Annotated in this window: 66 protein-coding genes (1 of these 66 cut by a window edge); 20 read left to right on the top strand and 46 right to left on the bottom strand. The window is 58.5% G+C overall.

Features of this window, described 5'->3' with window-relative positions:
- Positions 1–1,688, top strand: the 3' portion of a protein-coding gene (locus RMET_RS29970; protein WP_011514811.1) for a GSU2403 family nucleotidyltransferase fold protein. 250 nt of this gene lie to the left of the window's left edge; only the last 1,688 of its 1,938 coding nucleotides appear in the window; the start codon falls outside the window, past its left edge; its stop codon occupies positions 1,686–1,688.
- Positions 1,689–1,825: 137 nt separating this feature from the next.
- Here the strand turns inward: RMET_RS29970 and RMET_RS29965 are convergent, their stop codons facing one another.
- Positions 1,826–3,001, bottom strand: coding sequence for a tyrosine-type recombinase/integrase (locus RMET_RS29965; RefSeq protein WP_011229325.1), 1,176 nt, complete (start codon positions 2,999–3,001; stop codon positions 1,826–1,828).
- A gap of 425 nt (positions 3,002–3,426) precedes the next feature.
- Here RMET_RS29965 and RMET_RS31915 point away from each other — a divergent pair, with 425 nt between their 5' ends.
- The gene (locus RMET_RS31915; RefSeq protein WP_011514810.1) at positions 3,427–4,431 is read left to right on the top strand and encodes an HNH endonuclease signature motif containing protein; all 1,005 of its coding nucleotides are present in this window, start codon (positions 3,427–3,429) and stop codon (positions 4,429–4,431) included.
- A 71-nt stretch (positions 4,432–4,502) separates the two neighbouring features.
- Here RMET_RS31915 and RMET_RS29955 read toward each other — a convergent pair whose 3' ends face one another.
- The 19 genes from RMET_RS29955 to RMET_RS29865 all read right to left on the bottom strand — a co-directional run bounded on the left by RMET_RS29955 (position 4,503) and on the right by RMET_RS29865 (position 19,699).
- Positions 4,503–4,877, bottom strand: a complete 375-nt coding sequence (locus RMET_RS29955) for a hypothetical protein (RefSeq protein WP_011229324.1) — start codon at positions 4,875–4,877, stop codon at positions 4,503–4,505.
- Between the two features lie 105 nt (positions 4,878–4,982).
- The gene (locus RMET_RS29950; protein WP_011229323.1) at positions 4,983–5,192 is read right to left on the bottom strand and encodes a hypothetical protein; all 210 of its coding nucleotides are present in this window, start codon (positions 5,190–5,192) and stop codon (positions 4,983–4,985) included.
- A gap of 195 nt (positions 5,193–5,387) precedes the next feature.
- A complete protein-coding gene (locus tag RMET_RS29945) occupies positions 5,388–6,227 on the bottom strand; it encodes a hypothetical protein (protein ID WP_011229322.1) in 840 nt (279 codons plus the stop codon).
- A 272-nt stretch (positions 6,228–6,499) separates the two neighbouring features.
- Positions 6,500–6,814 carry a hypothetical protein gene (locus RMET_RS29940; RefSeq protein ID WP_035884210.1) on the bottom strand — a complete coding sequence of 105 codons (315 nt, stop codon included), beginning with the start codon at positions 6,812–6,814 and terminating at the stop codon, positions 6,500–6,502.
- Positions 6,815–6,954: 140 nt separating this feature from the next.
- Positions 6,955–7,434, bottom strand: coding sequence for a hypothetical protein (locus tag RMET_RS29935; RefSeq protein ID WP_041240741.1), 480 nt, complete (start codon positions 7,432–7,434; stop codon positions 6,955–6,957).
- 173 nt (positions 7,435–7,607) lie between these two features.
- On the bottom strand, positions 7,608–8,063 hold the full coding sequence (locus tag RMET_RS29930; RefSeq protein WP_017510861.1) for a hypothetical protein: 456 nt from the start codon (positions 8,061–8,063) through the stop codon (positions 7,608–7,610).
- Between the two features lie 192 nt (positions 8,064–8,255).
- Positions 8,256–8,684 (bottom strand): hypothetical protein, encoded by a 429-nt coding sequence (locus RMET_RS29925; RefSeq protein WP_011229318.1) that lies wholly within the window; start codon positions 8,682–8,684, stop codon positions 8,256–8,258.
- Positions 8,685–8,908: 224 nt separating this feature from the next.
- On the bottom strand, positions 8,909–10,702 hold the full coding sequence (locus RMET_RS29920) for an adenine nucleotide alpha hydrolase family protein (protein ID WP_011229317.1): 1,794 nt from the start codon (positions 10,700–10,702) through the stop codon (positions 8,909–8,911).
- Between the two features lie 397 nt (positions 10,703–11,099).
- On the bottom strand, positions 11,100–11,753 hold the full coding sequence (locus RMET_RS31910) for a hypothetical protein (RefSeq protein ID WP_011229316.1): 654 nt from the start codon (positions 11,751–11,753) through the stop codon (positions 11,100–11,102).
- A gap of 355 nt (positions 11,754–12,108) precedes the next feature.
- A complete protein-coding gene (locus tag RMET_RS29910) occupies positions 12,109–12,474 on the bottom strand; it encodes a hypothetical protein (RefSeq protein ID WP_011229315.1) in 366 nt (121 codons plus the stop codon).
- Positions 12,475–12,630: 156 nt separating this feature from the next.
- The gene (locus RMET_RS29905) at positions 12,631–13,107 is read right to left on the bottom strand and encodes a hypothetical protein (RefSeq protein WP_228026876.1); all 477 of its coding nucleotides are present in this window, start codon (positions 13,105–13,107) and stop codon (positions 12,631–12,633) included.
- 150 nt (positions 13,108–13,257) lie between these two features.
- Complete coding sequence (locus RMET_RS29900; protein ID WP_011229314.1) at positions 13,258–14,115, bottom strand: hypothetical protein; 858 nt, start codon at positions 14,113–14,115, stop codon at positions 13,258–13,260.
- Entirely contained in the window at positions 14,112–14,912 is an 801-nt protein-coding gene (locus RMET_RS29895) for a hypothetical protein (RefSeq protein WP_011229313.1), read from the bottom strand. Before RMET_RS29895 ends, RMET_RS29900 begins: the two co-directional genes overlap by 4 nt.
- 140 nt (positions 14,913–15,052) lie before the next feature.
- Positions 15,053–15,310 (bottom strand): hypothetical protein, encoded by a 258-nt coding sequence (locus RMET_RS29890; RefSeq protein ID WP_231138524.1) that lies wholly within the window; start codon positions 15,308–15,310, stop codon positions 15,053–15,055.
- 179 nt (positions 15,311–15,489) lie between these two features.
- On the bottom strand, positions 15,490–16,011 hold the full coding sequence (locus tag RMET_RS34325) for a hypothetical protein (RefSeq protein ID WP_011514803.1): 522 nt from the start codon (positions 16,009–16,011) through the stop codon (positions 15,490–15,492).
- A gap of 12 nt (positions 16,012–16,023) precedes the next feature.
- Positions 16,024–16,383, bottom strand: a complete 360-nt coding sequence (locus tag RMET_RS29880; RefSeq protein WP_011229310.1) for a hypothetical protein — start codon at positions 16,381–16,383, stop codon at positions 16,024–16,026.
- A 47-nt stretch (positions 16,384–16,430) separates the two neighbouring features.
- On the bottom strand, positions 16,431–17,717 hold the full coding sequence (locus RMET_RS29875) for a hypothetical protein (RefSeq protein ID WP_035884192.1): 1,287 nt from the start codon (positions 17,715–17,717) through the stop codon (positions 16,431–16,433).
- Between the two features lie 366 nt (positions 17,718–18,083).
- Positions 18,084–19,022 carry a hypothetical protein gene (locus tag RMET_RS29870; protein ID WP_228026875.1) on the bottom strand — a complete coding sequence of 313 codons (939 nt, stop codon included), beginning with the start codon at positions 19,020–19,022 and terminating at the stop codon, positions 18,084–18,086.
- A 227-nt stretch (positions 19,023–19,249) separates the two neighbouring features.
- Positions 19,250–19,699 (bottom strand): hypothetical protein, encoded by a 450-nt coding sequence (locus RMET_RS29865; protein ID WP_011514800.1) that lies wholly within the window; start codon positions 19,697–19,699, stop codon positions 19,250–19,252.
- A gap of 283 nt (positions 19,700–19,982) precedes the next feature.
- Here RMET_RS29865 and RMET_RS29860 point away from each other — a divergent pair, with 283 nt between their 5' ends.
- From RMET_RS29860 to RMET_RS33820, 5 genes are all read left to right on the top strand, one after another.
- Positions 19,983–20,480 carry a hypothetical protein gene (locus RMET_RS29860; protein ID WP_011229308.1) on the top strand — a complete coding sequence of 166 codons (498 nt, stop codon included), beginning with the start codon at positions 19,983–19,985 and terminating at the stop codon, positions 20,478–20,480.
- Positions 20,481–20,556: 76 nt separating this feature from the next.
- Complete coding sequence (locus RMET_RS33825) at positions 20,557–20,745, top strand: hypothetical protein (RefSeq protein WP_152564866.1); 189 nt, start codon at positions 20,557–20,559, stop codon at positions 20,743–20,745.
- Entirely contained in the window at positions 20,742–21,020 is a 279-nt protein-coding gene (locus tag RMET_RS33230; RefSeq protein ID WP_011514799.1) for a hypothetical protein, read from the top strand. Before RMET_RS33825 ends, RMET_RS33230 begins: the two co-directional genes overlap by 4 nt.
- Positions 21,021–21,081: 61 nt before the next feature.
- A complete protein-coding gene (locus RMET_RS29855; RefSeq protein ID WP_049799860.1) occupies positions 21,082–21,378 on the top strand; it encodes a hypothetical protein in 297 nt (98 codons plus the stop codon).
- A 373-nt stretch (positions 21,379–21,751) separates the two neighbouring features.
- Positions 21,752–22,063, top strand: coding sequence for a hypothetical protein (locus tag RMET_RS33820; RefSeq protein ID WP_049799859.1), 312 nt, complete (start codon positions 21,752–21,754; stop codon positions 22,061–22,063).
- 568 nt (positions 22,064–22,631) lie between these two features.
- Here the strand turns inward: RMET_RS33820 and RMET_RS34320 are convergent.
- The 3 genes from RMET_RS34320 to RMET_RS29835 form a co-directional block, all read right to left on the bottom strand.
- Positions 22,632–23,279 (bottom strand): hypothetical protein, encoded by a 648-nt coding sequence (locus RMET_RS34320; protein ID WP_202127000.1) that lies wholly within the window; start codon positions 23,277–23,279, stop codon positions 22,632–22,634.
- Positions 23,280–23,356: 77 nt separating this feature from the next.
- Positions 23,357–23,728 carry a type II toxin-antitoxin system VapC family toxin gene (locus tag RMET_RS29840; protein WP_011229306.1) on the bottom strand — a complete coding sequence of 124 codons (372 nt, stop codon included), beginning with the start codon at positions 23,726–23,728 and terminating at the stop codon, positions 23,357–23,359.
- On the bottom strand, positions 23,725–23,922 hold the full coding sequence (locus tag RMET_RS29835; protein WP_011229305.1) for a type II toxin-antitoxin system VapB family antitoxin: 198 nt from the start codon (positions 23,920–23,922) through the stop codon (positions 23,725–23,727). Before RMET_RS29835 ends, RMET_RS29840 begins: the two co-directional genes overlap by 4 nt.
- A gap of 165 nt (positions 23,923–24,087) precedes the next feature.
- Between RMET_RS29835 and RMET_RS29830 the strand changes: the two genes are divergently transcribed.
- The 5 genes from RMET_RS29830 to RMET_RS29810 all read left to right on the top strand — a co-directional run bounded on the left by RMET_RS29830 (position 24,088) and on the right by RMET_RS29810 (position 27,545).
- Complete coding sequence (locus RMET_RS29830) at positions 24,088–24,813, top strand: type IV toxin-antitoxin system AbiEi family antitoxin (RefSeq protein ID WP_011514795.1); 726 nt, start codon at positions 24,088–24,090, stop codon at positions 24,811–24,813.
- Entirely contained in the window at positions 24,810–25,760 is a 951-nt protein-coding gene (locus tag RMET_RS29825) for a nucleotidyl transferase AbiEii/AbiGii toxin family protein (RefSeq protein ID WP_011229304.1), read from the top strand. The genes RMET_RS29830 and RMET_RS29825 overlap by 4 nt, the downstream gene beginning before the upstream one ends.
- A gap of 33 nt (positions 25,761–25,793) precedes the next feature.
- Positions 25,794–26,063, top strand: a complete 270-nt coding sequence (locus RMET_RS29820; protein WP_124682103.1) for a hypothetical protein — start codon at positions 25,794–25,796, stop codon at positions 26,061–26,063.
- 288 nt (positions 26,064–26,351) lie between these two features.
- Positions 26,352–26,660, top strand: a complete 309-nt coding sequence (locus RMET_RS29815; protein WP_017514069.1) for a hypothetical protein — start codon at positions 26,352–26,354, stop codon at positions 26,658–26,660.
- Positions 26,661–27,098: 438 nt separating this feature from the next.
- Entirely contained in the window at positions 27,099–27,545 is a 447-nt protein-coding gene (locus RMET_RS29810) for a hypothetical protein (RefSeq protein ID WP_011514792.1), read from the top strand.
- A 31-nt stretch (positions 27,546–27,576) separates the two neighbouring features.
- On the opposite strand, the gene RMET_RS29805 is transcribed toward RMET_RS29810, so the two are convergent.
- From RMET_RS29805 to RMET_RS29775, 7 genes are all read right to left on the bottom strand, one after another.
- A complete protein-coding gene (locus RMET_RS29805) occupies positions 27,577–27,906 on the bottom strand; it encodes a hypothetical protein (protein ID WP_035882430.1) in 330 nt (109 codons plus the stop codon).
- A gap of 75 nt (positions 27,907–27,981) precedes the next feature.
- On the bottom strand, positions 27,982–28,200 hold the full coding sequence (locus RMET_RS29800) for a hypothetical protein (protein ID WP_017515791.1): 219 nt from the start codon (positions 28,198–28,200) through the stop codon (positions 27,982–27,984).
- A gap of 2 nt (positions 28,201–28,202) precedes the next feature.
- Positions 28,203–28,445: a hypothetical protein gene (locus tag RMET_RS29795; protein WP_035882428.1), complete on the bottom strand. Its 243-nt coding sequence runs from the start codon at positions 28,443–28,445 to the stop codon at positions 28,203–28,205.
- Positions 28,446–28,457: 12 nt separating this feature from the next.
- A complete protein-coding gene (locus tag RMET_RS29790) occupies positions 28,458–28,679 on the bottom strand; it encodes a hypothetical protein (RefSeq protein ID WP_011229302.1) in 222 nt (73 codons plus the stop codon).
- Positions 28,680–28,708: 29 nt separating this feature from the next.
- A complete protein-coding gene (locus RMET_RS29785) occupies positions 28,709–28,972 on the bottom strand; it encodes a hypothetical protein (RefSeq protein WP_011514788.1) in 264 nt (87 codons plus the stop codon).
- Positions 28,973–29,202: 230 nt separating this feature from the next.
- Positions 29,203–29,418, bottom strand: a complete 216-nt coding sequence (locus RMET_RS29780) for a hypothetical protein (protein WP_017515860.1) — start codon at positions 29,416–29,418, stop codon at positions 29,203–29,205.
- A gap of 17 nt (positions 29,419–29,435) precedes the next feature.
- Entirely contained in the window at positions 29,436–30,053 is a 618-nt protein-coding gene (locus RMET_RS29775; protein ID WP_035882427.1) for a hypothetical protein, read from the bottom strand.
- A 619-nt stretch (positions 30,054–30,672) separates the two neighbouring features.
- Between RMET_RS29775 and RMET_RS29765 the strand changes: the two genes are divergently transcribed.
- Both RMET_RS29765 and RMET_RS29760 read left to right on the top strand, forming a co-directional pair.
- On the top strand, positions 30,673–30,945 hold the full coding sequence (locus RMET_RS29765; RefSeq protein WP_011229299.1) for a hypothetical protein: 273 nt from the start codon (positions 30,673–30,675) through the stop codon (positions 30,943–30,945).
- Positions 30,942–31,121 (top strand): hypothetical protein, encoded by a 180-nt coding sequence (locus tag RMET_RS29760; protein WP_011514786.1) that lies wholly within the window; start codon positions 30,942–30,944, stop codon positions 31,119–31,121. The genes RMET_RS29765 and RMET_RS29760 overlap by 4 nt, the downstream gene beginning before the upstream one ends.
- A gap of 64 nt (positions 31,122–31,185) precedes the next feature.
- On the opposite strand, the gene RMET_RS29755 is transcribed toward RMET_RS29760, so the two are convergent.
- The 9 genes from RMET_RS29755 to RMET_RS29720 all read right to left on the bottom strand — a co-directional run bounded on the left by RMET_RS29755 (position 31,186) and on the right by RMET_RS29720 (position 37,497).
- Entirely contained in the window at positions 31,186–32,355 is a 1,170-nt protein-coding gene (locus tag RMET_RS29755) for an FtsH/Yme1/Tma family ATP-dependent metallopeptidase (RefSeq protein WP_011229298.1), read from the bottom strand.
- Positions 32,356–32,424: 69 nt separating this feature from the next.
- The gene (locus RMET_RS29750; protein ID WP_017511143.1) at positions 32,425–33,126 is read right to left on the bottom strand and encodes a hypothetical protein; all 702 of its coding nucleotides are present in this window, start codon (positions 33,124–33,126) and stop codon (positions 32,425–32,427) included.
- A gap of 67 nt (positions 33,127–33,193) precedes the next feature.
- Positions 33,194–33,502 (bottom strand): hypothetical protein, encoded by a 309-nt coding sequence (locus tag RMET_RS29745; RefSeq protein ID WP_017511142.1) that lies wholly within the window; start codon positions 33,500–33,502, stop codon positions 33,194–33,196.
- Positions 33,503–33,970: 468 nt separating this feature from the next.
- The gene (locus RMET_RS31900; protein ID WP_011229296.1) at positions 33,971–34,234 is read right to left on the bottom strand and encodes a hypothetical protein; all 264 of its coding nucleotides are present in this window, start codon (positions 34,232–34,234) and stop codon (positions 33,971–33,973) included.
- A 136-nt stretch (positions 34,235–34,370) separates the two neighbouring features.
- A complete protein-coding gene (locus tag RMET_RS34420; protein ID WP_017511125.1) occupies positions 34,371–34,499 on the bottom strand; it encodes a hypothetical protein in 129 nt (42 codons plus the stop codon).
- 25 nt (positions 34,500–34,524) lie between these two features.
- On the bottom strand, positions 34,525–34,752 hold the full coding sequence (locus tag RMET_RS29735) for a hypothetical protein (protein WP_017511124.1): 228 nt from the start codon (positions 34,750–34,752) through the stop codon (positions 34,525–34,527).
- Between the two features lie 80 nt (positions 34,753–34,832).
- Positions 34,833–35,201 carry a hypothetical protein gene (locus RMET_RS29730; protein WP_011229295.1) on the bottom strand — a complete coding sequence of 123 codons (369 nt, stop codon included), beginning with the start codon at positions 35,199–35,201 and terminating at the stop codon, positions 34,833–34,835.
- 53 nt (positions 35,202–35,254) lie between these two features.
- Positions 35,255–37,192: a UvrD-helicase domain-containing protein gene (locus tag RMET_RS29725; RefSeq protein ID WP_011514783.1), complete on the bottom strand. Its 1,938-nt coding sequence runs from the start codon at positions 37,190–37,192 to the stop codon at positions 35,255–35,257.
- Positions 37,193–37,227: 35 nt separating this feature from the next.
- Entirely contained in the window at positions 37,228–37,497 is a 270-nt protein-coding gene (locus tag RMET_RS29720) for a hypothetical protein (protein WP_011514782.1), read from the bottom strand.
- 550 nt (positions 37,498–38,047) lie between these two features.
- Between RMET_RS29720 and RMET_RS34315 the strand changes: the two genes are divergently transcribed.
- From RMET_RS34315 to RMET_RS29695, 5 genes are all read left to right on the top strand, one after another.
- On the top strand, positions 38,048–38,383 hold the full coding sequence (locus RMET_RS34315) for a hypothetical protein (RefSeq protein WP_017512990.1): 336 nt from the start codon (positions 38,048–38,050) through the stop codon (positions 38,381–38,383).
- Positions 38,384–38,573: 190 nt separating this feature from the next.
- Positions 38,574–39,311, top strand: a complete 738-nt coding sequence (locus RMET_RS31895) for a hypothetical protein (protein WP_049799858.1) — start codon at positions 38,574–38,576, stop codon at positions 39,309–39,311.
- 318 nt (positions 39,312–39,629) lie between these two features.
- Positions 39,630–39,914: a hypothetical protein gene (locus RMET_RS29705; RefSeq protein WP_011514779.1), complete on the top strand. Its 285-nt coding sequence runs from the start codon at positions 39,630–39,632 to the stop codon at positions 39,912–39,914.
- 184 nt (positions 39,915–40,098) lie between these two features.
- The gene (locus RMET_RS29700) at positions 40,099–40,383 is read left to right on the top strand and encodes a hypothetical protein (RefSeq protein ID WP_011514778.1); all 285 of its coding nucleotides are present in this window, start codon (positions 40,099–40,101) and stop codon (positions 40,381–40,383) included.
- A 26-nt stretch (positions 40,384–40,409) separates the two neighbouring features.
- The gene (locus tag RMET_RS29695) at positions 40,410–41,555 is read left to right on the top strand and encodes a hypothetical protein (protein ID WP_011514777.1); all 1,146 of its coding nucleotides are present in this window, start codon (positions 40,410–40,412) and stop codon (positions 41,553–41,555) included.
- Positions 41,556–42,114: 559 nt separating this feature from the next.
- Here RMET_RS29695 and RMET_RS29690 read toward each other — a convergent pair.
- The 5 genes from RMET_RS29690 to RMET_RS29665 form a co-directional block, all read right to left on the bottom strand.
- Positions 42,115–42,318, bottom strand: a complete 204-nt coding sequence (locus RMET_RS29690) for a hypothetical protein (protein ID WP_011229291.1) — start codon at positions 42,316–42,318, stop codon at positions 42,115–42,117.
- Positions 42,319–42,353: 35 nt separating this feature from the next.
- Positions 42,354–42,593, bottom strand: coding sequence for a hypothetical protein (locus tag RMET_RS29685; RefSeq protein ID WP_011229290.1), 240 nt, complete (start codon positions 42,591–42,593; stop codon positions 42,354–42,356).
- 385 nt (positions 42,594–42,978) lie between these two features.
- Positions 42,979–43,884, bottom strand: coding sequence for a hypothetical protein (locus RMET_RS29675; protein WP_041240739.1), 906 nt, complete (start codon positions 43,882–43,884; stop codon positions 42,979–42,981).
- A 68-nt stretch (positions 43,885–43,952) separates the two neighbouring features.
- Entirely contained in the window at positions 43,953–46,550 is a 2,598-nt protein-coding gene (locus tag RMET_RS29670) for an EAL domain-containing protein (RefSeq protein ID WP_149135216.1), read from the bottom strand.
- Positions 46,551–46,681: 131 nt separating this feature from the next.
- Positions 46,682–47,167, bottom strand: a complete 486-nt coding sequence (locus RMET_RS29665; protein ID WP_011229288.1) for a hypothetical protein — start codon at positions 47,165–47,167, stop codon at positions 46,682–46,684.
- A gap of 1,927 nt (positions 47,168–49,094) precedes the next feature.
- On the opposite strand from RMET_RS29665, the gene RMET_RS29660 reads away from it, so the two are divergent.
- On the top strand, positions 49,095–50,432 hold the full coding sequence (locus RMET_RS29660) for a replication initiation protein (RefSeq protein ID WP_011514775.1): 1,338 nt from the start codon (positions 49,095–49,097) through the stop codon (positions 50,430–50,432).
- Between the two features lie 1,254 nt (positions 50,433–51,686).
- Here RMET_RS29660 and RMET_RS29655 read toward each other — a convergent pair.
- Together RMET_RS29655 and RMET_RS29650 are read right to left on the bottom strand one after the other, a co-directional pair.
- On the bottom strand, positions 51,687–52,478 hold the full coding sequence (locus RMET_RS29655) for a ParB/RepB/Spo0J family partition protein (protein ID WP_011229286.1): 792 nt from the start codon (positions 52,476–52,478) through the stop codon (positions 51,687–51,689).
- A gap of 314 nt (positions 52,479–52,792) precedes the next feature.
- Positions 52,793–53,917, bottom strand: a complete 1,125-nt coding sequence (locus RMET_RS29650) for an AAA family ATPase (RefSeq protein WP_011229285.1) — start codon at positions 53,915–53,917, stop codon at positions 52,793–52,795.

Raw genomic sequence — 53,917 nt, 5'->3', positions numbered from 1 at the left:
AAGCCGACGGCGATGACGATTTCGATTCTGGACCGAGCCGGCATCAACGCCAATCCTCGCGGCGCAGCCCCCCACCAAAGCCCCCGGAGCACGGCCGCGACTTGTTCGTGAAGGCCACTACCGATGTGCAGACTGTGCTTCGTGGTGGGTACGTGAGAGTCGGCTGGCTCGCCGATGACGACTGCCCGCTTTGCGACGGGACTGGCTTCCTTTTCCACGCATACACGACGGAGTGTCCTGAATGCGGCGGTATTGGCTGCTACGCGTGTAGTGGTAGGGGCCGAGCTAGGGCCAGGACGCGCTGCCCTTGGTGTACAGGACGCGGCTACCTATCGAGGGATCATCTATTCGAAGTGACGGTGCCGGCAAGGACGCACAATGGTTGCAACCTCCGGCTACTTGGGAAAGGCGGCCCAGGCTTCAACGGCGGCGCCCCAGGAGACCTCTACTGCATCATTCAAGTCAAGAAGCACAAGCTTGGCCACGTTCGGGGACTGAATGTCTACACGGAGATCCGAATCGATTGCATCGACGCAATGCTTGGTGCCACCCGAACATTCGAAGTCTTGGGCAGCGATCTCCAAATCAAGATTCCCGCCGGGACACGCGCCGGGAAGTACCTCAGGCTTGCTGGGCAAGGGCTGAGGAGCGGGGATGGGTCCGGGGACCTGGTCCTTCACGTCAGTATTGATATCCCCAAGGGCACGTTGTCGGACAAGCAGCGCCTTCACCTGCGGCGGTTTGCGGGGTTGGAGCCTGAGCCGTCAACGGACCAGGAACAGGCCAGGCCAGCGACCACTCGCCATCCTGAATCCGAGCCATTGCGAGCATCGGAGCGCGAGACACCGAGGATGCGGCAGATCGTCTATGCCGAGGCGGTGGCCGACTTCCACATTCGGACAATGACAGCGCAGGAGTTCGCCAACTACTGCATTGCCTCCAAGGCGTTCTCAGATTATGCGGACGGGTTCTATGCCTGGCGCGGGCAAAAGCAAACGGCGCAGCGCGTTGCCGATTTGCGCACGAGCATGCTATCGGTGGAGGGCACCAACAAGACGCTGTTCGCAGGCCAGCATGCGCCTTCAACGCTGGTTTCCTTTCTGCGGGCTCTCCGGCAGATGGAGCTCGGGGATCGATTGGTAGCAATCGGAAACTATGCCTGTCTGGTCTACGCATCGGCCGCCGGTGCCATCATCACGGACGCATCCCGGCACCGGCTCTTTGGTAAGCGGGTGCAACTGTTAGCTGCCGGCGCGTTGACACCAAAGGCTCTGATTGATGCTCTGCGGGAGGTCGATGAGACGTTTGAGGAGTTGGTCGGCCACGCCGGGAGATTCAGTGCGTTGAACGCTGCGGGCCTGACGATAGATATCATTGGGGCCGGCTTGGGAACTACCCTTCCAGGCAAACGAGCCCCAAGCAGGCTGCTCAACGACGAGAGCGCGGAGCTTGAGGACTACGGCATTGCCTCGCTCTTGGGCGACGGCATCGTCAGCGCGGTCGTGGTCTCGGACTCGGGTCAGATGGAAAGGCTCGCTGCATTGAAGCCGTCTACATTCATTCGCTACAAGCGATGGGCGTCGGAACTGGCGGATATTGCGCCAGAAAAGCGCGGGCATTGCTCCAGGATGGCCGCCCTCGTCTCCGAACTGGCACGGGGGATCGCGCCGGCGGCCGTCAACCCCTGAAGAATCGGGCCGGCGAGAATATGCGCCAGCTATCCCACGCGGCTTTGAGCCGCTCGGCTGGCCTATTTCGTGTGCATGACGTGGCGTCGTGGCTGCCGCGATGCCGGACGGGGGGGCGGCGACTTGCCGGCGAGTCACTAGTCATTGCCAAAGCTGCGCCAGGAATCCCACGCGGCTTTCAGTCGCGCAGCGGAGATTTCTTCCGCGAACCCCAGCTGGTTCTGCACGCCCAACGTCGTTTCGCCTGACGCAAAAAGAGCCGCGGCAAAGCTGTTCCGGAGTATTTGGGGGCTGATGCTCTCGGCAGCGGCGCCCTCCTGGCTCGTGTACACCCCCGACTCCTGCATGACCGCCTCACATACGCGCAGTGCCATGACCGAGTTCATCGCACGCCCAACCAACCGGGTACCGGTGCCATTGCGGCCACGCCGGGAGATTCCTGCAGCCCCCTCTGTATCGAGGAGGTCGATCCATGAGCCGGCGCTGGGCTTTGCGTCCGGAGAATCTTCCTCGAGGGCCTGCAGCCGGTCGGGATCAACAATCTCCGCCGGGAAAACCAGATCGCCCACCTTGCGGCCCTTCTTCAGGCATTCGCGCTCCCACTTCCGTCGCTGCGCCAACCATCGTTTGAGCAGATCCGCCGCGAACGGCATGACGCGCACCTGGTGAAAGAACTTCGAATCCTCTTCCTGAACGGTGATTTGTACGGCACGTTTCGTCTCGATGCAGCTAACAGTCAGGCTCAATGCCTGGTGAACCTTCAGGCCTGCCCCGAGAAACACGGCCACCATGGCGCGGTCGCGTAGTTGTTTGCGGTGTGCGGTGATGTCGGTTGCTGGTTTGAGCGGGCTGTTCAGATGGGAGACCAGTATGTCGTACTCAGAACGGCGCAGGAAGCCCATCTGCAGCGCTGTATTCAATAAATTCTTTCTACCCGGTTCTATCCCTTGGGACGAACAGCTAGCGGGATTGAGCCGCTCGTCGGTCGTTGCATCGGCGCCGAGGAGGTGTTTGAATACCCGCTCAAGGAGAGCACGATATCGTTCCCGCTGGCTTGACGCGTTGGTGTTGGCCAGTGTCGAAAGAAAATCTGAGACATCCTTCGCAGTTGTCTCGGTGACTAGGATCTTCCTTTGGTCCAGGAACGCGAGGAACTTCCCCCACTGCAGCTTGTAGATCTCAACTGAGGAGACTTTCAGCTGCGGCGCATCCTTTCGGCGGCCCTTCAGCGTGGAGAGCCAGCCGTCAAAAGCTTGCGTGGGGTCGTTCTGCCAGTCGACGGTTTTCGGCTCGAAGATTTCCTTGTTGGCCATGTGCGCTCGCGGGATGTGTGGAGGGGTGCTTCACGCTTGACTGTTAGCTACATTATACATTTGGGTGCAAATAACGGCACATATTTGCCGTTTCCCCCGCCGGAATCTGCTGTTTTGTCCGCGGCATTGATGGGGATCTGCAACGCTTTCGTAGGCCGGTGTCGATTGATCTGCAGCCTATAGGTTGTAGCCATGCGGTGGAAATTGGCCTACACGTGCGCTGACGGCGGCCTGCAAGAAATCGAACGGTCGCTCGGCCGCGGGCCATCTAACCGAACAAGAGGATGGGTTACTTGCCCTTCCCCCCCCATGTCGTCTTGTTGCTGTGGCAGTTCTGGTGTTGCGCTGGGGGCTGCAGCCGAGTCTCCGGTGACCCGGAGCACCGCGGAGGCTCGTGAAACATCCCGACCGAACCAGGGGTTTGAATGACTGTTCCCGTCGTCCCCTCTTGCTGGGAGCACATCGTCAAGAAGGCAGAGATCGCTTTCTTGGCGCCGGCACAACGTGGCCTGAGCGACGGCGTGGGCTTGATGCGGCATGGGAGGCTGGCGTGCTCGCTCTACTGGTCCGCTACGCTGCCCGGCCACCAGTTGGAGCTCGCCATTTGTACTGAGCGCATCGAGTCGACGGCCACCCGCCCGCGGAAGATTACGGCGTGGATTACCCGACAACTCGCCGTCACTAAGCGCTATGCGGGCCATCAACGTGGCGCCGACTGGCTCGGGATTGGGTTTGCCAATACGCACGAAGCGCTGAGTTTCCTGGGCCACTATCACGATGTCCGCATAGGCCTCCTGAACCCAGACGATCTCTATCGGGAAGGTGCGGCCATACTAATGTCGCCGCCTCGGATGGTGGCGTTGCCAGCTGCGGAGCCGGCTGAAGCTTCAAACTCGCTTGTGGCCATTCCTCCGAGCTCCATAGCAGAGATTGAGACGGAAGCCTCGTTGTTGCACCAGTTCCGACAAGCAACGGCCCATATTCCCGCCAAGTCTGAGGCCGACCAGCTTGCGAGACAGCAAGTAGGCCTGGATTTGATCAGGAAGGCCCTGCTCCGACTCCACGTGACTCGCTGCGACTTAACTGGGCTTGGGGACCCCGCCCTACTTTGCGTAACCCACCTCAAGCCTTGGTCCGCCTGCACCGACGCAGAACGGATGGACTTATCCAACGTTTTACTGCTCGCCACCCATGTCGACATGGCATTTTGCAGCGGCTTGGTGTCGTTCGATGACGATGGCTGCCTACTCATGTCGTCCGAGTACGGGGACTACTGTCGCTACCGTGGCATCTCGGTCTTAACGGGGGCGCTCAGGTTGCGTCAGCCCGACGCAGATATGTGCAAGTACCTCGCGTGGCATCGGGCGAATGTGTACCATCGCGCCCCGTCCTGGTGGCTTTCGGGACTGGCCACAAGGCCTCGTACCTGAAAGCGGGCCACAAAAGAAAAACCCCGGCAGCTCGAGAGAGCAACCGGGGTTGGTTTGGATCAGACTTGGGTTCAGGCCTTCTGCAGCCAGGGACGTTCCCCCTCGACCCGCTCGGTCATGTCGACAAAGCCGCATTGCACGAGCATTTCGCAGAACTGCTTGCCCGTTACGTGCTTGGCGTCTGCGGCGGACATCAATGCCAAAAGGTCACCGAATTCCGCCAGCGCCGCCCATGCGTCGTCAAAGACTGTGAGTTCTGGAACGATGTCGCGACCAAGCTCTCGCCACACCACGCGCATCTCCCCGGTGGTGCCGCCTTCCGGGGCATAGAAGCCAAACAACACTTCATCGAGCACGGATGTCTTACCGCGGTGATACCAGGCCTCCGTAGAATGGACAAAACCACGCACGCAGCCCGCATGCTTGCCAGTCTCGATTGTTTTCATTTCTGTGCCTTTCTCCGATTCGGGAATTGTGCCGTAAGTGCTTGCCACAGGGCGAGTCTCTACAGGCGTTTGATAGCTGCCGTGGACGATGCCAAACCAGTAGATTCAGTCCTCCACGTTTGCGAGTGCATCCTCGGGGTCCGTGTCGGTCAGCAAACGCTGCGCCGCACAGGCGCCACGCCATGCCTCGACCTCATGAGGATGGGTGGCCTTGTCAAAGCGATACCCTTGTCGTACGTGATAGCCCAGCAACTCGTAGAGTTGTCTGGCCAACTCGTTCGTCTGCTCGACAACCTGCTTGTCGGTTCGCATCATCTATCCTTGGTGATGCCCTTGGGGCCGCCCTGTGAGGACGGTTGGGCGGTGGTTGGATTGGAGGAACGGGCCGCAGGGCGCCCCGACTCTCCACATGCCTGGTAAGGGGTGATGCCCTACAAGCAGGTATAGATCCGGGCCGTGACCAATCAGAAAGAAAAAGCCCACCAGACATTGGTCCGGTGGGCTGGGCGGTTAAGCCGCGCGTCGCTCGAGGACGGTGACGGTCTTGGGAACCATGATGGTTCGTTCAACCGGCGCGAAGTCAGACAGCAACTCGATGAAATTCTCGCGAATCTCATCGCACGCAGCATCGAACGCCGTGACGACGTCGACGCGCGAGCGCAGTTCGTCCATGCTCATGTCACTGAAATCAGCATCCTGGTCGATGGGACGCATTGGCCAGTGCGAAAGCGTGACCGGGGACTTTTCGTAGTTCACGCGCCCGCGATCGCCGGTGGCCGAACAGACGCCGCAACGGTTGTCCGCGGAACAGTCCTTCAACAGCGGTTTGAGCTTGCTAACCATGGCCAGCTTTTCGGTGTCCGAGAGCGCGATCGCCTGGATGGCCGATTGACCGAGGTAGACGTCGTCGTGCCAGAGGCCCCCATTGCGGAGGATTTCGGCGCCGATGATGCCTTCCGCGCCGTCCAAGGTAGGAGCGACTCGCCTGAAGTTCCGCTGGCCGCACGACCGGCAGAAGGACAGATGCTCCGTGCTCTTGTACTCACTGCGATAGAGGACCAAATAGCCACCGGAGCGCCCGTTCGTCCCGATCGTGTACATCCCGTGCATGGAGTGGGTGAACTCGCGAATGGGATCATCTATGCGATCCCAGTACGTCTCCGCCGCCAGCATGTCATACGCGGCGTCGGTTTGCTCGCGGTTCAAGCCAAGCCGGTCGACCTTGATGCAGTGGGCATACGAAGTACTGCGGTTGTGGCTGCCAGCGGTGTGGTAGCGGAAGTGCGAGGACAAGAATTCCGTCATCGCACGGCGGGAACGGCGGTCTACTGCTTTGGAAAAATGGCTCATGATCGATCTCCTGGGTAAGAGGCCACTTGCGATGGCCTGACAGGTAGGAGATGTTTCACACGGAGCGGTACTCAAAAAAAGAAAAGCCTCCAGTCACACATCGTGAGCTGGAGGCTGCGATCGCGGTGCGATCAGGTTATGCCGGTAGCGGTTCAACCTTGACGGTGACCCACTCTCCGTTGACCAGATGGTCAGTTAGGCGGAAGCCATTGAGTTCGTAGACAAACGTTGTACCTGCCTTGGCACGGATGACCATGTTTAGCTCCTCAGCCTTAGACGGTACCGAACTGCTGTACGCCGGCATCCTTGAACCGCTTCAGCGCATCCCGCAAGCCATCGGCATTGGGCAACACCTCGGCTTGTGTTTCGACACCACCGGGTGCGTAGAGCGCGATTCCGATGGGTTTGCCCGGCTGCAAGTTGGTGCTATCGGTCGTCCAGTCAGAGATCATGATCTGCCAGGGTCCCGATTGCCCTTGGAGCTCGAGGAACCAGCCCGAGTACCCTCCTCCGGTCGAGGCATCCGTAAGGCCCTCCGATCGTAGGAAACCCTCGATCTCGGCGCCAGTTTCAAAGGTGTGATCCATATCAATCTCCTGTTCGAGAAATTCTAGCCTGGTGCAGGCTCTACTCCTTGCCTCTTGATATGAAGCGCAGGTGCACACAAGCCGGCCGATCAGAAGAGAAAATGGCCCGTCACTCGCGAGAGTGGACGGGCCGTCGTTGGTTAGAGTGCCACAGGCTCAGGAATGTCCTGAAGCTGCTCGTCGGCGACGACTTCCAGCTCGTCGAGCCGTTTCCGCGCGTCCAGGACAATATCGGCAAAGGCCGGATCGTCGGCAGGAGCGCCACGAAGGACCGTTACGCCAACATCGTCGACAAAGGCGAACCAGGCAGGGGGACTGCCATTGCTGATCTCGCGATCACGCATTGTCTGTCCTCCGATCAGGCTCCCAAGCGTCATCGAGCAGCATGACTCTCCGTCCACGATGCAGCCTGAGACGATCATGCCGCCAAGCTTGTTCGTCTGGATACTTGCGTCTACGCCGCCACCATCTCCGATATCGACCGCGACTCGGTAGCCGCAGCCGTGACAATGCGCCGCCGAGGACTCGTACCCAAAATTGTCCTCATACAACGTTGCAAGGCAATCCTGCCCACAATGAGGACAAAGCTCCTGAAAATCGACTTGCCTGGAGGTAGACATTCTTGTTCCTTCTGAAGAATTGAGGCCTCGGATCTGGCCTGATATGCCGGAATGATCAACATCGCGGCATACCCGGCAGCACGCACGAGTTGCCGCAGGAGGGAGCCGCCGCCCCGCCGCGATGGCTCCAGACAAAGAAAAACCCCGGGCACTATGTGCGCCGGGGCCATGGGTTACTCCTTTACGATCACGCGGCTAGCGGGCTCGTTCCGGCGGGTACCGTCGTCGATCAGGTGAGCGATTTTCGTCGCGAGGTCGCGCAGGAGAACCCCCGCATGGACCACCTTCAGCACCATCGTTCCCTCAGTCTGGACCAAAATACGGAGTCCGTGCTGACCAGGGGCATGCTCGAGGACCAAAAAACCCTTCAGTTTCGAGGTATCCACGCGAAACTGCAGGGCAGGCGCACGTTCGGCCTGGAGGTCATCGACATCTCGGAAAATGATTCGATCGATGTCAGCGCCGGCGTCAACCAGCATCTGCCAGAGCGTTCGCTCACCGTCCGGGGCATGGAGGACTTCCACAACCTCAATCATGTTGAGAAGGCGCTGCGATTTGATCAGGTCACGGTCGACCGGCAGCTTTGTTGACGAAAAGCCATTCACTTCGGTGTTTGCGGATTCGATCATGCTGTTTACTCCATTGGTAGGGTTGGTAGGGGCATTCCCCCTTGTCCTTGCCAATGGGAATGAGTCACACACGTCCACAACCAGAAGCTCCGGCCAAAAACAAAAAGCCCCGCTCATCTTTCGGATGAACGGGGTTCTGAGTTGCACTACTAGAGTGCTAGTCGATGCGACGAGTTTTGAAATGCGCAGTGCCTACTGCGCAGGCGGATCGCTCCGCTTTGCATCGTCGGCCGCCGGCGTCGTGCTGCCAGCTGGATCTGCACCATCCAAGATGGCCTTGATTGCCTTCAGTGCTTCCGGACGATCGTTCTTCAGCAGATTGTCGAGATCACTGAGCAACCTGTTCTTGACATGTTCCGCGGCATACTGTCCAGCTCCGTCGATGACGCACTGGATGTACGCCACACGTTCTGCCTCGGTCTCGAAGCTCTTCTCGCCGGAGTCAGCCATTTCTTCTGCCACCTGACGAATGGCATCGTCCTCGTCGACTGCCCAGACGGATACCGAGTAGTCGCCTTGCTCGTCGTCGCCAGGCTGCCAATCCAGAGTTACACAGAACAGCTCCAGTGCAACCGCCAGTTCAAGTCCAGCTGTCGTTTCGTTCGAGATTGCATTCAGCACAATATGCTCCTGATATCCAGTCGCCCGCGCCCCAAAGGCACGGAACGCCCTGGGGGTTGTTGGGAAGTCCTTGCGAGAAGAGATGTAGATCAGGAGAACAGAAAGGGGACGCCACCTTGCCGTAACCCTCCTCTGCGGCGGCCCGCTGCCCGATCACCATGCGCGCCACAGCGTACCGGAAAAGAAAAATCCCCGGGCAGCGTGGATACGCCCCCGGGGAGTGTTTAATTGAACAAGAGATCGACTTGTGCCGATGCCGTTGTCGCCTTCCCGCCCCATGCAACCCGGGCTTCAGGCGGTAAATCGGCAAACCCGACCGACCGACCAATGAGTGCGTCTATGTCGTACTCACAGGTAATACCGAGACGATCCTTGTGTGCGGTACGACGGCAGATCGCATCGTGTTCGTTCTGCTGCGCGTGTGACAGGGAGAGACACCCGTAAGACAAGTACCAAAGGTACCCTGTGGTAACTCCGCCCGGCATCACTCCCTGATCATGCATTCGGAGCAATCGGTCCACCTCGAAGTCCTCGATAAAGCAGGCACTCTCGAGGTCCACCGAGAAAGTAGGCTCCGTCTCCACGGCCCACGCAAGCTTTCCGTCCCGTAGGGTCGTCAGCTCCGGCGCACATCCACTTCTCTCGGTGAGAGCCTCAAAATACGGGTCACGCAGGCCAGTCCATGTTGCATTGCCAGCCGTCGAATCCCACTCCTTGCCAACATGCAGGAACCGCGCAACAGGTATCGGGCTTTGCTTGACTGCCGGCACATCTGGCACATCGTAGCGGACTCCTCGTTGCCTGATGTCCCGATGGTCTGCCCAGACCGAGAATGGCATGGCCACGCCGTTCAGAGATTGCATTGCGTCCACAGCGATCATGACATCCAGCGGAAGCAGCCTGAACTTCGGCTGCTCACCAGCACTCGCTGCACGCAACTCTTCGTCGTAGTCCAGCTGCAGCATGTAGCGCGTGAGCGCACGAATCATTGAAGGATGGTAAGTATCCGGCTGGATTGTGACCCAACCCTCTTTGATCGTCCGCCCCACCCAATGCCGCCTCTGCCAGTCATACCGAGTATTGCGGATGAAACGGTTCAGCAGGTTCAGCCCTTTGGCGTAAGCATAGCGCGCGTCGTACTCGATCATGTTGGCGAGCGATTTGTCCTCCGCAACTTGGCACACGTGGCACCCGAGTCGAGCACCACAGCCGCCCTTCCCGCGCTTCTCGCCGCCCTCATAGATTGCATCAGCGACAACTGCGCACGACGTGCCTGAGGAATGTGCATACACGCGTTTCGTTTCTTCGAAGTCCGAGAACGATGGGTACTGCTGACCGCCGTAGATTGCGATGGCCTCCCATATATCGTCGGTGCTCCATACCCGAACCGGACTGAGGATCAGCTCGCCGTCCTTGTTGCGAACCGGCACGTCCGAGCGGTCACCGCGGACAAGCATGGCAGCGGCGCGGCGTTGGCCCTCGTCCAGGCGGGTGCCCAGACACGTTACGGGCTCGCGGAGCTTCTCCTGAGCAAGCTTTCTGAACAGCTTGCGTCGGAACATGCGCTGAGGATGAATCTTGAGATCGACAGAACAGTCACTTTGAGAGCCCGGGAAGCTTGGAAGGCCTCGGCCGCTCAGAATCTTCAACTGCCAGGTCGAGAGCAGCGTGGGCTGAACCGTCTTCGTAAGAAGCCGAACGCCGTGATCCTTCGCAAACCGCCGCATCTTCGCCGTCTCAGCCTGGTACAAGGACTGGGACTCAGGTGACTCGACGCCAGTATCCCCTGTCGTCACGATGACCAGTGGATTGCCCCCAGACGCCTTTGCCAAAACTGCCGCGTGGAGAACCAAGGCAGCCACCACAGAACTGTCCTTCCCTCCGCTGTAGGCCACAATAATCGGATGGCCGCCGGCGAACAGGGCCCCGATCGCTGCCAAGGCCTTCTCGATCAGTTCCTGCACGGTGAAGACCATTTCGTCACGCCTGAACAGCTCGATCGTCTTTGTGTCAACCATTTCTTTGCTCCTGATAGCCAGCCGCTCGCCCCGCACGGGGTGCGAGGCATTTGGCGGTTAAGTGGAAAACCCTTGCAGAAGGGAATGCAGATCAGGAACGCGCAAAGAAAATGCCGCTCACATAGTGAGCGGCCGTGTGTGCTGGTAGCCAGCACGTGGTTATGTTGCGGGTGGGTGCCTCAGCCGCGGTGCCAGGCTGTTTGCCCCGGACTCAGACTGCTGCGCCTTCGATGCTGTGGAACACCCATTCCCAATATCCGAGCAGGGTGTCATCGTTTGCTACCTCTGATCGCCACGCCGACCTGGGATGATCTGGGTGTTCAGTGTCGAAGGTCGCTCGCAGCCAGGCTGGGGAGCCCTCCTCGAGCTTTCCGTAGGATTGGGAAGAGTGTGTTGGTTAGATTTGAACGGAGAGGTCATGACGACCGCGCACAGGAAGCACGCGCGGAACGGAATGGCTTGGCTCCCACCGCGGCGTCCTGCCGTGCTCGGTGACGAGATCAAGGATTGCCCATCCATTCTCTTCGGCGAGTTCGTTGGCATACTGAACCGCGCCTTCGTACGTGGCGAAGTCGCCAACGCAATCGCTCCCACATTCTTCTTCCGGCTTGTAGTGCAGATAGACGGAATAGAACTGGGGATCGACGTTGTCGAGCTCGACGATGCCGCCGCCGGCATCTCGCGGAGAGTGCTCATTGCGTACGCCTTGGATCTCCACGGAGTTGAAACGCTCCGGGTGACCGCCGATAACCTCGTCGGCATAACGATCGGCAAGGCGATCAAGCTGCTCGGAAAGCTGCGGATCTTCCGAGTAGCGCTTCGCCAGCGCCAGGAACAGGATGCTGTCGACGAGCACCCAGCCTGCATCGTCGCCAAGGCTCTTCGGGAACGGAAGAATCTCGCGCAGGCCGGCAGCGTAACGGGTCGCCTTGTCAAAGCTCGACCAGCCATCCTCTGCCGACCAGAAGCCGGCCCCGTGCTCACCAGGTGTAGCATCGGTCAGAGCCGCGGCTTCGGTGGGCGAGTAAAGAACATAGAACTGGTCTTGCATTTGGGATCTCCGGATGGAAGTTGGACTTGCCCGGAGTGATGAGGAACAGGCGCGACTAAGTCTTGAACACCGCCCCCCGCGTTGATTGTTGTAGACCACCACCGCCCGCCGCCCCCCGCGACGGGGAGCCCAGCCATCCGCCCGGCGCCGAGGCGCTCGCGGGCGTCGTGCGCGACAGATAAAAAATGCCCACCGGTTCCTGAGTCGGAACGCGATGGGCATGGACGGGTTGGATAGTGTCCGGCGATGTGGAACAGCAGCAGTAAGATCCCGGCCGCACTGTGGCCGGCCGAATGAAAAACCCCACCAGTTGACAGCAGTCACCTGGTGGGTCGATGGGGTTACGAAAGCGGGATCAGTGAGCGACCCAGCCAACCTGCGGGTCGTAGCGACCGTTCAAGAAGGGGCCGAAGAAGATCCCGGGATCGGAAGACGCCCGGAGATCGTCGAAATCGGCGTTCACGGCTTCCACGATGTCAGTCGGCAAACCCGCGGGATGCAGCGTGCTGCGGACAATACCAACGGATGACATCACTTCTCGAGTGTAGACCCCCCAGTCCGGCAGGAAGACGCCGCCAGCGTTGTCACGGAAGTCCTTTTCGTAGTAGTCCGGTTTCAGGAACCGCACCGCTACCGTCTCGCCGGCCAGAGGTCCAGCAACGACGTCGAACCGGGCCTCGCCGCGATAGTTGGAACGCCAACGTACAATTTTTTGTGCCATAACGCCTGCTCCTGTAAGGGTTGTTCTTGCAGGGAGGAGATGCTCGACATGAGTGCGTAGATTGACTGGCCCTCAAGGGGTTCTAGAGGAGGGAAAAAAGAGAATGCCCCTCAACCGTTGTGGTGAGGGGCACTCCAGGTTTGGACTTAGCGGATATCAGCCGCAGATCCGCTTGAGGCCTCTGTCGACCAGGTCTCCATCATAACTGATGACGACCTCAACATTTTTGCAGGAGGCCTCTACCGCCCCTAGCGTCCTTGCGGTAATGAGGTACCCGTTCTCGTCCACTTGCGCAGACTGGCCGTAGAAGATCGCGTTCCGAACCACTGCAGCCAAAACTCGCTGGCTGCCCTGATCGTCGGCCCAACTTGGCGCCACGGTATTACGGGCCTGGACTTTACCGCTGCACACCCGAAAATGCTGATAGTGCTTTCCCGAGCGCACCGCCACGGAGTCACAGTCCCCGAACCGACCGACATAGATGATCTCGGCGTCGCGTCCGTTGATGGTCGCGACCGTCGTCTGGCGAGTCTGCGCAACCATGCCTACGGTTTCGTCGATCGACGCTCCGAATACCTGGCCGCACAGAAGTACTCCTGCAAGCTGAACTGCCAGAATCAGAATCTTCCTCACGATGGTGCTCCACGTTGTCTTGGTACAAGGTAATGGCAATCAGCCGTGATCAAATGTCGCTTGTATCTTTGGTCAAGTTCACGGAACGCAAAGCACGAACCTTGAAGAAAGAAGCCACCGTATCGAGAGGATACGGTGGCCATCAGGTAGTTAGGTCTGACCTACGCCAGCCAACTCAGACCCGCGCAACTGGTCAACCAGAGTGCAAAACGCCTCCTTGTTACCGCGAAAGAACGCGCGAACGACGTCAACTTTGTCGCCAAAGCCGGCCGAGACATTGCCACCAGAAACCGTAAAGGATACGGGATACCCCGCCCCATCGCGGTTCACGCGCAATACGCCCAACTTCAGTATGGATCGCCCTTTGGCCCACCGAAGAAGTTCGCCAACGACCCGACGCTGCAGTTCTTCCTGCGCCGCGGTCGCTCGCTGCCGAGCGGCAAAGGTGTTCTCTCCGGCCAGCAGGCCTTCCGCGTAGCGGCGGGCGCTGTCAGCTCGACGAAGCAACTCGCTCGCTTCGCCGGCACGTCGGACAGAGGCGTCGATACGCTGGGATGCCCGCTTCGTCATTTTCGTGAACCCGACCCCCATGGGGAACGCGTTTCCCTTCCTCATCGGGTCCGACGCTAGGCGCAACAGCCGCGTCGCTCGCCTGGTCAGATCATCGCACTTGGCCATTGCCGTCCTGATCTCGTCAGCATCGACTGAGTTCAGGACAACGCCGGCTGACATGGCCGCACGGATGCTCGCGTCAACTGCTGAGTCACCCAGCGCCAGGGGCGCCAGTTCCGCCACATAGGCAGGCGATGCAGCGACGGCCGTCGGCGTCGAAGCACGAGGCTGGGACAGCGTGCTGATGATCGGGACTGCGCGGGCCTTCGGCAAGTACTTTTGGTACTCGGCCAACGCCACATAGGCAGCCTCCTCAAAGTGCACGCCCTGGATGGAGTTCCCCCGCACGACGATCCGATCCACCGCGCCGCCTTCAATGAACACGATGGCCATCATCGAGCCCCGTCCTTGGGCACGAAGTGGATGTCGTTCTCCTCGGCGTCATAAGTCCAGTGCCCATCGGCATCAGGGGAATACGACTCTCCTTTCAACAGTTCAAGAGCAACCGCCCTTTCGCCGTCTCGCAGATCTGGGAGCCATCCATCCACCATGCTGGTGAATCGCTGCTCGTAGAGCTCGTAGAACTGGCCACATCCCTGGTTAGCCAGCGCCGACATCTCGCGGATCTTGGCTTGAAGATCCTCTCGCGTGAGCGGTCGCAACTCATACTCACGTTGGCCCCAGCCGGCCTTCCAGTTCTTCGCCAGTGCGATATCGCCGGCGACCAACGGTGAAGGGTCAGGGTTTGGGTAGCTGGCATAGCCTGCTTGGAACGCAAGCTCGATGGCCAGAGTTTCTTCGCGCCTGTCGGCAAACAGCCTGCTGAGCGCGATCGCCGCACTGGCCTCCAGCGCATAGACGGCCGGATCTGCTGGAAATACAGTCGTATTTGTATCCTCGCGAATAGCCTCCGGCCTTTCGAGTACGCGCAACACCAGGGCACCCAACACGGTGAGCTTCAGCGAGGCGCCATCACGCATGGCATCGCCCCCTTCCCCCGTACTTGCGCCTGCAGCTGGCTCAATGAGACCGAGCATCCGCAACGACCGACAGGATTCCTCGGTCAACTGTGACGCGGCATACGCCGCTCGGCGCACTGCACGCAGGCCATCAACGGTCTCCGGCGGCATTTCCACGCCGCAAAAGCGCACCGCCCCATCCTTTGCCTTGATCAGGCTGCGAACTGACTTCAATGTTTCCCTCCTGGGCAAGTACATTTCCACCTATCTCGCTTCATATCGCGTAGCAATACACACTCAGTGGAAGACGCACGATGTTCGAGCGAAAAAAAGCCCGCATAACGCGGGCAAGCGGTGATACGAGGAGAAAGGGGTCAGGCGGCGCCAGGCACGAACAGCGTATAGACGACGTACACGAGGCAGAGAGTGGCGAAAAAGCCGCTCAGAACGAGAGTCAGTCGATTTTCGACCAACAGATCCGTCACAAACGCATCGAAGTCCGGGGGCACGGAGGAGGCGTTACCCGTTTTCACGGTGAAAAGGCGCTTCCGGCGCTGGAAAGCGATCAGGAAGATGAAGGCACAGATCACGAGGGCAACACGGGCAGCAACAAGGGCAGTCATGGTGGGCATCAACCTTTTCGGTTACTCAACGCTTCTTATGCTACATAACACGTATCGATACGTCAACAAGCAATTTTTTGCGCATCAGACGCACCATGTGCAGAGCACTGTAGGCTATCGAGTCGGAACGGCGTTACGGTGGGGATGCTTCGAGAAGACGGTGTGAGAATCGATGATGTTCGCTCGGCTCATTCGCCGGCGAAGGCGATCGCGTCATTTGGGACATCGATGCCATGGTGCTCGCGCACTTTCTGGCGGAACGTGTGCCATTGCTCTAGGCCGGCAACGCCGTGAGCGCAGAAGAGACACTGGGGAGCTCCGGCTATCTGCGCTTCGCCGCCGGCGTGCACGTCGATGCCAAATCGCTTACTGAAGCGGGCAATACAACTGCCATCGGCCCAGTTGACCCAGACGCTGTCGCCATGGGCGGAGGTCAAGACCTCGAAGGCGGACACTTCGGCATCTGGCCGGCCTGGCTCGGCCTGCGCTGACCCGCCGGCAGCGCCGCGCTTTGGCGACTCAACCCTCAAGGCCAACCGGTCAAGGAAGCCACTGGCTTTTTCGGCAGACCAAAGTTCGCTCGCTCGGCCATCAGGGTCACCGCCCTGCTGCAAATACCAGTCGCCAAAGCGCCATCCGACCAGATACTGCTCAGACCGTCCGGCCGGCTCTCCGGCAGCGGCGACGTCATCAAGACACTGTGTATCCATTTCGAAGGTCCGTTACGCCGCTGCTGCAGTGCTGGAGCCTATGACGTTCAGAAGGTCGTAGACCGTGTCGTAGATGCCTTCCCTGCAAACGAAGAAGATCGAGCCGCCGGCGTCGGCCTTGAGGAAAGCCTGGCGAACGAGTTCCTTTGCCTTGAACTTGGATGCCACATCGATCAGCTGAGGCGAGCCCTTGCCGAGCTCCTTCAATCGCTCGTAAGCCGCCTGCCCAACGGGCGTCAGATACAGCCCTTCGCGTACGACATTGCCAATGCCGAGGCCTACCGCGAACTTACCCGCCGCGGTTACGGTGTCCAGGACCACATAGGACTCGAGGTACTTCGCCTGGTCTTTGATCTCGCTGGATATCTTCATTTCAACTCAGTCTGTTTGCTCTGATAGCGTAGTCAGCAAGGCTGCACTCACCTGTCGAAGTCCATGCCACGGTCTTGCGAGGGAGTTTCGCGGTCATTCTCAGGTTCCGGCGAAAGCCCGAACCGTTGGAGGTAGTGGTCCGTGACCGTCGAGAGCAACTGATTGCCGGCTAGCTCCTGACTCAACTCCATCGCTCTTTCCGCTGTGACCGAGACAATGAAGAGTGGCTTCTTTTCCGCAACGTCATCAAGGTAGGCCAGGATCTCGCTTGTATCTGCGAACGCCCCAAATTTCTCGGAGGCAACGATGGCGTGGCCCACCAGCAGTTCTGGTAGACGGATGCCGAGATCGGACAGTTTTGCTGTGAGGGGCTGTTGCTTCCCGCGAGGCAACCGGCCTACCAGCACCGAAGGAACATACGGTAGGTCCTTCGAGTACTGCATGTACAACCCGAATGCTCCTTTACTAGGCTCGTGCACCTTGGAAAGCGCGTCAACCTGCAACCCATCGCCATTTTCCTGAGCATAGTTAAGGGTGAACGGGCTTTGGCCCGATCTTGCCTTCTTTGCCTGTATCCAGAAAAGGCGAGCAAACCCATTTGGCACCAGTCCTTGTCCAGCAACAATCAGCAGAATATCGGCGCCGACAGCGGCCTCTTTCATTCCGGGTTCGCTTTGCTCGAAGATGGCGTTGTAAGCGACCTGGAGCTTCCCACCGTCTCTCGTACAGATCGGCGACGTTCTCGTTTCAGATTCCAACTTCGCCAAGAAATCCCTAGAGATTCCGTTCTCGTCTTTCGCGACCTTCGCGGCCTTCACCGCGGCATGAGAGGCATGGACCAAGCACCAGTACAGCGTCCAGATCTCTGGCACTGGAAACCTGTCCGCGTTGCTTGCGTCCGATAACGATGCGCCACCACCAATAAGTCCACGTAGAACCTTCAGCGTAGTTTCGTAGATTCCTTTTGGCGTCTCAGGCGGAAATTCCACTAGCGCGGGCGAGCACCAATCCTGCCGGTCCTGACGCATTCTCGCCTCGTCTTGCAATCGCCTGATCTCTCCCCGGCTCTCCGAAAGGTCTCGCTTGACCGTCTTGAGCTCCGAAAGCAGAGAGGCGACCGCCTTCCGGCAGTCCCGCAGGCCAGCCTTGAGCCTAGTGGGCAGATCCTTGGAAGCGTCAGCCTCTCGCAAATCCAGATCAGACATCAGGGTAGAAACAACCTTTGTCAGATCGCTCAGGTCAACATCCGTGGCTAGTGGTTCAGGATTTTGATCGCCGACTGCCCTCCTAAAGCCCAGGGAAGACAACAGAGATTTGATGAACGGCTGCTGCATGACAGGTCCAGTATATTTACGTACCACGTATCGCTACGCGTTATGGATCATACGTTACATCTTTAGATTTGCCAAGAAGAGCTCCCGGCGTGCGGCGGAGGCCGGGACTGTCGCAGACAATCGCTGGAGCCTAGAAAGCCAAAGGCCCGCACGATCTTTCAATCGTGCGGGCCTTCGACTGCAAGTGCGACCTTTCGATCGCTTCCCAACCTCAGAGGAGAATCTGAGACCGATGTGTGTCGGTATGGGACTATTAGACATGAGGATGGCACCCTTTGCAAGGAACATTACCCCGGGGTAACGCCACGCCCCGGGCAGCAAAGGAAAAAACGCCGCGGAGAAGCTCCGCGGCGTGCTGAACAACAGTTACTGGCAACGGAAGACCGCAAGGCCTCCCACGTCTCCGCTGGTCGGGGTAACGGTACCGTACGCAATCACAAGATAGGGTTTGCTCAGGTCCGAGCCAACCGTCTCTGCAATCACGGACGAACCACCGCCCGTGGTCGGCATGTCCACCAAGATGTTGGCTTTCGACACAGTCACACCATGGTCTGCGCCGATATCGAGCGACAGATTCAGCGTGATCACCTTCGTTGCCAGGTTGATGATCGCCGAGCTGCCCGCACCATTGAAGGTGCCAGCGGCGATCGAACCATCCAAGCTCGTCGGTTTCGTCGATGCCTCGTAGGTGCATGCCAGCGTGCCGGTGCTCGGGCCCGAATACAGATCCAGGGGGATGCCCACTGCATACGGCGCAGCCTGGTTGGCCCGGAGCGTCTGGGTGTTGTTGACCGTCGGTGTCGTGACGTCGAACGAGCCAACCTTCCAGCGGCCGATCGCATACTGACCGTTGCCGGCCACATCATCGATTTCAGCGACGTCGGACAGCTTCACCGACATTGCCCCATTGCTGGCTCCCAGCGTGGTGTACGCCCCTTCTGCGGTAACTGCCTGCGCGGTCGCAGGGACAGTCAGAGCCGAAAGGAAGTTCCCAGCTAAGCCCGTCGGCTTCAGTGCAGTGCCGGCAAACAGCGCGGTAACATTCTGCGAGCCAACCAGCGATGCACTGCCGGTAACCGTCAGACCAGGCGTCGTGGGACCCGACGGATTGGACGGCGTCGTAGGACCAGCCGGCTGCGCCGGCTCTGCCGGAGTCGGGTTCGACGGGTTACCAGGCTGCGGAGTCGAGATAATCGGCGCCGAATCCGGCTTTACCGCATCCTCACCACCACCGCCGCAAGCAGCGAGCGCCAACGATGCTGCCAAGCCTGCCAGAATTGCAAAGGAACGAGTCGATTTCATCATGAGTACATCTCCTTGAACGGTTGAGTTGGGCATAACAAAGGTGTCCCGCCGGATTGGCGGTTTGGAGCCTTACGGGCTTGTTATGGAAAACAGGGGGAGATAAATCACCAGGCGCCGGGGATGACACCGTTTGTTGTAGGCAGGCGTGGCACTAAGCGAGAGCTGCAAAACAAAAGGCCCGCAACCTCCGAGGGGAGAAGCGGGCCATGGGCTAAATCACGCCTTGCTCAAGAAGGAACGAGCTCGCGCGCAGATTGTTCGTATTCCTGTTCGTAGTACTGGCGAACATAGGGTTCCTTGGCGAGGAAAAGAACTTCGCCATCAACTGCGGAATCGAACTTGCTTCGCAATTGATTGAAGTCGACATCTGCCGTCTGGATAAGGTAGCCCCCATACTTGGGATAGTCCGTGAACCGGAAGATTCCGTTGGGTTGCACCACCAGTTCGCCGTTCTGGAGCTTCAGCTCTTCCTCGATCCAGCCGGGTCCCCAAGCTGGGTAGTGGACCGTACGAGCTTCAGTGAGCTTGTGCTCGTTGCATAGATTGATGAGACGACTGACCGTTGCTATGAACGCGCGATCAATGTCAAACACAGCGAAAGTCGGAGCTTCGGAACCGTCGATAGTGCCACTGGCACCGATTACTGCCCTCGCGCTATTCACAATTTGTGAGCTCATTTGAGATCCTTCGTCAGAGTTAGAGTTGCCAGCGACTAGAAGCCTTGAGCTGCACCAAGGCTATACATCCTCTTGGCGTGGGCGACTGCGCACTCTTCATACACTGAGCGATGCGGATCTTCCGCAAGGCCGCATGCCTTCAGATAGTGATCAATCAGGGCCATCAATCTCGCTTTGGTTAGGGTTGAAGATCGTAAGTTCAGGAATGGACACTGGGTTCTTGCCGCTTACAAGCTTACCGATACGCATCGCACCATGGCTTGGCTCTTCCGGGATCTTTGTGGTGGACGAAGAAACGGCCACGACGCTGCCGAGCGAGTATCTGGTGCCGGCCGTCGACACTGATGACATTGTCGACGGTCGCCTTTGTACGCCGCGGCGATTCGCCATCAGGACGGCGCCTGGTGTGACGCCGTGCGATCGCGTGATTGAGCACCTGCAGCGCCATATGTACAGGATGGCGGCACGGGGCCGGCGGGGTACCTTCTGGCTACCGCCGGAGACCTTCCATCGCATGGATCTGTCCCGCGAGACCTTGCTCGTGCCGCGGATCGCCACGTCGCCTAAAGCCGTGCGCGTCCCGCCCGGCATTCTGCCGATCAACCACAACCTTAGCATCGTGTGCGGTGAGCCCGGCGTGCTTGATCGAGTCGAGGCCGCGCTCCGCTCGCCTCTCGCGGCGCAATGGGTGCGTGACTACGCCCCGCGCCTGGAGGGAGGCTATTTCTCGCTGACCACGACGTTGCTCAGGAAGATGCCGATCGACGCTCCGTTCGCTTGAACCACCTTTTGACGCGGACTCTCGCGCACACAGCCATCTCCGTGAATTCCAACGCCAAACACGACTTGGGGGCGACATGAAGCAACGTAAGAAGCCATCTGTATCTCGGCTCACTAAGGGCCTGTGGCGCCAAGCGCACGACGCCGAGGAAAAAGCGGCCAAGTTGCGCGAGCTGGGATTTGATCGCTACGCGAACTCAGTTGCAGCTGCTGCAAGAGCTTTTTCCGATGCCGCAATGTTCTTGGAGGCGAAGGCAAGTCAATGACCGAGGATTTCTCGTCGTTCCTGGCGACGGATGCGCGGACCAAGCGGCGACTACCCGTTGACCTACAACGCTTGTGGAGACTGAATCGTGGATTGTGCCCGGTACATGGCCAGCCGTTGAGCCTGTCGATCCAGGCGGAGCCGATAGACCGTGCGCGCGACCTCTCTCCGTTGGAATGTCCTGTTGCTGGTTGCAGCGCCAAGGTTTCAGCGTGGGACTGGAATCTCCCGGGCAATGAGAATCGCCCCTATTGCATCGAGAGCCTTGGCGACTGAGATCGTTGCTATGTCGCGCAGACGTTGGAAGTGTGAATCTCTTTCGGATGGATCAAGTCACATGCGAATCGAATTCTGCCAGCAAGGCACATGGGTCGCGCTAGAAGCGGCCCGCGCGTGGTGCCGCGAGAACGGTTTATCAGTGGGGCAGTCATGTGCCACCGGGCCGTCCGGCCTGCTCTTCGGGAAAGTCGACTGGATTGCGAAATGGCGCAATCTCGCCGAGGACGAACGGGACGCGCTTCACGGGACCATGAGTGGCGACTTCCGAGAGGGCCCGATCGTGATCGTTCTCAAGGATGAAGCAGTCGCCGCGCACATGGCCGTCATGAAGGCCAAGAATCCTCCAACGGCTTAGGCTGCCCCAGGGCGAGACGGTAGCTATGCGAACCACAAAGACAGTGTATTTCACGATGATCTTGCATCCTGCCTTGGGATGGACGCGAGTTGGGAATGCCTATCCGAGCAAAGCGGCTGCGAAGGATTGGGTGCCGTTCGTTCGGAGGGCGTGGAGGGGCCTTCGGACCAGAGTGGAGCCGTGCACCTTGCTGTTTGACGATGGAGTACTCAGCGAAGAGTCTCGGCGCGTGCTCGATCAGCAGTTCAACCTTGACGCGCAGGCGCGAGCGCCGCAAACGTCTTGAAGATTGCCCTGTCCCCGCAGGGTCGCCCTGATCGGCAAAAACGTGGAATGCCTCGATGCCCTACCCATACAGATGAAAAGAATCAACATGCGTGCCGTCTGCGCCCACATCGCCGTTGCTGCTCTGGCCTCGCTGCCCGCAGTGACGCTCGCGTCGACAAACGACGAAGCGCTCGCAATAGCTCTAGCCTCTTCCGGCGAGCCCGTCGAGCAAACCCTCAGCCCTGACCAGGCATTCCTGCCCACGGTGAAGCAGATCGGCCGCGACGTTGAGCTCAAGTTCGCGGTCGCCGCCGGATATCCAAAACGCTGCCCATGGATCGCGCGTGCGCGTGCGACAAATGAACTCGTGTCCAATCGAGCCACGCCCGCGCACGCTGGGCAGCCCGCGCCGCGCTGATGGGCCGCTGGGGTTTGCTCAAAAGGTCCGTGCTCGGGACAGACGATTACAACCTTCGTGTGCGTCGCGGCATATGCGACGCGGCTGTAGTCGTATCGCTCCCCATGCACCGAATGGGCTTTGGCAATGAAGCTATCGGCCGTACCGCGCTGGCGATCTGCGCCGAGTGTGATTGCACATTTTGGGCAACCGCTACCGGACAGGTGTCTACGCGGCGTTTGCTCAAACGGCCCATGTACCGAGCAGCGTATTGTGAGCGGGGTCAGTGCGTTGACCAGCGAGGCTTCGGCGTAGCCATACCGATCGCCATGGAGCGATCGCGCTCGGTCAACGAATGACTGCAGTGTGTACGGTTGGACGCCGGCGCAAGCTCGACAGCCCTTTCCCTTGTAGTGATTGCTGGGCGTTTGTTCAAAAGGCCCGTGAGTGCGGCAGACGATGGTGAGTTTGGAATTTGAACCACTGTAGATGGCACGACTGTAGTCGTAGCGGTCACCGTGCACCTCGAGCGCGCGGGCAAGAAAATCAGCTTGGGTAACTTGGCGCATGGTGCAAGGAAGGCATCCGCCTATGCTGCGCGCTTCGCGGCTGCCGCCGCGAGTTGACCGAGCGGGTTAAGTACTTCACCTCTTGAAAGCTTGGGCATCATCTTGGCCATGCCAGTCCGCTCATCACGAGGGAGCCAAAGCTCAAACGTCGGATCGCCCGTCCACGCGAGAAAGCTGCGCGTGACAGTAGCCTCAGTTCCGTCGCTGAACCGGACGAGCATCGAGCCGTCTTCGCCGGCGACCGACTCCACGCCTGGCAGTGACGTTGCAAGGACCTTGGCCTCTTCGTCTACCGTATTCGGTGCGTCGCCATTGACAACTTGTACCGGGGCCTCAATGGTCTTAATCTGATCCACCGTCTGGTGGCTCACCGATCCTGTTTTCGTCATCGTCGCTGCGAACACCACCGCGAGGTCTTCTGCGATCCGCATTCCGAGTGGTTCAGCCTCATGTTGCGCGCGGTCGTTTGGCGCGGCCATTCTCTCGGCAATCGCGCCCAGAACAACCTTCCCGGCCATCATGAGAGCCCGCGCCTCAGCGTCTCTCTCGTTTTCAGCCTGAATAAAACTGGCGTACTGCGCGGCAGTGCCTCCAATCGGTTCATCCGGGATGATCGGGCTATACGATCCATCCGGATTCAACAGGTGGTGTTTGACTTCCATGGTCATTCTTCTAATTCTCCTGTCCACCAGAGGGCCGGCCTGGTGATTGACTGCACGGCCGGCCGCTTCCGCACTACCGCGAGCTAGTGCGAAAGGACCGCGCCGAGACAGAGTTCATCAGCAACTTTCTTCAATCGCTTGTCACGCGTCCAGATGGCGATGCCTGGTTGGAGACGCGCGGATGCCAACAATGATGTATCGCCATATCCGATTCCACGGTTGAACAAGCCTTCGCGCTCGATCAAATACAGGGTCTCCTCTGGTGTTGCGACAGGCGCTCGCGGCAAATCGCGCAGAGCGCCAAGCACGACATCTCGGTCCCGCAGACTACCAAGCGAAATCTCACCGATCACATAGGGATGAATCAGCACACGCTCCTGGGTTAAGAGGCTGATCAGCATCGGATCAGAAGCGTTGAGGTGGTCAATCCAGACCGACGTGTCGACAAGAATCATTTGGTGTCCTGCCGGCGACGCGGTACCCCTTCGATGCCCGGTTGGCTCCCGCCAAGGTTCGCGAGTCGTTTGGCGGCTTCACGCTGGATCAAGGCCTTTAGCGCCTCGCGCACAAGTGCCGTTTTCTCTTCCAGCCCCGTATAGGCTTGGGCCTTGGCCAACAGTTCATCGTCAAGCGCAATGGTCGTACGCATAGGAGCCTCCGCAAGTACAAGCACAAATTATAGCATCCAATGATGACGTGATTGGTGCCCCTTGGTATGTAAGAGCTCTGTGCGCTCGATGCCTTTCACATTTTTCATGCAAAAACGTACACTTTGGCGAGGGTTTTTGCATCAGTAATCAACTAGAATGGAGAAATGCGTAACAAGCCACTCCACAATCTGATGGCGCAAGCGCCACGCGGCCAGCCGATGGACACAGAGATGCTCCGCGAAATGGGCGTGTCTGAGCGCTCCCTTAGCCATATGGTCAGCGAGGCCTGGCTCGAACAACTCGGGAGAAGCGCCTATCTGCTCCGGGGCGACAAACCAACCCGGGACGGAATCCTGGCGTTCTTGAGCCGACGGATCAAAGGGCTGCACGTCGGGGGGAAAACTGCCCTGGATTGGCAAGGTGTCCGCCACAACATCGCATTCCGAGAGAAGGTAGTGCTTTGGGGCCAGAGTGCGTACAGATTTCCGGACTGGGTCGGCAAGCACCTTACCTATAGCTATCAGACGACCAACCTGTTTGGCGAGTCGTTCCCCTACGATGAAGGCCTGAAGCCGCTGCCGAACGGAAACCCATCTGTTCTCGTATCCGTTCCTGAGCGCGCGTTCCTCGAGCTCGTGAGCGATGTCGGCAAGAACCAGACTCTCGAAGAGGTGGAGAACATCATCGTCACGATGCGAAGCCTCCGCCCACCGGTCCTCCACATGTTCTTGGACAGTTGCACACGCCTGAAAGTCCTCAAGCTAGTGAAGGTCTTGGGAGAGGAAAGCGGCTTTGACTGGGGAAAACACCTCCAAGAACATGTTGATCTACGCGTCGAAGCCAAACGGTTGTCGAACAAGCTGAAGCACAGCATCGCACAAGAACCATGAACAATACCTATCTCGACACCGTCCGCCTGCTCATTGATATCGCGCCGCCCGTCTTCGATACTGACAAGTTCGCTATGAAGGGGGGAACTGCCATTAACCTGTTCCTCCAGGACCTACCCCGCTTGTCCGTCGATATCGACGTCGTGTTCACCGAGCACACGATGGACCGCGAAGCGGCGCTCCAGAGCATCGGAGAAGAGCTGGCCCGCGCAAAAGAGGCGATTGAGAAGCTGGGATACGAGGCTCATTTCACGAAGGTCGCATCGAACAGCAAGATCAAGGGGGACGACGTCAAGCTGACAGCGGTATCTGCCGATTCGTCCGTGAAGGTCGAAGTCAACTATGTGTTTCGGGGCACGTTGCTGGCCCCTGTGATGCATGAACTCGTGCCAAAAGCACAGGAGCTCTTCAACAAGTCCATCTCGGTTCCGGTCCTTCAGAAGGCAGAGCTGTACGGAAGCAAGCTGGTTGCCGCGATGGATCGGCAGCACTCGAGAGACATCTTCGATGTCATGCACTGCTATGAGATGTTCGGCCTGCAAGCCGATTTCGTCGACTGCTTTGTCGGCTACCTGGCAGGACACAATCGACCAACCCATGAAGTGCTGTTCCCAAAGCAGAAGAACCTCGAGGAGAGCTACGGCGAGTTTGTGGGTATGACAACTGAAGAGGTAAGCCTCGACCGCCTGGTCGCCGTCCAACAGCGGCTTCAGACCGAATTGCCCGCGGCGCTGACCCCGGCTCACCGCGATTTCCTCATCTCGTTTGTGAAGGCAGAGCCCGACTGGACTCTGATGCCGGCCTTCCCTCACCTCAAGGACTTGCCGGCCGTCCGTTGGAAGCTCCAGAACATCATGAAGCTGAGGGACTCGGGGGACGCCCGCTTCGCAGACCAAGAGAAGTTGCTCCGCGAACGTTTCGATGCACTCCTCACGACAACCCAATAAGGCCGACAAATGATGACGGAGCAAACGTTCCTAATGCGTATCGACGAGACCCGCATACCGGAATGGGAGGCGGACAACATTCTGCAGAACCTGAGCATCACGGCCAACGAGCTGCTGCAGGGTTTGAACCATGTCGACGCGGACCGCTCGCTCAAGATCTCTCCGAGCGCATTGCGCGCCCTAACCCGCGCCACTCCTGCCTCACTTCGCCCGAACGTTTCGGCACCACCAAGGATCGGTAGCCTGCCGATGCAGCACGAGCGCCCCGTGATCGGCGGGCAGCCGGTGGAGTTTATCCAGTGAACAAGACTCCCAAAGACTTACTGGCTCCCCTTGGGCCAGGTATATTCGCCGTTATTGCGGTGGCGTCCGTGTTGCTGGTGTTACGTACTTGATGGCGAAGTCCGGCGGCGCATCGTGATTGTTTGAAACCTCGCAGGCGACTCCCGTCATCGTCGGAGTCGCGTTGCTTCTCACCGGAATTCCGCTGCATGTCTGCGCTCGCCGGATCTTTGGCAAGAACTAATCGGAATGGCGCCAGGCGCAATCTCCTCCCCGCCCCAGTCACAAGAAACAGGTACAGGAGTAAGGATGAAACGCAGTGATATGATCGGCGCCCTGATGCTAGGTGTCACGCTCGCGGCTTTCGTGATGGCGTGCATCAAGAGCGGGGTGGGCCTTGCCTTCTGGAATCTCCCTGCTCTATCGGAAGAGGCCCGCGCCGGGTTCGGGAAGACTTTCCTGATGGACTTCATCATGCTCAATGTCTTCTTCGTGGCAGGGCCATTAACCCTTTACCCACTGTTTGGGCAATCCCAATTTTTCGCAGGCCGACCACAAGGTGAGAGCGATGGCGCGATCCATCCGGGAACACACCTGAACGGGATGGTTGAACGATGAAGAGGCGAACTCTGAAAACCTTGACGCTGCTGGTCGGTGCCGCCCTCAGTTTGGCAAGGGTGTCTCACGCAGGTATGTTGGAGGACATCGGCGCGGGAGCATACAAGGCAATCGGGTCGCCCGGCTACACCACGGTAATTCCACCAGGGACGCGGCTCGTGGTTGGTGGGGAAGCTACAGTCATCAGTGGTAGCGATCTGTGCCCCAGCGAACCAGTGCCGCCATCAAAGTACCTCTGGTTCATGGGTGGACATCCTGTGGACGGATCAGGTTGCGTCGTCTTCGGCCCAGCCACAAAGAGTGTTCCCGTTTCCCTCTACGGTTCAGGCGGCAAAAAGACGTCCGAGACCTGGTCCGTTGAGCACCTGGAACACAAAGGCATTCCAATGATGCGACTCAAGCGCCCAAACGGCGATTTCGTGGGGGCTGAAAACTGAAATGACGTATCCAGGCACCGCGATCCCACGTCCATCCTGGGAATACGCACAAGAACCATTCGATCCTGACTATACCTTCAACGTGGGTGGCCGTACGACTCGCCATATGGCTACGCCGCTTGATGAGGAGTACATCACCGAGCCGATTGACTACGTCCGCGTAGGGGCCATACCGCCAGAGGAGCGCGAGGCCCGAGATCACGTGATCGTCGCGGTCTTCCTGCGCAAGCGCGTGTCAATTCTTGATTTTTGTTTGAGCCTGGTCTTTCGCGAGACCAAAAGCTATCGCGTATCACGCGAGGCATTCACAAAGCTGGAAGCCTTGTGTTCTCGGTCGCGAGCACATCGAGCGGCATTCCTCAGGATGGCAAGCGGCGTAACACTCCCGGAGCACGTTCGGGATGAGTTGAGAGAGATGGTCAAGCGCACTGATACGCGCTGCCAGTGAATCGAATGGCTATTCCTCTTCGCTGGTGAAGCTACTCTGGGCGCTGGGGATCGACCACACATGGATTCGATTTCAAGTAAGCAAGCATGTCTTCGCCTTGGCCTAGGACCGCCGCGCTTCCGTGTTGCTGTCGCGTGATCTCAGTGCTGCCGGCGCCTTTGGAACGCAGCATGATCAAGGTCAGCGGTTGTCGGAACCATGCGTAGCCGCCTTTGGAGCTAATGTAGCCGCTCATCTTCGGTTCGCTCACGCCCAAGCTGGCAGCAGCTCTTTCGGCGCCCTTTTCATAGAGACATCCGAACTCTGCAGCCACGACAAATTTTGCATTTGGCGGTTCGTGCGCCAATTCCTGTTGCGTCATTGCGCAGCCTGTGACAGCCGAGAGGACAAGTAGTGATGCAACGCACTTTGCTACGCTCATTTGGTCCATTTCCCATCAAATCGCTTGCTTCAGTACGGCCGCGCGATACTGTGAGCGCAGTAGCAGATCCGGAACCGGCGCAAGCAATTCAGCCATGAATTGGAGCTCTACGCAGGAGTCCACGCCGTGTTGCCGTGCTGCCCGATTAAAGGCGCCCTGCGCGGCCTCGAATTGCGTCTTGTCGCCTGACGCCAAGCCGCGAATCGCGACCCGCTCTGCTTCAGTAAGGATCATGCTCATTCTCCCTTGATCGGGTCATTGGGCAACCACATCAGCGCCCCGTCTCGTTCATTGCCAGCGATGGTTGTCCAGCTCCGGCCTTGTTCATCGAACGCCACGCAGCCAGGCTGCCAGCGTTCTGGATTCCTAAGCTCGTTCACCCACCCCTGCGCCTTGCCCTCAAAAACCACTATTACGCCGCCGCGGCCAACGTAGCCCCACTGTTGGCGCCAACGCCTCGCTTCGTCGATCAAGCTCATCGCCGCTTCCGATCAGAACGGGGCCGGCGCTGCACCGACACGCCGAAGCATCGTGTGCACTTCGTCCAAGCCAAACATCGCCATGGGAGGATGGAGCTCACCACGAATGAACGCCACATACACGGCCGCGTTGTAGGCGGCAAGGCGCTCACGATGCAGCGCCTGGAGCCCCGCCACGAGCAAAGTACGGTCGGCTTCGCCAACCATAGTTCTCAGCTCTAATTCGTTGTCCATTTCGTCTATTCCGTAGTGTCAGTGCGGTCCTAGCCGTCGATCAGGCTGGACAAATGGGACAAGACCCGGCGTGCAAACTGTGGCGCCGCGTCTTTCGCTGCATCAATGGTCGGGAAGCCGCCAGTTACAAAGCCGAGATACAGCAAGTCGAATGCGCCAGCATCGTCGGTTATCGCTGCCATGTCCTGACCAGCAAAACGGGCATACTGTGCTACGGCAGGGTTATCACCGTGCCACTTCTGCTGTGGTGCAGACATCAAGACCTTGCCGCCACCATGAAGTGCGAGTTCCATAGCTCTTCCCATACAGGCACCACAAACGACGCGAAAGCCGTTGCAGTGCTGAGCCCAATTGTGGTCAACGCAACCGAGCGATTGAGCGGTGCAATTACACCCATGCAAAAGGCCGACACCACGAGCAATCCGAAGAGTGCCAGCCCGATTTGGCCTGCTAGTGATCCTGCCATACTTGACCTTTCCCTTTGTTACCGGGCCGCCCTTCGTCCAGCGTATCGCCTTCTCCTCTACACGGGGGGAGCTTCCCGGTGCGTCTTCTCGCGCTCGCTCTCGAAAAGGCGCTTGCCTGTCTTGTGATGCTCCACCCAGACACGCCACCCGTTCTTGTCGATGACTGCGGCTACGTGAAGCGCGGACTTGCGGGCCTGAGGATTACCCGCATCGCCAACAATGCGGGCAGTATTTCCAAGCATGTACATCACGTTCCAAACCTTGGTACTCATCCTACGGCTCCTGTGGTTCAAATGACTCGCAATTCCGAGGCCTTGAACACGCCGCGCCAAGGGACCAGGTTGGCGCCTTCGCCTCGCCAGATGCGACGCCACCAGTTGGATAGCTTTTCGCGTTTGTAGCCGTCGAGCAGTACTTCCACGCCGCCATCATCGAGCACATACCTGACCGTACCGGTCTGGCCTGACCGATAGCGCCAGAACCGCCTATCAATGTCCTCAGCGATCACGACGCGTACACCCTTGCCGAACGCGCACGCCCGTTTGCTATTGTCGGCTGCGACCGTGTCAACGGTGGCCTCCGCCAACCACTCCTGCCGGCCCGCGAGCCATTCTTGATACTCTGCAGACGTGAGATATCTAGCTCTCTCATCGGCTGCGCGCATCGTCCGCTCGCTCCATTCCGATAGTACGAGCGCCAGCTCAGACTCACCTGACTCTGACTTGTGCTGTGCCAGCAGGCTGGCTTCCGCTGCCTGCGCACGCCAAGCGTCGACCTGGCGTTCATGGAACTCTACTATCTGCGCGTTCGGAACGCGTCCGCCCGCATCAGGTTCAGGATGCTTGGCCTTGATCCCGCTGATCGCTTTGCCCACAGCGGCAAGCGGTGTTTCGATTGTGGCAGTCATGGTTGCGATTTCTATGCCCAAGCGTCGTTGATCAGTGCCGCAAACGTGAGCAATTCCGTGTCGTGCCGCAAAAACGAACTCGATGCAGTTAAAGCAGCGTACTCCCATCGCCCTTCTGAAGCTTCCCGCTGCGCAGGATTGGCGCCAAGAATCGCTGATAGCCCTCCCAACCTTCGAAGATCTCAACATTCGGATGATGCCGCTCGAGATCCCCGGTGATGCGGAGGATGACTACACCATCGCCGGCGCTCAACATGCGCCGCAACATTTCCGCATGGCCCTGTCGACTGAGCAAATATCGCTATTGCTATACTCAACGCATATACCTACATGTTATGCATCTTGTTCGATTGAGTGCTATTTGTCAAGATGACAGCAAATCGTGCGAAGGTGGCAAGCAGCCGCTGCGGGCCGAGCGGGTCCAAATCCTGCAGCAACTCGTTGGCGGTGACGCTCACGTTCTACTGAATGGTCTTCTGTCTATCGGCCGGCCGGCGACGTCCATTGAGGCACCACCCCAACTTATCCCCAGGCGTTGCGCATTCCTGTGTTGCCAGGTCTATGCAAGGAGGCTTGGAGCCCTGGGGTTCCCAGGTGCTTAACTCAACACAGGAGAAACATGGCTGAAACGAAACATCACAAAGCCTGGTGGGCGCCCGTTGCGCACTTCGCAGCACATACTGTCGTCGGCACGTTGATCTTCTTGATCATCGGTAGCGTCGCTGTCGGCTTGTCTTTGCTGATCCGGTTCCTGGAAACGGTCGGGATACCGACCTTTACCCTCCAGGTGATCTCGTTCCTTGAGCACACGATCACCATCGTTGACGCGGTGTTATACTTGGTCTACCTCGGTATCACTGGATATCGAGCCGTCAAGGAGATGCTCGAATGACCAAGACCAGCTTTCGCTCGGAGTTTGTTACCGCAGCTCGGGAAGCCCCGCGTCTGTTCTTCGCACCTCTAGTCGGTGCTATCCAGGCAGTGCGCAAAGAAGCTCGCCGCACACCGACCGAACAGAACAAGGAAAAGCAGGATTCCCTGCATGGCTTTCGGAAACAGCGCTCTTAACGACTGATTTCTAACCCACAGAAACCGCCGGCGCTATGCGTTGGCGGTTTTTTTATGCCCGACGTCAAGCGCCCGGGATCTGGCGCAGCGGCGTGCCATCCATGTGGTCTGGCCAAACTGGCGTCGGCAGCCCGCCCGTGCGCACCACGCCAGAAATCAGGCCAGCCAACTGCTGGTGATCAAGGCAGTCCACCTCCTCAAGGCAGTCAGCGATCCGCTCGACGACATGCCAGTTTGCCCGCATAAAGCGTGTGAGCACTGCCAGCATGTGTTTCTTCAACGCTGCAACCTCCCTCTTGTTGGACTCGATCTCCAGCTCGGTACTTGGATTGGCGAAGTACACAACATCGGTGCGCAACAAGAGGTATGGGCCAACTAGCTCACTCCAGCCCTCGAGGTCTCCGGACACGCCCATGCCGTGAGTCCCTGCACGCAAAACCTCCGCTACCATTCCAGCGAGGTATGTATGCATTTTCCACTCCAGCATGGCCATGCTGATATCACCCTCCTTCAGAGTTGGCAGCGAAACCTGCCCCAGGTTCGGCGAGATGGTGTCGAAGTCAATATAGGCGATCGCGTCCTCTGGCACCCGATCGCCCAAGCTGTACATCAGAGCATGGCCAGCCTCATGAATTGCCACGCCTCTGTACTGCCCTCTAGCTGGGCGCGAAGCGAGCATCTGGTGATATGGGGTCTCGAACGCATAGTGATTGGTGCGCAGCCGCAGCAATCGGAAACGCAGAAAGAGCGAGAGCGGATGGGCAAACGCCAGCACAAGCGCCGCGACGACGAGTACTCCAGCGACTAACGCTACAGGATTGGCCTGGTAGAGCGCCGCCGCACGCTCCCAACCCAACCACGTGACACCGGCGAGGAGCATCCCGTACAACGTGCCGGCCGTCACCTCCCCCAGCAGCGTCGCTCGTTGAAATGCCGGCATGAGAAACCACGTCGCACCGCTCAGGGTAAAAGCCATGCCGATCGCTCCGCAGAAGATCCGGCCGGCCGTAGACCTCGCATCGATCAGGGATGGATCTCGCACAGCGAGCCACAGCACTATCACACCCGCGGCGAGTAACGCGGCGTGGCCGGCTTGGAGAAAGCGCCGTGTGTGGGAATCATAGGTCCGCCGTAGCTTCGAACGGCCGAGGATGTAGACGAGCTGGAAGAACTTCACGGGCCCGTCCTTGAATAGGATCTTTGCCAGCGTGAGGGTCAGGCTATGGCGACGCATGCGTGCTCCGGTTCGGGCGCCCTCTTCTCCGCGGGCTGCGCGCTCCGCGAAGTCCAAAATATCCCGGCGTCAGAACGTGTCAGTTCCAAACATATTGCCGTTGACGTCCACATAGGTGCCAGCAACCATCGGCATCCCGTTAGCAGGGTTCACGGCCGGCGAGTAGGATTGGCCTCGATCATAGTAGTCGTCATCTTCGTCTACTGACGTGTAGGCGGTTGCCGCACCCAATCCGGCGGCAGCGACTACCCCCGGAGTGTAATCATGATGCACATCATCGGAGGACGGCGACTGCCGTACGTGAGCGGCCTTGCGGGCTTCCTCGCGGCGAGCCAACTCCAGGTCCATACGCGCCTTAACAATGACGTAATCCTTGTTCATCTTCCGGATCGTCGCCAGTGTGATCTCGTCTGGGCGCATACCCATCTGCGCAGCCAGCCAGCCCACCGCCTTGTAGCGGCCAGCGTCAATCATGTCATCACGAATCTTCTTCTTCCCAATCGCAGACTTGAGTTGCAGATCCAAGAAGTAGCCGCCTAGCCATGCAAGCGGCAGCCCAAGCAGCAAGCCAGTTGCCCCGTAGATCTGCGCGGCGCAGGTTAGACCTACCAATGGCACAACAAAGGTCGCTGCCTGGCGAGCCACTTCGTAGCGGACCTGGCCGACCGGTCGCTTCGGGAGGGGAACTCTTTCCCAGTAGAGTTCATTCTGACCTCTACTGATCAGCAGATGCGCCACTTCCAGAAGCTCGAGTGGCATGACGTCTGCCATAGGATCTCGGCGAGTAGCCCGGCTTGTGCTCATTGAAAACGTCCCAATAGGAGTGAAGTGCGGAGCGTTACTCGAATATTGCCCTCAGCACGTCGAGAATCACGACGACTACGCCCAGAACAACTGTTGCGACGGTAGCGACCGTCCCGAAGTCGCCCCAAGTAATGGTTTCATCCCCCATCAGGATCAAAAAGCCACAGAGGAGAGCAACGCCCGCGAGCGCCAGTGGAAGAGCTCGGCGCCAAGGGGAAGAGACCCACCACAGGAACTGCGCCAAGTATGCAAACGGCAGCTTGGCTGCCTCGTAGACGCGCCTATTGATGGGTGGTGGCTCCCCAGTCGAGAGCCAGTCGTAGAACTTCTCTTGTTTGCTCATGTTCTCACAGTATTCGAATCGTCCGATATCGCCGGCCCAGAAGTAGCGGCGTCGCCGTTGTCCTCCGCGCCAAACCCGCGACCAACGGCAACATGCCAGGGTTCGCGATCGACACTCAGCCGTCTAGTGATCAGTTTGTCCAGGCACTCTGCGATGGGCGCGAGATGCTGCCAACGCGTCGCCTCGAGTGCCATCTCGCTGATCGAGATATCTTCGGTTACGGAAAGGCCGGCTCCCCTGTAGCGACGGGCGGCGCCCCAGAACTCGTTGGCGCTCTCAACTTCGTGGATGGGGGTACGTGTCGATTGTGTGTACTTGGACTACAGTCGTTGTTGGTTTGCCTCACGCGGGCCACGCACCGCAACCTTGCAGCGACCTACTCTTCCGTCTTTTCCCTTGTTTAGCAGCATGCATTTCAGCGGCTGCCGAGCACTATCAAGGAGAGGAGAATTCCAGACGGAGCACGGCTCAGCGTGTGAGCAGGGTGCCAACAATCGCCGCGCCTACCGCACCGGTGAAGCTAAGTGGCTTGTCTTTCGGAATCGCGCCAACGCCGGTTGCAATGTGATGCAGTAACTCGTTCTGCTCGCGAAGCATGCCTACTTGCATAGCCATGAGCCTGTCTTGTGGAGACGGCTCCAGGATGCCGACCGCCTCACAGATGCGCTTGATGCCTTCCTCGTACGCCGTTTGTTTTGCCGACTTGTTCAACTCTTCGAGAAAGTCGAGCATCTGCCCTCGTGTCGGTTTCGTCCTCAGTAGCGCAGACAACCGTGCGGTCAATGCTAGAGATCCATCGCAAAGCTCCCGCGCTCGTGCAATTTGGTCTTGTCCTGCCGGATTTTTTGCCAGTTCTTGCGGTTTCATGTCACGTCAGGATGAATGTGTGGACCAGATGCGCAGCACCGATAGTCAATACAACGCTTGCCACGGTTACCGCCAACGCGAGCAGCACAACCGAGTTTCGGCGATAGAACTCCATGGCGTACTTTTTCATGGTTGATTGCTCTCGAGGTCTCGCATTACAGGGCCGCAATGCCCTCTTCCGCCATGCTCGCACGTACCTCGGCCAACTCCCGCTTCGCAGTAGCCAGATCCGAGCGCAGCTCCGGTACCGGAATGACACTGCCTTCAGCAAGCTTGCGTTGCAGGCTCTCGATCCTGGCGATGCAGGCTTCTTCCCTGTGGCGAAGCTCAGCTTCCTTGGTAACGAACTGGGGGAACTTCGAACGTCCCGACTCTGCACTCATCGCCGCAATCCTGAAAATAGATTAATAACACGTATGTATAATACGTGAGTGGTAAATGTTGTCAAGCCGATAAGCTTCACTCAGGCTGAGACACTCCGCCGGCGGGCCGCGCTCCTTGTCGGACGCGGGGCGTTCGGATGCAGATCCGCATCCTCCTTCTGGATCACCACCATGCCCTTGTCGACGAACGTGTTGATCTCGGAGAACATCCGCCTCTGCACCATGCGAGAAAGGCCGATGCCGCCATCGACACCCAGGCCATCCTGCCACTGGCGGTCCGCGTCGACCGCAACCGCCCATTCACGCAGCACTGCGCGAGCTGCCGGAACAGTGCCGCGGATCTTCGCAAAGATCTCGAAGAGGTCTGGGTCCACGGAAACCGAGCTGCGCTTCTTGCGCCCGTCGACTTCGCGGGTGTACTTGATGCGGATGAAATCGTCTTTGGCCATGGCCCGCTCCCTTGCGCGGTCTCTTCTGGATTCTGGTGGTTGACCGGCCGCCGTCAGGCACCGGCCAGAGCGGGCTCTTCCGCCTGCGCCGTCTGCGGCAGAGCGGCGACCAAGGCAGTGAGCTCACCCAGCTTGGCGAGGACCTCGTCACGGGTATTGCCCGCCATCAGCAAACCCGTGTAGTTCCCTGCTCGTCCGAACTCGAGCAAAACGGCACCGGTTTCCTGTTGCACCACGTCGATGGTGACTCCGTTGGACATACTGACTTGTCCTGCATGCATGAGGATCTCCTGTTTGTTAGGTAAAGGAAGCCGCGGCACGCAACTCGGCCAGGGCGACCTTCCGATTCGTGCCGATTCCGAGATAGATCTCTCGGAACGCGACGTACGAGAAGGCGGAAAGGAAACCGGCACTTGCGCCAGCGCGACCACCGGTGCCTTTTGTTCACGTGTGACATTTTCCGCTACATCACACGTATACACAACCGGCACGTAATCAAAACCCGGAATCTGGCCAAGCTGCTCCCCCACTTGTTCGGTGCTCCTCTCGCCCGGGGTTGGCTGAGCTTCAGGCACGCGATCCCCTAGGATCGCGATGATGTCCTGCATCTGGGCGTTGAGCTCGATAACGTCCTCGGCTCGGGTGAGTGCCACGAACAGCAGGTGCAGTTCCTGGACCAGTTCGGGCGTATCCAGAGTCAGCAGCTCGCCATTGGCCGTGACGAAGTCTTCAAAGTCGTCGAGCAGCAGTACCTGGCTGAATTCGAGACCCTTCGCACGATGGGCCGTCGAGAGCAGAACGTCAGCGTGCTCTGCTTGTTCCACTGCTTCCGCCTTGATCCTCTCGACCAGCGACGGGATCGCGCTGCGGTACTCCTTCACCACACCGATCAGGGAGAGAATCTCCTTGTCGTCAACGCCCGTCGCGTACTCCTCGAGCTTCTCCAGCGAACCAAAGGTCTTGAGCAACTGGTCCTTGACGGCGGCCGGCTGGCCGCTCATCAGGTTCCAAACGTCCACCAACTTGTCAAATGGGTAATTACTGAGCCCACCGACAAAGTGCAGACGCTTGTTGCCCAGCATGGCGACAGCCTTGTCGAACAGCTTGGCGTTCGTGCGGCCGATGACCGCGTACGGCTTGGAAACGTCGACCGTGTAGCCAGTCGGCCGATCCGGGAAGGCACTGTACACAGGTCGCTCTTCGCCGCGGAACGCGGAGAGGAGCATCGTGGCCAGCCGGGCAATGCCAGGGCCGAAGCGATGGCTCTGGGTGAGGTAGACCGTTTCATCCGGTTGGATCATGTCCATGGCATTGACGGCACCCCGGAAGGCAAAGATCGCCTGATACCGGTCGCCGACGATCACCACAGGGCAATTCTGGGCAAGAACGATCGAGGTCGTGACCGGGTTGGCGTCCTGGCCTTCGTCGAACAGGATGCGATCGTAGCGACGCGACAGGTCCGGCTTCGAAAGCTGGAACAGCTTGAGATAGCCGTCATGGGGCATGGGAACGTTCTTGCGGCCGAGATCCTGCATGGCCTCCCAAGCGAGCCGGCCCCACTTCAGGGTCTCAGCGACATCTGCCTCGGCGATCGTGTCCGGCACATGGTGCGGCTCGAAGTCGGTATCCGCGGAGAACAGAAAGCTCGTGACAGTCGTCACCAGGATACTGGCAAAGCCGATCTCGATGCCGAAGGCGCGGGCGAAGTCGCTCGGGCGCAGGTCGCCCAGCTTACCGGCGTCCTTGAAGCGACGGCCGAACGACCACGCAAGGGAGTGAGTGGTGCGGCATTCGACGTTCTGGGGGAACTTGCCCTCGGCTTCAGTCTGGAGAGACTTCGTGTAGGTGAGGTACAGGATGCGCTCCGAGGGACGCACCAGGGCGTACTCCCTCAGGGTGAACGTCTTGCCGGCACCCGGGCAGGCCTGGACCACCAGGCGACGGACGGCGCTGTTGATCGCGGTAAGTTGTTCGTGCGTAGCCTTGCTCATCTCGACCCCTTTCATCCTTTCCAGTTTCGCCGCGCTTAGTCGTTGTTGCTGTCTTGGCCGTTGAACCCCCAGACGTCCTGCCTTGCATCGCCGATGCGATTCTTTTCGAAGGTCGGATCTTCCGGGGTGGTGGCGGGCACGTCCACGAGACCGCCCATGAACAGCGGGGACAGCATCAGTGCAGCGCACACGTACAGGGTCCACTTCAGCCAAGGCAGGTCGCGCAGCACGGGCGCCAGCACGATCGCCGCTGCTACCAGCACGACACCTCCAATCATCAGACCAACCTTCACCTTCGTACGCATCTCATACCCCTTCATATGTGGCCAACCATTTATACCCATCATACGCACAGTACTTAGATCAATCAAGCAAATTATGCATACGTGTTACGCATGGGTAGAGCAACACCAACATACACCGCACCCAGACCAGCGAAACAGCAACGGCCAAGCATTTACTCACCGACGCCGGTCATAGAACCCGGTACGGTCACTACTTTGCGACCGCACTGACCGACATGTCGACGGACCCGGTGACCATCGGTACTACGACAGAGATTCACGAGTACGCGTTTGATGTACGGCTGTCCTGCGCGGTGCGCGTCAAGGCCACCAGCAAGGCGGAAGCAATCAAGTTGCTCGACCGTATTCAAGGCAACTCCGCCAACCTTGGTTCATGGCCTAACGGCGACCCTGGCACGCACGGACGCTCCTTGCGCGGGAACCGGGAGATCTCCCGTCTGGCCAGTCGCAGCATGGACTGGTCCGCATCGGGAAGGCGAGGAGCCGTAGCCGATGATGAACGGACGGGAGAAGTCAGACTCCGCCGTAGTAGCGAAGAAAGGAGTACGAAATGACAGGAAAAGCAGCAATTTCAGGCGTCAGCGACGAAGCGGTCGCCCTCGGCTTCACCACGGACAGGGAGATGTTCAAGCATCGAGATTGGCTCGACGAGCACGGTACTCCCGAGTACAAGGCTTGGGCTAGCAGCTCCCGCCAGACAGGCATTCGACCGCTTAATGAGACAGAGATTGTCCGCCTCGATGCCGTCATCGAGAACGAGGCCAGATGCAATGCGTCGGGAACGTCGTTCTCGGACTACGACCTCGAACTAGAAGGCCGCTGGATTATGGGCTGCGCCCCGTATCACGCCGGCTACCTGAGAACGGCGGCTACAGGCCAGGTTTGACAAGCCGATTGAAGGAATGTGGTTCGGATGCAGGCGTCCAAATCGTCCTAGCTATACGCGAGAGAGCAGTTCAGTAGTTTGATCGAACGCCAGACCAGCGAGCTGGCCGCTCTCACCCCCGATCCGGTGGGTGGCCCATTTCCCGGGCACCCGGCGCAAGCCGGCCAACCTCTCGCGTGGAGCAGCACCAATGGACAAATTCGTCCAAATCATCATCGCCGGCGCGAACATCGCAGGGTGTTCGTCATCTCTCTCGCGTCCAGACTACCGCGCAAGGGTGCAGCAGATGAAAGCAAAACGATGGATGTGCTACGCAATGTTCTACGCCGTGGCAATCTGTGTTGTGATCACGGTTAAAGCCAATCCTGGCCACGGGTACTGGTGGGCCCCTCCCCTCCTGTATGCGCTAATGAGTTGGCCATTCTTCATGTGGTATTACTGCGGAAAATTTCAGTTTACACCGCACTACGTCGAACCGATCGAGCTGCGATGCGACGAGACGCAATTGCCTTGCATCGAAGTCGAGCGCCCCGTGCGCCGGCGAGGACCAAGCTCTCTGGAGCTGCTTCGACGGGCGCCCATGGAGCACCAGCGGCAACCATCTCCGCCGGAGGCGCGAACTCCGAAACGGGTGCCTGCTGCTCAACGGCCGGCAACTCTGCCCACACCAGAAATGGCTGACAAGCCAATGAATGGGAAGCGCGCCTCGGTCTCGAAGCACTCTGTACCGACTGTACCGACAGGCTTGCCTGGGGCAGCGGCAGCGATGACCGACCACGCTGAAGAAACGACCGACGCCGCTAAGGATTACTGGCAGGCCAAGCTCCATCGCCAAGCTCGGCATCCAGATGAGTTCTCGTTACCTCTGTTCCCTGAGGAAGAGAGGGCACTGAACGCGAACATCTCCAGCGAAGATCCTTTCCTTTAACTGGCCCGCCACCCTCCTTTGTAGGGTGGCGTTTTTCTTTTGCTTTGCCCCGTTTTCTGGCCGAGAAACCGAATCTGGACCAAAACGCTCGACGCGCGTCGTTTAAGCCACTTACAGAAGCGAAAAAACGCAGACGTGTTTTCGGTGACCAAACTTGCATTACGCGTTTTTGCAAACAAACCCCTTTAAAAACAACAACTTACGGACGATTTCAATTGACCTGACATTTGTCACGTATCTATAATGCATCTCACCTTGTTACCAACATAACAAGGGCCAAGCACAAACCAAAAACGAATAGCTGCAAGGAAGGTCACGATGAACAAAACCGCCGGGGAAACGTCGCTCGCCACAACAATCGGGATGGCATCCATGGGATGCATCGACTCCGAGGGTCAACCGAAGTGCTCCAAGTTTGTGAACGCCAGCTGCTCGGGGATGCGAGCAATGACGTGTATGAGCAATGCGCTCCAGGACTACCCCGAGGCGCGTGCGGAAATCTTGTTGGCAGGCCTCACCGTTGTAAGCAAATCCTCCAAGAACATCCTCGAGATCCGGAAGTTCGTCCCCCGCATGGAGATGGCTGTCCAGGTCACAGCCTGATCCGTTCCCGCGCGATCGCATCTGCTGTAGTCGCGCCAAAGCCGGCCTGAGGGATTACCCTCCGGTCATTCGTACGTGTTATGTATCCCAACCATCTGCCTGGTTGGTTTATTGACACGTGTTGCCCCGTAGGTATAATTGTTAAAGCGTCGCTCGGCAGAAGGCGGCCAAGGATGGAACAGTCATGCAACGTGAGTACAGCCCTATCGAAATCGGCCTTGACGCGCTCGGCGTGCGAGAGAACCAAAACCCGGTCCTTGCACTCCGGCTCGAAGGTAAATCGGCCGATCAGGCGGTCGCTCTTGTGAACAAGCGTATGGAACGCGCAATGTTGCTCTACCCAGAGATGAAGTCAGACATCCTGGTAGCCGGCGTGCATATCATGCTCGACCTGGTGGATTCAGTGGAGCAAGTGCAACGCGCAGTTCTACCGCGCCTGGACCGAGTGGTTGACCGGGTTGCTACCTAGGAACACAGTCCATCTAACTCCATTCAATGGTGACTGAAGAAGTAGCCGAATTCATTCCTGCCGAAGACGAAGGCGTCGATCCTGTGGACACCACTGAGGTTGACGGCTTTGACACCCCTACCGCAACGGGCAAGCCGTCGGAACTTGAGCGCATGAGCGCCGAGTTCCTGGACAATCCCAAGCGCCCGAAGACCTTCATCGATCGGTTCATCAAAGCGATGTATGCAGATGAGCGTACGCACAAGATTTGCCGCGTACGAGCTCTGAAGTCTAAGGTCGATCTTGGCGATGTCGACGAGATCCTGCAGCGAGTAGTGGTAGTCTTCTTCGCCACCAAGCAACTGGATAAGCTGCGCGAGGCAAACGCGATCTATGCGGTAATCTACGCAATTGCGAGCAATGTTTGCCGGGAGCACATTCGTGACGCTCTCGCACTTACCATCAACCACGATTCGATCGAAGAGATGCGAGAGCGTGGTGAAGAGCTGGAAAATGTTGGCTTGGTAGACAGCGAACCAATTGATAGGGACCAGGTCATCGATTCCAGGACTGCTGCTGCGAAAATGGCCCTGGCCTTCCGAAGGCATTTGAATGGAGAAGAGAAATTGAGCAATCTCGGCGTTTTCGACCTTGATCCTCTGATTGCGCCCGTCGCGCCGGCGCCCGAATCCGCCGCAGCGGACAAGAATCTGGAGGCCCTCCCAGCCCCTGCCGCGCCTAAGCCGCGGGTTCGCCGTGCAAACCGCAACGAGACTCTTTCGGCCGACCAGCTCGAGTTGGTACAAATCTGCGCAGATCTGCAAATGCGCAACCAGGACTTTGCCGCAGCACTCGGCATCGGCCTGCCGCGGCTCTCCTCGTATATCTACGGCCGCACGGCCTCGGTGCCGGCAGACATTATGACCGCCGCCCGAAAGCTGCGCGACGAAGAGCCTGAGGCCATGGCACGTCGCGAGATGTTCAATCGGCCGATGAGCGATATCCTTGGGCGCTGGGCGAACGACCTGCAAGTCGAGTCGGACACCGATCTTGCTACCATCCTGGGCGTCACGAAGATGACCATCTTCCGGTGGCGTACGGATGAAACCAAGCCGGACAATACTGCACTGAACCGATATGAGCAGGTTGTCCGGACGTTTAAGAATCGGCTTGCCGCCATCAAGCAGCGCTAACCTTCTCCATGCGCCATCAAGCCCACTGAGGAATCGGTGGGTTTTTTTTTTGCCCGGCTGCAGCAGTGTGGGGAAACAATAGATCTGCAAAGCCTATTGCAACAAAGGCCAAAAAAACTTTTCCATGCGGGGGTGCGGACAAAAAAACACCCAAGTGAGCACGGCTCAACTTGGGTGTGGCATAGCCAACCGAAGCATGGCATCAGAAGACCTAGTTGGCGTCAGACGGACGTGGAGCGAACCACATTCGAAGATCAGTTCTTCTTCGCAAACGGATAACCGCAAGCGAACAGGAAAAGCGAGAGGGCGATAGCAGCAAGCATTGTCAACTCCAGAGTGTCCTGAGGGAAAGTGCAAAGGGCTTTTTGCGTAGTCCTTGCACAATGGGCATGCAGAACAGGCTCGTGTAAGTCCTTACAATGGCCATCGCACGATGAACAGCAGCAGCAGTTGCTGCTTCGACATTGCTTGGCGTGGTGTTGCCCCAGGGAAACGCCGGCGTTGAATTGAAAAGCCCGCGGCCGACTGAGTCGGTCACGCGGGCGTCGGGCTACACAATTCAGGAACTGAGTTTCAGCTCCGCGAGAGAGGCTTCGGCGGCCTCGATTCGATCCTGGTCACCGAGCGCTTGCACGATGGCGAGCCGCAACGCGTAGGCTGCATGCTGGGTCGCCGCGGAATCTAGCGCCCCAGTCGTATCGAGAATCGTGTTGAGCCGCTCGAATGCCGCGTCGATGTTTGCGAGTTCAGGACTGGTAGGCAATTCGTTCTCCCTCCATTTGCTTCGGTTGAACTGAGTTAGCCCTGCCCTTGCAGCACTTCCTCAGTGACTTCCGCGAATACTTCGCCGATTGCGTCGACAGCATCCGCCCCGGAGATCTCCTCGTCCGTGCCGAAGCCAAGCTTCGCCATAACGTGGAGCACCTTCTGCAATGCAAGGCGGACCTGCTGCTCGCTCGCCCCTTCAATCAGTGCGTTCATCTGCTCCGACGTGAAACCGCCCTTGTTCTCGTCCGCATTGTCGTAGTGGATTGCCATGGTCGTTCTCCTGAGTTCGGTGCGGCAATGCCGCGATTGTTGGTGCTGAGAGATGGTTCACAGGGGACCACAACGGCGAGGGCCCGAAACCTCTGCGCGCTGCGAAATGAAAAGAAAGCCCCCTCTTCTGGAAGAGGGGGCTACTGTGGTTACGAGTTGATGGCGTGCTGCTGTGTATCGGGCCTGGCCCAACCCATCGCCGTGCATTCCAGACGTTCCCGATAGATGTAGGTCGCGCGAGGCTGCTTTACACCATCGAGTAGGCTCTCGATGGCTGACGCAACACCTTTGACCTCCGCCCTTAGTCGATCGATCGCCTCGATTCGTCGCCCCTCTACCGCCAACTCCTCAACAAACGGCATCAGGGTCTGGTCCGAAACCACACTTAACCGATACCTATGATTCGCTTCGCATCAGCGTGCCATTCGCTATTGACGACTTGCTCGTCCATCGAGGTAACGACCAAAAGTGGGTAGTCCTTGACACGCTCGAATGCCATCAGCCGTCGGACGCCGTCAACAGCGCTCGCGCCAACTGCCACCCCCGACTGCTTGCCCGCCATCTGCGGACTGATCTCCGTCTCCGTGTACTGTTTCAAGTAACGGAGGACGCCGGGATCTGGTAGGCGCGCAACTAGGTTTCCCCTCTCGGCTCCCAGCACCGCGACGGTCACACCATCTTTGCGAAGAGCCTCCTTGCCAACAAGTGCGATCGAGGAAATATCAAGGGGTGTCAGTACAGCCCCGAGAAACGCGCCTGTTTGGTCGTTGATTCGCTTTACCGCATACACCTTAACCCGGTCGCCCGAGTCTGACAGTATCGGGCCAACGATCTCTGTGCCCGCAGTGCGCTGATACTCAAGCTTCTGCACGGCGAGTTGACCTGGCAGAAATGAGGCCGGAACCGGATCGTCGTACGTATGCAGCACAGGGACGCCGGCCTTCCCAACAACCACGATACCTTCGATTGCGGTGCCGACTGCGGCTGCACGAACTTGACTGAGCGCGTTGTCCGCGCCTCCAGGGCCCGCCGTCAGCAGTGATTGACTCGCCAAGCCCGCCGCCGATAGCACTTCACCTATCGAGTCCAGATAGCTCTTTAGCTGTGCTGCAGAAGCAGACGAAAGGACAGTTAGATCCCTGGACGCATCATTCAGCGCCTGCGTTCGACTGTCGTTGATCTCGTACGCTACGAGGCCAGTCACTAGTGTGCCGATGACGGCGCCAACATAGACGAGCGGCAAGAAGACCCGCGTGGTGGCCTTTTTGCTTCGACCGTGTCGTTCTGTCATGGAAACACTGGGCATGTCGATTCGAGGTGAAAGTTTGCGAACGTTATTACAAGTACGTGTTATGAATTCTAACGCGCATTCGTCGTTTGTGACTCTCGAATCGCAGGTTCGGGTAGGACTGGTGCCGTGTAGCTGGTCCCATAAAGGGGACCGCAGGCGTACGACACTCCCATTTTTGCTAGCATCGAAGCGACTTCAGCGTCCTTGACGCCCGTGGCCACGAGCTTGATGCCGAGATTAGCCGCAACGGCCGTGGCGGCGGTAACGAAGGCGAAGGCATCGTCCCGCCCAGCCATAAACGGCGCTTGCGATCGGTCGAGGATTGCGCCTTGTACTCCGGAAGTAATGAGGCGCGGCAATGACGCTAAGCCGTTGCCATAGTCAGATAGGAACACCTGGACGCCGAACGTCGCGAGATCACTGATCGCTACCGTGGCCTGTGTCCAGTGTTCTGATTCAACGGGTTCCAGAATGCTGACGCCGAGCGCCCATTTCGTCGGAAGAGCGTCGACCGCTTCTCGCAATGTGTTGAGAAATCCGGGCCTCGTGAAGCTATCGCGGTGGACAGGCACGATCAGCAAGCGTGGGGCGGGAATAGCTTGGCAGGCGCGAAGATCTGCGAGCAACGATCTCAGCACGCACTCGTCGGCCAGGGCAGAGATGCGCGTCTCTTCAAGTATGGCGCTCAGACGAGCGAGTGGGATGTACCGCCCATTGCTGCTGACCAGTGGCGTTACGATAGCGCCGACGATGACGTTACTCTTCAGACAGACCATCGGGGCGTAGTTCAGCTTCAAGTTGTCGGCGCCGAACGACGTTCTCAGGGCATCGGCTTGCTCGCGCAAACTTTCGAGTTGCCGTGAACAAGCTTCATTCGCATAGACAAAATGCTCGGCGTTTGCTGTTGCCGCGGCCTTCTTAGCCGAAGCGACCAAGGCGTCACTGGTTTCCGCATCGACGGGGAACAGCGCGATGCCTGTCCGTGCGCGAAGCCGCAGCGTCTCTCCGCCTGGCGTAAGCGGCGCTTCATAGCATGCAGCTATCCGACGCGCAATGATCGCAACGTCAATCGGCTCGGACACATTTCTTGCCAGTACAAAGAAGCGACCGCTGCCCTCCGAAGCGACTGAGTCGGAATCGCGAATGCTCGTGGTCAATCGATCTGCCGCCAGTGCGCAAATCGAGTCATCAAGCGGTGCCCCTTGAGGAGCGGAGAGCTGCACCGCCAAAACGGCGTGGAATTGGTCGCGATCGCTCTCGGACAGGAATAGTCGATCGAGTCTGTCGCGAAACGCGTGCATGTTTGAGACGTTCGTGACCGGATCGATGGTGGCCGCCTCAACAACTCGAGCCTCGTAGGCCTTTCTCTCGCTGGCGTCATGAATTGTAATGACGAGACCATCGGTTCCGTGGAGGCCGTTGCCACAGATGCGGACTTCGGCATGGAACGAAGAGCCCGCAAGGGTCGGCAAGCAGCCCGCCCACTCGTGGGATGCCTCTTGGCGTGGATTTCCGCCCGCGCCTAAAGGCGAGCCCTTCCATACCTCAGGAGGGAGCAAGGTCTGAATCTGCTGGCCAATCAGTTGATGGGTTGAGGTGGCAGCTAGAGCAATAAAGGCATTCGAGTTCGCAAAGCGAATCGTGCCCTTTGTGTCGGTAGCAATGACGGCCTCACGTAGCCGCGACAAGACGTCGACGAACATTGCTTCGCCGCGTTCCGCGGACTCGGCGACACGTTCTGTTTGCTTAACCTGGCGGAGGATTGTGGCAATGAGAAGCCAGATCAGGCCTATGCCGGCCGTTGAAAGTACCGCGAGGTACGATGCGCGGCGCTGCCAGGCCGTGTTCACAGTCTGCGTCGGCAATGCGATCTGTAAGGCAAGCGGTGCGCCCTCGATCCGTGTTATGACGCTCTCAGCGGCTGCGCCGGCGGGAAGCTCGCGAATCGGAGCGTGGCTCGCGGCTTTACCCCATGCGTCGAACGCTCCTTGGCGAATCTCCTGCGAATCAAAGCGAGCGGACTCTGGAAAGCGATAGAGGATGCGACCCTCTTCAGTGGCAAGTGCGACCTGGTAACCGGTATCGCGTGTGATCGCGGCCACTGTCTGCGCGAAGGGGGCGAAGTCAATCCAGGATGTTGCGAGCCAACGGTATTGGCCGTTGCCGCCAAGTAGGCCTTCAGAGATTGAGATTTGGTACGGCAGGCCCGGAACTGGTCCATCAACGATATAGCTGACTGCTTGAGTCAGGAGGTCTTTGCTCGGCGCTAGAGGAGCTTGTGGCTCAGGAGAGCCTGAAGTATCGAGCTCAAGTGCACCAGTCAAGGTGTATAGGAAGAGTCGGGCAACGCAGGTGTTCTCGGTTGTTGCCCTTGCGATTGCAAACCGTTCTTGAATGCTGAGAGCGTTGCTGTCGCCATTCAAAGTGCGAGCTACCTGTCGAACAACGGTCTTCTGGCTCCTCAGGATCTCAGCCGCCTGTCGAGTCAGTGCGGATGAGAAGACCGCCAGGCTCTCTCGTGCTTCAGCGTATTCCCGTCGCCTGAAGTCAATCACTTCGTGGATGGAGATGCTCGTAAGCAAGAGGCTCGACAGAACGCCTGCAGCAATGGCAAGGCGGCGAGCCGATCGGCCGCCCGTACCTTGTGATGGTCTCTTCTCCTCCACTGTCCGCTCTCGGACCTCTGGCCCGCCCTCATATAGTGAACGCGCGATTATAGGGACGTGTCGCCTCGCCCGATCCGTGGAAAAGGGGCAAAAAAAAGCCCCACGAAATCTCTCGTGGGGGCATGTTGCGGTTAGATGAAGTCAAATCCCGGATGTCCTGCTGCTTCCTGTGACGGGGCCGGTTGCCTGGGGGGAGCCTTTTGCTCCTGGGCGGCTGCCGGCGTTTGCGCGCGCTCACTGTTCGCAGCGGCTTTCTTCTCCACTACTGAGATGCTGATGTAAGGGTTGTCGCCCTCCTTCGTTTTCTTGCGCCAGCCGGCGATTCGCATCTCTCGGCCGAAGCCAAAGCTGCCGGCATAGTCAGGGGAGCTCTCCGGCCTGTCCTGCTTCTCTTCCTTGAAGAGGGTTGCAGGAATGCCGCCGATGGACAGCGAGTAGAAATCTTTGCCGCTGTTATTTTTCCGCCAAACAGCGACATCGAGCCGGAGCGAGTTCTTCTTCTGTTCGTCGAGGGGAAACTCCATCCACCCGAGGAACAGCGGGTCCTTGTCGGACGTCTTTGCGTGGTTCGGGAAGATGGAGCCTTCGCCGGCTTTGAGGATCAATGCGATTGACATGAGGTTCTCCTGGAAGCTCTGAGGTTGGATGTCCGAGGCAAGCTTGCGGGTTGCCCTGGTACTCCGATATGGCTGACAACAGCGTGTATCGGCCGCCTAGCGCAGGAGTCCTTGGGAGTTGCATGTCTTGCGTGCGATCGCTCGTCTTTGGATGGCCCCCGTCACTGATTACAGTTCCGGGGCTGGCATACCGTGGTAGCGCCACTTTTCACAGTGAAAACGGCGGCGCGTTCAGAGATGAGTACCCAATGCGCAGTGAGCATTGCGCATTGGGTATTGAGCACTGCCCAGGGCGCATTACGTATTGCGCAGTGCTTCGGCCAGTAAGACCCGCAGGAACGCTGCCGAACAAGGCGGGTGGTGCAATGCGCATTGCACGATCGAGAAACGTGTTCCGCCCCTCCATTCAGCCGACAGGCAAGCAAAGATCTGATCCGGAACTCGCCCTCCCCGCGTACTGATGCTCCAGGCTGTCTACGCCTCGCGGCAGCGGTGAAAGGTGTAACGATTTGGCCCGCAGACCCGCAAAAGTTTGCGGAGGTGCCCCATGGAGCACTACCTAGGGTGATGCGTTTTGGACCGCAAAGCCCGCTCCCGCGGGCAAGGTGTAACGGTTTGGTGGACCGTGGCGCAATTTGCGGAGCTTTAGTGAGTGCTTCCTATCGCTAGATCTCGCTAATTGTTGTCATAACCTTGCCGGTTGAACCCCGCTGGGAGAAATTGCGGACCAAACCATTGCACCTTTGCGCAGTGCAGGTGCTGTAAGAGATGCTGGAATCAGTGGCCAATCTTTGCGGACCAAGTCATTGCACCTTTCGAGGCGAGTGCTTATTTGTCCTCACATTTTGCGGACCAACGGATGCCACCTTGCGCGTGTTTGAGCCTGCGCAGAGCTGCTAACGCCGCTGATTCGCCATGGTTGCGGACCAATCGACTGCACCATAGCCGGTACTCGTGCGGTTGCGGACCAATCAGATACACCATATTGCCTGGGGGTAGCGGGCCCATGACGCGCTAGGGTTTCTGCGGACTAAAGAACTGCGCTATCGGTTCTAGCCCCCTGCGGGCCAATTCATTGCACCATGGTAGAGAGTCCGTTTGCGGACCAATAAACTACACCATGTCGTTGAGAGGTACTCTGCGGACCAATTGACTGCACCATGTGCCCAGTCTCTTGCGGACCAATACGTTGCACCATAGCGGCAAGTGAACGCCGATTTTGCGGGCCAATACATTGCACCTTTCCCCCTGGGGCTTTGCGGGCCAATACATTGCACCCATACCGATATGGAAGATTGCGGACCAACTGATTGCACCATGGGGTTTAGAGAGGGAGGGTTGCGTCGAGTTGATTGCATCTCTGTGTGGCGGAGCTCATTGCGGTCCAACAGATTGCACCGTACTGCGATAGCGGTCGCGGTGACGAAGCGGCAAGTGCCGATGGCTGTGGATAAGTACCGGTGGTTTTGACGTTCCGCATTTTTCTGCGGAGAGCTAGCAGCTTTGTTTACGTAAACCAACCAACGTATACGGGTCTCGTTTTGCTTAAATAATTCAATGGCTTACGAGCAGCAAAGTGTTAACTGTTGGTGCCAAGGTGATATCTGTTGGGGGATTGGTGTACCGCATTGGGCCGCAAAGGTGTAAGAAATTGGCTTCCTACGGTGCTATCCATTGGTGCCAAGGTGCAATGAATTGGTGGAAGGTGTTAACCGTTGGCTTGATGTGCGTATATCCCGGAAAGGCGCGCCCAGTCTAGGTTTCCGGGGAGTGGCGCTCAGTCATGGTGGCATCAGTTGGTTCGACGGTGTCATTGATTGGTGCCTCTTGGCAACGGTGTTGCGCAAAGGTGCAATCGTATACTTGACTCATTACACCATTACGGAGATATTACGGCAGTCTCTTAGTGCATTGGGCGCACTCTGCCATGTCTAATCTCCCAAAAAACATCCAGGAGCAGCTGGGTTTCGATATCTTCAACGCTGTCCGCGAGGAGCTCGGGCCTAGTACCGCAATCACTGAATCCACGCGCGACATTGGGTACCGCAAAACCAATGTTCTGATTGACGTCACCCCTATGTCCCTCGTGGCAAGGCGGGCCATCAATGCGTTGTGGCTCACGGTGTCGGAGAACCCGGATCTTGAGCATTACGATATCGAGCTCGGCTACTTCAAATGGCTCGCTAAGTTCGAAACATCGAACAACGTCGCGCACCTCAAGAAGGCCCTGCGCGAGTGCCAGAGCTCATCGGTTCAAGTCTCTGTTGAGCGCAAGGGCGGCGGCGACCCGCAATGGGTGTCAGTGCCGCTTCTTGGTTCTGTAGGGATCGCAGGCGGGCGCGTTGTGTTCAAGGTCGACGAGATGATCCGTCGACAACTCAAAGATCCGAAGCGCTATACCTATCTATCCTTGCGCATGTCTGCGGCACTCAGCCAGTACGCGTACATCCTGTATGAGCGTTTGGGCGCCCTTCGATTCATGGGGACTACGAACTGGCTTCCGATCGAAGAGGTCAGGAAGTGGGTCAATGCTGACGCGGTCAAATCACTCACCGAGTACAAGCAGTTCAAGCGGTTGGTTCTGGATAAGAACATTGCCCAAATCAATGAACTGACCGATCTCTACGTTGAGTACGAAACGAAGACCGCGCAGGGTTCGCGACGCGTTGCGGCGATTCGATTCAAGCTTAGGGACAACGCAGAGGGCAAGCTCGTTCTGGACTTTGCGCAACCACATGAGCTGAAGGATCTGTATGAGACTCTCGTTAAGGGCTTTGGGCTGAGCACCAGGCAGATCAATGAGATCATCAGCAATCGCGAAGTGAACACGGATGAGCGAATCCGTGCGGCGATTGAGCTCGTGAGGTACCGAGTCAAAGTTGGAGGGGTGAAATCGCCTGGTGCCTACCTAATGACCGCGATCAAAGAGGGTTGGGCACTTAGCGAAATGGAGCGCGAGGCGGCGTTTGGTAGCCCAGCCGAAGCAGTCCCGAGTAAGCCAATGGTACCGGTCGCTGAGATCGAGTTTGCGCGCAATCTTGAGCGCGATATCGAAGAAGGTCTGGCTATCTTCGCCTCGATGACGGACGACGAACGACTTGCTGTCCTTGATGGACTGTACAAGGAGACTACGTTCCAGATGGCTGCGCGGCGGCAGAAGGTAAAGGCTAGGCCGGATGAGGCGGCAATCATGGCTCGTAAGGCACTGAAGGTCGAACTGGCCCAATACGTGAAGCGACAGGCAGAGGAACAGAAGGCTGCCTGACCTGCCCTCCTCAATACATGCGAAAGACCGCCGCCAGAGTGCGCGCGGTTGAGCTCGTCGAGCTTGCTAGTGCTTCCCTACGCGAGGCACGAAACCTCCCGCCTCTTTCTCGAAATTCCCGGTGTTCATTCTTGGTGTCCTGCTGAGTGCAACCTCGGCAAGCCGATATCCAATCTCGCGATGATCACGTTTGACCGAATGGCTAGTGCTCGGAGAAGTGCCCAGTGTGCTCTCCTGCCATTTGCGAACTGCAACTAGCTCCTCGTTTCTCACAATAGCGATACATAACACGTAGCAATATTTGTATGGTATTCCTAATGCCCGGCCGGCGATCGCGTTCGTTTTCACCGTGAAAATTGTGATGCCGCTGGTTTCGCGGTGAAAACGCGATGACGCACAGAGTACGCAATGTGTAGTGCGCTCTGCGCAATGCGCAGAGACTGGGCGTTCTCCTAGCGCGCCTTGGCTGGGAATGCAACGCGCCGAGCGGTTTCGTCGAAGACCAGCCTGGCGTAGGCTCGTGCGTCCTCGCCCCTGAATGCTGACGGCAGGCTTGAAATTGCTTCCTGACCGCAGGCGCCGATTGAGCGACCATTGACTTTTCACGGTGAAAAAGCTCCGCTCGCACCAAGGACGGTGATGCTTTTGAGACGTTGAGGGGGCCATCAACGTTGGGATTTCACCGTGAAAACCACGCCGCTGGACGATTGCGCAGCGAGGGCTACCTGGCGCTTTTCACCGTGAAAGATCGAGGAGCGCATCCACATAAAGGCCTGCCGGCATTTCCGCTTCCGGGACAAGGCGTTGGCAGCGTCCAGCTGAGTAGCCGCCGTGGCAGTTTTCACCGTGAAAATCTAGCCGCTGGGCGCGTATGCACCTGGGGTGGCCTGTCAGCGAATCTTCACCGCGACGCTCCCATGAGCGAGTTATTTGAAGTGGGCCCAATTCGCGTGGGCAACGCCCGCCCTAGTTGGCGCCGGCGCAGATTTCACCGTGAAAACGCTGGGTAGAATTCGGGCGCGAAATGCTGGCGGTGATCCAACCAGTTTTCACGGTGAAATCTCTCGCGAATCCCCCCGGGGGCGTTGTCGTAAGTTCGCCGCTGCGCAGTCCCCGCGCCCGCAGGACAGGCCAAGCCCGTTCCGGGCTGGGATACCGTGAATGCTCTCGCGCTCTAGGCGGCCCGGAGAGTTGGTCGAGAGCAAAAAAAGCCCGCGTCATTTGCGCGGGCTTTTCACGGTGAAATCGAGGCGGCTATGCTGCCTCGTCAAGGTCATCCGCTGCAGCCTCGGAGAGGAATTTCTCGATCGTACGGAGTAGCAGCTCCGGATTGACGTCTTTCGGACACTTCAGAATGAGGTTCCGCCCGTCGATCTTGGCGTCAGCGACCGGTTTCCCGGACATCTGCAGGCGGCGTGGGATCACGACAGCCGCGGGGTTCGTGAGCTTCCGGGCCTCGGCCTTCAGCCAGTTCAAGGCATTCTCCTGGGACATGCCCTTTTCTACCTTAACAACGGCCGCTATCACCAGCTCGGTGCAGCCCTGCTCATGGAACGCGACGAAATCAGCCACAACCTTAGTGCCAATCAGCCCCGGCCTCTGCATGAGCATGTCAATCACTACCTGCGGCAACTTGAAGTAAGCCAAGCACCGACTGACGGTGGCCATGCTTCGACCGACACACCGGGAGATATCCATTTGGTTGAGGCAATGCCCCAACTTCAGCAATCGCTGATAGCCCAGGGCTCGTTCGAAATCAGACAGGTCTTCCCGGGCATCGTTGTCCGTCATTGCGAGGATCGCGGCTTCCTTCTCGCCAAGATCACGGACAAAGCCTGGAATATATGCCTCATGCTTCAGTTGGAACGCCCTGAAGCGACGCTCGCCGGCAATGAGCTCAAAACGACCGTCATCCTTGCGTCGGACGGTAATCGGATTGTTCAGCCCAACGAGATCAATGGTGCTTGTCAGCGAAGCAAGGGCGTCTTGATCAAAGACGAGCCGAGGCTGATGTGGGCTGACATCAATCTGGTCCATCGGCAACATCTGCTGGGACCCAATGGGGATGTGAAGGGCCTTCGGGGGGGGCGAAACCCCCGATGCACCCCCAGAGACGGGAGCTGTCCGAGGCGAAGGACTCGGAGTGGGTGCAGCAGCTGGTGCCGGCGTGCTCTGCAGCGGGGGAGGGGGGGCAAGCGGATCTTCGTCCAAGATTCCCTGCTCGCGCAGAATCTCCGACATCGGCCGATTCAGATTGGCCGATGGCATCTCCGCGGGTACGACAACCCCCTGGATATGCTGAGGCGGGGCCTCAGCGGCTGGCGGCCGTGCTGCATCGTGGCCGAGGCGTCGGGATTGTTTCATTTAGCGACCTCCGTAACTGCGCGGATGCGCGCGACCAACTCCTCGAAGACTTCCCGCATTGCCCCGAGCGAATTTTCAGTGCCGGTGCGCCAGAGCGACAGCGGAACGCCGTCCTCGAGGCTCTTGGAGTAGTCCTCCGAATGGTACAAGCGGCTCTCAGTCACCTTACCGGGAAACAGGCTGATGAGGCTGGCCATGTTCCGTTCAACGCGCGGCCGGTTGCGAACGTACATCGTGGGGATCGCGACAATCTCCGGCGCACGCTTGAAATCCTTGGCGAACTCACCCAGCCGGAACGCGAGACGGGAGAGTGCCCGGAATGAGAACTTGTCCATGCGAATCGGGCAGATCAGGAAGTCCGCAGCCACCATCGAGTTTCGGGAAAGCAGCGAACCCGCTGGTGCGTTGTCCATGATGATCACGTCATAGCTGGACAAGTTGCAGTGGGGCAGGGCGCCAGTGCGAGCCTGCTCGAAGAACAGCGAATAGCGGAAGTCCGAGCCATTGGCGCTGCGCAGAGCAGAGTCCATATCGTCCAACGAGTCTTCCGCAGGGATCAGGTGCGGGCCGTGCTCACCAAAGGGCTTCTTGACGACCTCTTCAAGCGACATCGGTTGGTAGAAGTTGCCAACGCGCATCAGGTTGCCGATGTGCCCATTGATGGACCTTTCGCCAGGGATACCCATGTCAATGAGTTCTTCCGCCGTAAGGTCAGGGTCATAGCCCATCATGGTCGACACGTCAGCTTGCTGATCATTGTCGATCACCAGCACCTTCAAACCCATCAGGGAAAACTGAATGGCCAGGTTGCAAGTGGTGGTGGTTTTCGCGGTACCGCCCTTCGGGACGAAGACCGAAATGGTGATGGGCCGCGTGAAGCCCTTGATGTGCTTGCTCTCTCGCCGAATTCGCGCGATCTGAAAGATATCGTTCAGCGAGTAGTTGCGGACTTCGACCGACCCCCGGGGCACCCGAGAAATCTTCAGGTCGTTGTCGCGTTCGATGATCTTGAGTGTTTGTGGGCTAACCCCTAGTGCTTCGGCAGCAAACTGAGGCGGGTAAGCCAGGCTCGCAAAGTCCGTATAGGGATAGGGATCGATTTCTACCTCAGTTGCGGTCAT

The sequence above is a fragment of the Cupriavidus metallidurans CH34 genome, assembly GCF_000196015.1.
Lineage (GTDB): Bacteria > Pseudomonadota > Gammaproteobacteria > Burkholderiales > Burkholderiaceae > Cupriavidus > Cupriavidus metallidurans.
This window is presented reverse-complemented; position numbering and strand designations above follow the sequence as displayed.

Excerpts from the sequence above, each read along its gene's own strand:
- RMET_RS29965 (WP_011229325.1), bottom strand. The coding sequence starts at position 3,001 with ATGGCCAACAAGGAAATCTTCGAGCCGAAAACCGTCGACTGGCAGAAC.
- RMET_RS31915 (WP_011514810.1), top strand. The coding sequence starts at position 3,427 with ATGACTGTTCCCGTCGTCCCCTCTTGCTGGGAGCACATCGTCAAGAAG.
- RMET_RS29955 (WP_011229324.1), bottom strand. The coding sequence starts at position 4,877 with ATGAAAACAATCGAGACTGGCAAGCATGCGGGCTGCGTGCGTGGTTTT.
- RMET_RS29950 (WP_011229323.1), bottom strand. The coding sequence starts at position 5,192 with ATGATGCGAACCGACAAGCAGGTTGTCGAGCAGACGAACGAGTTGGCC.
- RMET_RS29945 (WP_011229322.1), bottom strand. The coding sequence starts at position 6,227 with ATGAGCCATTTTTCCAAAGCAGTAGACCGCCGTTCCCGCCGTGCGATG.
- RMET_RS29940 (WP_035884210.1), bottom strand. The coding sequence starts at position 6,814 with ATGGATCACACCTTTGAAACTGGCGCCGAGATCGAGGGTTTCCTACGA.
- RMET_RS29935 (WP_041240741.1), bottom strand. The coding sequence starts at position 7,434 with ATGTCTACCTCCAGGCAAGTCGATTTTCAGGAGCTTTGTCCTCATTGT.
- RMET_RS29930 (WP_017510861.1), bottom strand. The coding sequence starts at position 8,063 with ATGATCGAATCCGCAAACACCGAAGTGAATGGCTTTTCGTCAACAAAG.
- RMET_RS29920 (WP_011229317.1), bottom strand. The coding sequence starts at position 10,702 with ATGGTTGACACAAAGACGATCGAGCTGTTCAGGCGTGACGAAATGGTC.
- RMET_RS31910 (WP_011229316.1), bottom strand. The coding sequence starts at position 11,753 with ATGCAAGACCAGTTCTATGTTCTTTACTCGCCCACCGAAGCCGCGGCT.
- RMET_RS29910 (WP_011229315.1), bottom strand. The coding sequence starts at position 12,474 with ATGGCACAAAAAATTGTACGTTGGCGTTCCAACTATCGCGGCGAGGCC.
- RMET_RS29900 (WP_011229314.1), bottom strand. The coding sequence starts at position 14,115 with ATGATGGCCATCGTGTTCATTGAAGGCGGCGCGGTGGATCGGATCGTC.
- RMET_RS29890 (WP_231138524.1), bottom strand. The coding sequence starts at position 15,310 with ATGCCCACCATGACTGCCCTTGTTGCTGCCCGTGTTGCCCTCGTGATC.
- RMET_RS34325 (WP_011514803.1), bottom strand. The coding sequence starts at position 16,011 with ATGGATACACAGTGTCTTGATGACGTCGCCGCTGCCGGAGAGCCGGCC.
- RMET_RS29880 (WP_011229310.1), bottom strand. The coding sequence starts at position 16,383 with ATGAAGATATCCAGCGAGATCAAAGACCAGGCGAAGTACCTCGAGTCC.
- RMET_RS29875 (WP_035884192.1), bottom strand. The coding sequence starts at position 17,717 with ATGCAGCAGCCGTTCATCAAATCTCTGTTGTCTTCCCTGGGCTTTAGG.
- RMET_RS29870 (WP_228026875.1), bottom strand. The coding sequence starts at position 19,022 with ATGATGAAATCGACTCGTTCCTTTGCAATTCTGGCAGGCTTGGCAGCA.
- RMET_RS29865 (WP_011514800.1), bottom strand. The coding sequence starts at position 19,699 with ATGAGCTCACAAATTGTGAATAGCGCGAGGGCAGTAATCGGTGCCAGT.
- RMET_RS33825 (WP_152564866.1), top strand. The coding sequence starts at position 20,557 with ATGAAGCAACGTAAGAAGCCATCTGTATCTCGGCTCACTAAGGGCCTG.
- RMET_RS33230 (WP_011514799.1), top strand. The coding sequence starts at position 20,742 with ATGACCGAGGATTTCTCGTCGTTCCTGGCGACGGATGCGCGGACCAAG.
- RMET_RS29855 (WP_049799860.1), top strand. The coding sequence starts at position 21,082 with ATGCGAATCGAATTCTGCCAGCAAGGCACATGGGTCGCGCTAGAAGCG.
- RMET_RS33820 (WP_049799859.1), top strand. The coding sequence starts at position 21,752 with ATGCGTGCCGTCTGCGCCCACATCGCCGTTGCTGCTCTGGCCTCGCTG.
- RMET_RS34320 (WP_202127000.1), bottom strand. The coding sequence starts at position 23,279 with ATGACCATGGAAGTCAAACACCACCTGTTGAATCCGGATGGATCGTAT.
- RMET_RS29840 (WP_011229306.1), bottom strand. The coding sequence starts at position 23,728 with ATGATTCTTGTCGACACGTCGGTCTGGATTGACCACCTCAACGCTTCT.
- RMET_RS29835 (WP_011229305.1), bottom strand. The coding sequence starts at position 23,922 with ATGCGTACGACCATTGCGCTTGACGATGAACTGTTGGCCAAGGCCCAA.
- RMET_RS29830 (WP_011514795.1), top strand. The coding sequence starts at position 24,088 with ATGCGTAACAAGCCACTCCACAATCTGATGGCGCAAGCGCCACGCGGC.
- RMET_RS29825 (WP_011229304.1), top strand. The coding sequence starts at position 24,810 with ATGAACAATACCTATCTCGACACCGTCCGCCTGCTCATTGATATCGCG.
- RMET_RS29820 (WP_124682103.1), top strand. The coding sequence starts at position 25,794 with ATGCGTATCGACGAGACCCGCATACCGGAATGGGAGGCGGACAACATT.
- RMET_RS29815 (WP_017514069.1), top strand. The coding sequence starts at position 26,352 with ATGAAACGCAGTGATATGATCGGCGCCCTGATGCTAGGTGTCACGCTC.
- RMET_RS29810 (WP_011514792.1), top strand. The coding sequence starts at position 27,099 with ATGACGTATCCAGGCACCGCGATCCCACGTCCATCCTGGGAATACGCA.
- RMET_RS29805 (WP_035882430.1), bottom strand. The coding sequence starts at position 27,906 with ATGACGCAACAGGAATTGGCGCACGAACCGCCAAATGCAAAATTTGTC.
- RMET_RS29800 (WP_017515791.1), bottom strand. The coding sequence starts at position 28,200 with ATGATCCTTACTGAAGCAGAGCGGGTCGCGATTCGCGGCTTGGCGTCA.
- RMET_RS29795 (WP_035882428.1), bottom strand. The coding sequence starts at position 28,445 with ATGAGCTTGATCGACGAAGCGAGGCGTTGGCGCCAACAGTGGGGCTAC.
- RMET_RS29790 (WP_011229302.1), bottom strand. The coding sequence starts at position 28,679 with ATGGACAACGAATTAGAGCTGAGAACTATGGTTGGCGAAGCCGACCGT.
- RMET_RS29785 (WP_011514788.1), bottom strand. The coding sequence starts at position 28,972 with ATGGAACTCGCACTTCATGGTGGCGGCAAGGTCTTGATGTCTGCACCA.
- RMET_RS29780 (WP_017515860.1), bottom strand. The coding sequence starts at position 29,418 with ATGAGTACCAAGGTTTGGAACGTGATGTACATGCTTGGAAATACTGCC.
- RMET_RS29775 (WP_035882427.1), bottom strand. The coding sequence starts at position 30,053 with ATGACTGCCACAATCGAAACACCGCTTGCCGCTGTGGGCAAAGCGATC.
- RMET_RS29765 (WP_011229299.1), top strand. The coding sequence starts at position 30,673 with ATGGCTGAAACGAAACATCACAAAGCCTGGTGGGCGCCCGTTGCGCAC.
- RMET_RS29760 (WP_011514786.1), top strand. The coding sequence starts at position 30,942 with ATGACCAAGACCAGCTTTCGCTCGGAGTTTGTTACCGCAGCTCGGGAA.
- RMET_RS29755 (WP_011229298.1), bottom strand. The coding sequence starts at position 32,355 with ATGCGTCGCCATAGCCTGACCCTCACGCTGGCAAAGATCCTATTCAAG.
- RMET_RS29750 (WP_017511143.1), bottom strand. The coding sequence starts at position 33,126 with ATGGCAGACGTCATGCCACTCGAGCTTCTGGAAGTGGCGCATCTGCTG.
- RMET_RS29745 (WP_017511142.1), bottom strand. The coding sequence starts at position 33,502 with ATGAGCAAACAAGAGAAGTTCTACGACTGGCTCTCGACTGGGGAGCCA.
- RMET_RS31900 (WP_011229296.1), bottom strand. The coding sequence starts at position 34,234 with ATGCTCGACTTTCTCGAAGAGTTGAACAAGTCGGCAAAACAAACGGCG.
- RMET_RS34420 (WP_017511125.1), bottom strand. The coding sequence starts at position 34,499 with ATGAAAAAGTACGCCATGGAGTTCTATCGCCGAAACTCGGTTGTGCTG.
- RMET_RS29735 (WP_017511124.1), bottom strand. The coding sequence starts at position 34,752 with ATGAGTGCAGAGTCGGGACGTTCGAAGTTCCCCCAGTTCGTTACCAAG.
- RMET_RS29730 (WP_011229295.1), bottom strand. The coding sequence starts at position 35,201 with ATGGCCAAAGACGATTTCATCCGCATCAAGTACACCCGCGAAGTCGAC.
- RMET_RS29725 (WP_011514783.1), bottom strand. The coding sequence starts at position 37,192 with ATGAGCAAGGCTACGCACGAACAACTTACCGCGATCAACAGCGCCGTC.
- RMET_RS29720 (WP_011514782.1), bottom strand. The coding sequence starts at position 37,497 with ATGCGTACGAAGGTGAAGGTTGGTCTGATGATTGGAGGTGTCGTGCTG.
- RMET_RS34315 (WP_017512990.1), top strand. The coding sequence starts at position 38,048 with ATGACAGGAAAAGCAGCAATTTCAGGCGTCAGCGACGAAGCGGTCGCC.
- RMET_RS31895 (WP_049799858.1), top strand. The coding sequence starts at position 38,574 with ATGGACAAATTCGTCCAAATCATCATCGCCGGCGCGAACATCGCAGGG.
- RMET_RS29705 (WP_011514779.1), top strand. The coding sequence starts at position 39,630 with ATGAACAAAACCGCCGGGGAAACGTCGCTCGCCACAACAATCGGGATG.
- RMET_RS29700 (WP_011514778.1), top strand. The coding sequence starts at position 40,099 with ATGCAACGTGAGTACAGCCCTATCGAAATCGGCCTTGACGCGCTCGGC.
- RMET_RS29695 (WP_011514777.1), top strand. The coding sequence starts at position 40,410 with ATGGTGACTGAAGAAGTAGCCGAATTCATTCCTGCCGAAGACGAAGGC.
- RMET_RS29685 (WP_011229290.1), bottom strand. The coding sequence starts at position 42,593 with ATGGCAATCCACTACGACAATGCGGACGAGAACAAGGGCGGTTTCACG.
- RMET_RS29675 (WP_041240739.1), bottom strand. The coding sequence starts at position 43,884 with ATGACAGAACGACACGGTCGAAGCAAAAAGGCCACCACGCGGGTCTTC.
- RMET_RS29665 (WP_011229288.1), bottom strand. The coding sequence starts at position 47,167 with ATGTCAATCGCATTGATCCTCAAAGCCGGCGAAGGCTCCATCTTCCCG.
- RMET_RS29660 (WP_011514775.1), top strand. The coding sequence starts at position 49,095 with ATGTCTAATCTCCCAAAAAACATCCAGGAGCAGCTGGGTTTCGATATC.
- RMET_RS29655 (WP_011229286.1), bottom strand. The coding sequence starts at position 52,478 with ATGTTGCCGATGGACCAGATTGATGTCAGCCCACATCAGCCTCGGCTC.
- RMET_RS29650 (WP_011229285.1), bottom strand. The coding sequence starts at position 53,917 with ATGACCGCAACTGAGGTAGAAATCGATCCCTATCCCTATACGGACTTT.